This window comes from Bacillus sp. EB106-07-01-XG149 (assembly GCF_058791555.1).
This window is the reverse complement of record NZ_JBYTDP010000012.1, coordinates 20,437-78,107: the sequence shown is the minus strand read 5'-3', so window position 1 is coordinate 78,107 and position 57,671 is coordinate 20,437. Positions and strand designations below refer to the sequence as shown.

The window sequence follows — 57,671 nt, the reverse complement described above, 5'->3', positions numbered from 1 at the left end:
CTGTACGCCTACCTTAATTCAACATGGGGAAAAGGATGTAAGAATTCCAACTACAAATGCATATGAGCTATATGAAGGGTTAAGAGACATGGAAGTCGATACAGAGTTAATTATACTTAAAGGAATGGCATATAGTCCTAATCAGCCAGGAATGAATGTAGCTATTATGAAACAGAATTTGATGTGGTTTTCACACTATATTCTTGGTGAAAGTATGAAAGATTTTCGTACTATATAATGGATATCCACACAGGGATTTTTCGTTGTGCAATCGGATTAGATTGTTGAAAAAGAGATACAACAAATTATATAATTTGTTGTAAACTGTATGCAAACTATTATTGAAAAGATTTAAATGATTATAAGGAAACGTAATTCGGAGGACTAATATGACAGAGAATAAAAATGAGTTATCTGTAGAACAACGTGAAGAACTATTAAAAGTATTACAAGCTCGTTTTGAGAAAAACGTGAACCGCCATGAAGGTCTTGAATGGGCTAAGATTGAAGCAAAACTGGCTACTAATACTGAAAAGTTGTGGTCAATTCATGAAATGGAAGTAACTGGCGGTGAGCCGGATGTTGTTGGTTATGATGAAGAGAAGGACGAGTATACTTTCTATGATTGTTCAAAGGAGAGTCCTAAAGGCCGCAGAAGTCTTTGTTATGATCTTGAAGCGTTAGAGGCAAGAAAAAAACATAAACCAGAAAATAACGTTATTGATGTGGCAACTGCTATGGGCATTGAATTATTAACGGAAGAACAATATCGAGAGTTGCAACAGTTTGGGGATTTTGACATGAAATCATCAAGCTGGGTACAAACACCTTCAGACATTCGAGAACTTGGCGGTGCTCTATTTTGCGATTATCGCTTCGGACACGTTTTCGTGTACCACAATGGAGCAGATTCCTATTATGCTGCTAGAGGATTTCGTGGTTCGCTAAAGGTCTAAATTTGAAAAAAGTAAGAGTATGTTTTAATTAATCTTTTTAAAACATGCTCTTTTCTATAATTGTTACTTAGAGTTATTCATATTGGTTTAACCTATGTAAGAACTATAATACTATGTAAAATTAATTAATATCTAGCATATTAGTAAACTTATACCCAGAGGTGTAGAAAAAAAGGATTTCTAAAAATAGGAGTTCTTTTTTATTTGTTGTCAGGATTTTTAAAGAATTTAGAGATTTCATAGAAAACAAACGGGATATCGAGTAAAATGTTAAGTATTGTTTTCAACATTCAAAAGGGTATTTTGGAGGTTCTTTTCGCGAATTTTTATAAGTCTATTAAAGGAGGAAGATATATCTAAAATAGCAAGATATATCAAATTAAACATGAGTATTACATTTCATAAAAAGGTAGTAGCATTAACAGCAGGACTAACGGTATTATCTTCATCTATGGTATCGTTCGCAGAGGAACAACAATCAGTAAATAACTATCAATCTATAAGTGCTCTGGAACAAGGTGGAACAGATCAACTTCAGGTATCAGATGAACAGGCTTTAAAAAGTATTGAAGAGAGTTTTGAAGGAGTAGACGGACGTGGTGGAGGTACTGTCGATAATAAGAAAGTGGACAGTCTTCAAGGTTCAGAAGGTATGTATGAAGAAACAGGTACATTAACGGTTCCTAACAATTCAAATAGAACAAAACGTAGTCTTTCTTTTTCAGCTCCTAAAGTTTCTAGTACTATAAATGGCGTCCCATTCACTGAATGGATTGTCCCAACTGGTAACGAGAATATTCGTCCTCAAAACCATATGGTTCCAAAGTATATTACAATTCACGAGACCGACAATAAAAGTGTAGGAGCAGGAGCTAAAAACCACGCTCAATACTTATATAACCAAGCAGTAGGACAAACAGATCGAGCTGCATCATGGCACTTTACAGTAGATGATAAAGAGATTTATCAACACTTACCATTAAACGAAAACGGATGGCACGCAGGAGACGGTGATGGACCAGGTAATAGAGAATCTATTGCAATTGAAATTGCAGTTAACAGTGATGGTGACTATAATAAGGCAGTAGATAACGCTAAGAAACTTGCAGCTTATTTAATGAAAGAAACAGGTGTACCATTAAATAATATTGTAAAACATCAAAAATGGAGTGGTAAAATCTGCCCTGCTATTATGATTAACAGTGGACAATGGGTTCCATTCGTAAATGGTGTTGAAGGGTATTATAATAAATTTTATCAACCAACAGACGATATAACAGGAGGTTGGTATGAGCCAGCTATTCGTGATTTGAATAGAAGAGGTATTATGGTCGGAGAAGGAAACGGTATTTTTGCGCCTAATAGATCTGTAACAAGAGCTGAGTTTGCTCAATTAATCTCTAATTCTCTAAGTCTTCCAGCTGGAGATGCAACGTTTAAAGATTTAAATGATGTAAATCCAACTTTACGAGATGGTATTAAACGTACTGCAAGTGCAGGCATCATTTCTGGTAGAGGAGACGGTAATTTTGACCCTAACACACCTATTACAAGAGAAGAAGCTGCAGTTATTGTAAATAAAGCTTTACAGTATAAAAAAATAAATGGACCATTGGCAAACTTACCATTTGCAGATAAAGATCAAATTATCTATAAAGAAGCAGTACAAAGATTATACGGTTTGGGTATTGTAAAAGGTATGGGAGATAATCTGTATGTGCCTAAAGGAACGACGACTCGTGGTGAAACAGCAGCATTCATTTTAAACATGCTTCAAGTAATTGAAACTGGTAGTGTTCAAAAAGGAATTGGTACAGTTGAAATTAATGGAATTGGGGTAAATGTTCGTAGCGGAGCGGGTGCTAGCTACTCTGTTGTTAGAAAAGCCAGCAAAGGTGAAAAAGCTACAGTATATGAAGAGAAGAGTGGCTGGTTAAGAATTGGTACAGGTGAGTGGGTTTATAATGAACCTAGTTACATGGTATATAAGAAGGATAAAAATTAAGTCGTTAAGAAGCAGAATGGATTACTGGACAAGTTATTCATTTTGAAGGTGGATTTAAAAGATAAAAAAGAAGGTATCTCATTTCGGTGAGATACCTTCTTTTTTAATCTTTCTTCAATCTTCTTGCAACACCATTTCCTAAAGACTGTAGCCCTTGAACGAGGATAATTAAAATAAAGACTGTTGCATACATTATTTCAGGTTCGTAGCGTAAATGTCCGAATCGATATGCTAAATCACCAAGACCGCCAGCACCTACAAGTCCAGCCATTGCTGTTGCACCGATTAAGCCAATTGTTGCAATTGTCAAGCCGAGTACAAGGGAGGGACGAGCTTCTTTCACCATAACGTGCCAGATGATTTTTATAGTAGAAATGCCCATCGCTTGGTAAGCTTCAATAACACCACGATCCACTTCTAATAATGCTGTCTCCATTAATCGTGCAATATAAGGAGCTGTGAATACGACAAGTGGTACGATAACCCCTTGCACGCCAATGGATGTTCCCATTAGAAACTTTGTAAAAGGTAAAATGAAGAATAATAGAATGATAAATGGAAGAGAGCGAATGATATTAATAATTGTATTAAGAATCGGATAAATGATTTTATTTTCGTGCTGCCCACCAGGTCTCGTTAAAACAAGTGTGACGCCAAGTGGTAATGCAATAAGGATAGAGATGAATAGTGAAATAGATGTCATTTGAAATGTTTGAATGGTTGCTTCCCATATGACTTTACCCCATTCATCCAAAAAGGACTTGTTTCCCATAATCTGTTCTACCTCCTTCTACGATGATCCCTTGTTCTTGTAAAAATGATAAAGCACGGTTTACTTCATTTTTCTCACCCTGCATATGAATAACCAGTTTCCCATATGCTTCATGTTTTAGCTGTGTAATATTACCGGATAAAATATTTGGATACACTTGAAAACGTTTTGTAGCAATAGCTAACGCTGGTTCGCCAGAAGAAGTTCCTATAAATGAAAGTGTTACGATTTCTCCGGTTCTTTGTAGTTCTTTTTGTACCTCTTCTGGAATTCTAGCTGCAAATGCACTATTTACGAATTTCTTCGTTGTTATATGTTGTGGGTTGGTGAAAATATCTTTCACAGTCCCACTTTCGATTACTGCTCCATGTTCCATAACAGCAACTCGGTCACATATACGCTGGATGACATTCATTTCATGTGTAATTAATAAAATTGTGATCCCGATTTCTTCATTGATTTTTAATAATAAGTCAAGGATAGAATCGGTTGTTTCCGGATCTAAAGCGCTTGTTGCTTCGTCGCTTAATAACACTTCAGGTTCATGTGATAGTGCGCGTGCAATGGCAACACGCTGCTTTTGGCCACCAGAAAGTTCACTCGGATAGGCATCTTTTCGATTGAAAAGATCGACAATACGTAAGTATTTTTCTACCCTTTTTTCAATTTCCACTTTTGGAATGCCAGCGAGGCGTAAAGGTAATGCGATATTTTCATAAACTGTCACGGTTTTAAGTAAATTGAATCCTTGAAAGATCATTCCGATTTTTTGTCGCGCTTTTGCGAGTTTTTTTGCTGATAAAGTTGTTAAATCTTGGTTGTTTACAATAATATTTCCTGTCGTTGGCTTTTCTAATAAATTTACACATCGAATTAATGTACTTTTACCAGCGCCACTATATCCAATGATTCCAAATACTTCGCCCTTTTTTACTTGAAGGGAGGTAGGTTTAAGAGCTTCCACATTCCCTTTTTTTGTTGTGAATACTTTGGATACATTTTTTAATTCAATCATTATCGTCAGCTCCTACCAAGACGGTAAAACAGAACCATCAAATTTTTTCTCGATAAATTCTTTCACTTCTTTAGATTGATAAGCTTTCTTTAATTTATTTACAACAGCATCATCTTTATTTTCAGTACGAACAACGACCCAGTTCATATATGGTGAATCTTTTCCTTCACGGAAGATAGAATCTTTCGCAGGGCTTAATTTTGCACCTAATGCAAAGTTTGTATTAATCGCAGCTGCTTTTACTTCACTTAGTTGTGTCGGTAATTGAGATGCCTCTAATTCAACAATCTTTAAGTTTTTTGGATTTTCAATTACATCTTTCGCAGTCGCTTTTTCTGTAGCCTTTGGATCCACTTTTAAAACACCGGCTTTTTCAAATAGTTTTAAAGCTCGAAGTTCATTCGTTGGATCATTTGGTACAGCAATTGCGTCGCCCTCTTTTAAATCCTTTACATCTTTTAAGCTTTTCGAATATACACCCATAGGGAATGTTACTGTTGAAAATACTTCAGTTAATTTCATATTACGTTCAGCTTTAAATACGTCTAAATATGATTTCGTTTGATAGCTATTTACATCGAGGCTTTTTTCATCTAGGGATACGTTTGGTGCTACATAATCATTAAATACTTTTACATCAATTTCGAGACCGTCTTTTGCGGCAACTTCTTTTACCTTTTCAAAAATTTGTTCATGCGGCCCGCCGGTTACACCGACAGTAATCTTTTTCTCATCTAACGCTTTTATTTCTTTATCTGAACCCCCGCTACATGCGCCTAATAATAATACTGCTCCACTTACAATGCTCAATAATACTTTTTTCATCTATAGTTCCCCCTCCATATATGTTCCAAAATAAAAAGCACCTCTCAAAAATAAGAGAGGTGCCGAATAGACAAAATAGGTTCCTCTCTTATCTTCCAAAACGAAAACTCGTTTTGCAGGAATTAGCACCTTAGCTTATACATCATAAGCTCGGTTGCCGGGCATCATCGGGCCAGTCCCTCCGCCACTCTTGATAAGAGTATGTGTATGTAGTTTTTTTAATATGGTACTAATAGTAAATCTTACAAAAAGAATTGTCAATGTTATTTTCTGAATATATTTTATTTTAAGGTAATAGAAACATTCCCTTTCTTATGTCCCTTTTCCACATATATATGAGCTTCAGCAATTTCTTCTAATCGGTAGGTTCTATCAATAACAGGTTTTAAATGTTCTGTTTCAGTTAGTTCTTTTAGTAGAATCATATCCTCTTTACTTACCTTTGCCATCATTCCATTGACAGATACATATTTTCCATTGGATGTTAATGTATTTGTACAAAGGGATTTTTTATACTTCCCAACTGCATCAAATATAATATCGTAGCGCTCGCGCCGCTTAGTAAAATCTTCTTTCGTATAATCAATTACTTTATCAGCTCCTAAAGATTGGACGAGTTCAAAATTTGAATTACTACAAACAGCCGTAACGGTCGTACCGAAATATTTAGCAAGTTGTACAGCAGCTGTTCCTACTGATCCGGAGGCACCATATATGAGCACTTGTTGCCCTTTTTTTATACGGCCCTTTCTCAGGAAATGCAATGCTGAAGTTCCACCAAAAGGAATAATGGCCGCTTCTTCATACGTCACATTGGTAGGTTTTAATGTTATTAATCCACTTTCATGTACGCATGTGTACTCGGCGTAACCACCGAGGTTTAGTTCTGTTAATGCAAAAATTGGATCACCTTTTTTAAATTGAGTTACATCTGTTCCTACTTCTTCGATTTCACCGGATAACTCTACGCCGAGTACAGGTTTTCTCGGTTTTCTGAAACCTAATATGATCCGCATAGGAATCCAAAATAAGAGGGGGCTATTAAAGCCGCGTATTCTACAATCTCCAGTCGTTACACTTGTTGCATGAATTTTAATTAATACTTCGTTCTTTTTAGGTGTAGGTTTCTCTATATTTTGAAGTTGAAGAACGTTAGGTGGTCCATACTGTGTGCAAATGATCGCCTTCATAATGACCTCCTGAAATGAGTTGTTGTTATTTACATCATATTTAAAACCTTCATCAAACATGTCGCTATATAGCGAATAAAGATTAAAAATTATATAGATTTCGTAGGAAAAGAGGTGATATTATTTTGGGAAAGGGGGCGACATTATGAAAAAAACTATTTTTATTTCAAGTTTAGTGCTTGCAATCAGTCTAGGGGTAGGGTGTAGTAATGAAAAAACAGCAAAGACGGATGAGCCGAAAAAAGAATCAGTTCAAAAAGAAAAGGAATTAGCCGCGAAGGATGTTTTCAAGAAAACGAACGAAGCTTTTAAAAATGAAGAGCATGTAACGATGACATATGGTGTAGGGGTAAAAGCTGAGGGAACAGAGATGGATATATTAAAGGCTAAGATGCAATTAGAGCCAAAGACAAAGAATTCTCGTTCTGAAATGAATATTTCCGGTACAGATGTTGTAGTGTATACTGTGGATGGTAAAGTTGCTGGTGAGGTGAAAAACCCTAATACAGGAGAAGTTATAACTGTACCAGAGGAGCAATTAAACGCTGGTGGAATGAAAGCGACTCAAGATATTATAGATAAGTTAGAAGTACCGGAAGTAGTTTTAGATAAAATGAAGATGGAGAAAAGCGGAGATAAATATAAACTGAAATTTACATTAAAAGGGCAAGAAACAGAAAGTATGTTAACTAGCATGGATGAAACACAGAAGAAAATGTTACAAGCACAAAATGCGAAGATAGAAGAAGTGGATGCAGAATATATTATTACAAAAGATTTTAAATATGAATCAGCAAAGATAGACATGATTATGAGTAGTAACGGCAAGGATAAAGCACACATTATTACGAACGCAAAATATACGTCGTACGAAAAGTTTGATCCAATACAATTGCCGGCAGCAAAGTAACAGTTTTGATGAGGGGGGACCTAAAATAAGGTGCCCTCTTTTTTGTATACTTTCTTTATAGGAAAATAGGTACAATATGAAGAGGGAAAACTGTAGAAGAGGAGAGTGTCATTTGAAAAAAAGAAAGATAGCGGCGGTCATTGTAGCTTATACAGTGTTGCTTGCGACATCTATAAATACATATAAAGAGCAACTAGATCATCCTATTATGAGCGATGTAGGAAAGTTGCTTCCAACGAAAATTAAACGTGTTGAAAATGCTGAGGATGAACATTCATTAAAACAGGTAGTGAAAGATGCAAATACTTCTGGAGAGAAAATTTCCATTGCAGGTATGCAACATAGCCAAGGAGGACAGACGTATTATCCAAACGGCACGATGCTTGATATGAAAGGATATAATAAAATATTAGAATTCGATATGGAGAAGAAGAGGATTAGGGTGCAAAGCGGTGTCACATGGAATGACATTCAAAAAAAAATCAATCCATATGGTCTTGCGGTTCAAGTGATGCAATCTCAAAATATTTTTACTGTTGGTGGTTCATTAAGTGTAAATGTACATGGGCGTGATATTCGTCATGAAGCATTGATTGATACAGTAGAGTCATTCAGATTGTTAATGGCAGATGGTACGGTACGTAATGTAAGTAGAAAAGAAAATGCAGAGCTATTTCCATATGTCATAGGTGGTTACGGGTTATTTGGTGTCATTTTAGATGTGACATTAAAGTTAACTGATGATGAATTATATGAAATGCATACGAGAATGATAGATTATAAAGAATACACATCTTATTTCAAAGATAAAGTGAAAAGAGATGAAAATGTTCGTATGCACTTAGCCCGTATTTCTGTTGCCCCCAATTCATTTTTAAAAGAGATGTATGTGACAGATTATACATTGGCGAAAAATCAAAATATGAGGGAAGAGTACAGTGAATTAAAAGAAGAAAATATTATAGCTGCACCGAAATTTTTACTCGGATTATCCCGTTATAGCGATTGGGGAAAGAATACATTTTGGGATATACAAAGAAATTATTTTGAACGTACAGATGGAACGTATGAGACACGAAATAATGTTATGAGGTCAGATAGTGCCTTTATGGAATATGAAAATCCGAATAGAACAGAAGTGTTACAAGAATACTTTGTGCCTGTAGATTTCTTCACGGAATACATAGATGATTTACGTAAAGTATTAAATGAAGAAGAGTTTAATTTGCTCAATATTACGATTCGTTATGTGGAAAAGAATGAAAATGCAGTTTTATCCTATGCGAAAGATGATATGTTTGCGCTAGTTCTTTTAATTAATCAAGGACGCTCAGAGGGTGAAATAAAGAAAACAGAAGATGTCATTCAGAAAATGATTGATGTTACTTTAAAACATAATGGTAGTTATTATTTACCGTACTATTCGTATCCAACGAAGGAGCAGTTAAAGAGGGCATATCCTCGTATAGAAGAATTTCTTCAGAAGAAAAAAGAAGCGGATCCAAAAGAGAGATTTGTGAATTTATTTTATAGGGAGTATACGAAATGACATATAGAAGATTTGTAGCGTCACAAAGCATAATTATGATGGCGGGAAGTATGGTATTTCCTTTTTACATTCTATTGCTTCGGAATGTTGGGAATAGCTTCTCGCAGTTTGGCTGGGCGTATGGCTTATTTGCTTTAACTTCAGCACTTGTATATCCATTAGTAGGAAAGATGTCTGATCGAGTAGGCGATCAAAAATTATTAATTATATATGCTTGGTCCATGGCAATATTAATGCTTTGTTTCCCGATTGCCACGGAAGTATGGCATGTTTATATTCTTCAAATTGTAATGGGAGTTTTAGGTGCTGTGCAGCGTAATACCGAGAAGACGTCGTTAGCACGAAAGGTTGTGCAAGAAAATGCTGGTTATGAGATTGGGAAATATCATGTGTGGACATCGATTGGAGGAGCGGTAGCAATTATTGCAACGGGATATTTAGTAGATTTCTTTACGATTGGCACCATTTTTTATATTGCATCTATCTTATATGTAGTGAGTGGGATTGTATTAAGTAGTAAAAAAATATAATCATCCCCATTTTTACCTGAATACCCTTTATTTGTTATACTAAAAGGGAAAATAAAAGAAAAGGGGACATTGCCTTTGATGAAATTTTTAATTTTAGCTATTCTCACTTTGTTTTTGATTCCATGGACAAGAAGCGGTAGTAAACTTCGAGCAGTGGATAAGAAAGGGGATGAGAAGGTTGTAAAGGGTAAGAAATCATCCATTTTAGTTATTCCTGTATTATTTTGGATAGGTATTGCAATCTATGAATATCTTTGGCTAATCGATGATCGAGCAGATTCGATTCTTACTCATTATGCCGTTGCAGTAGCAGTTTTAATTGGGCTTGTTTTATTTTCACAAAATCAAATAGGGAAATTAGAAGGTACGTTAAAAGGACTTCTAATGTTTGTTTTACTCGCAAGTTACGGCTATTTTGGTTATTTACATGATATAGTAATCACGCAAAAAAAATATGATTCTGTTGTGAAGATCGAGAAAGATATTTCAGAGCCGTTTACTGAAAATGATCAACCGTTTACAGTGCCGCCAAAGACAGCGGAGAATAAAATGAAAAAAGTATTTGGGGATATTCCGAAAGTAGCTTATTTTGAGCTAGGGGAATTAACGCCACAAATGGTAAATGGTGAGGCTTTATATGTAGCACCGATTGAAGTTTCAGGCTTTTTTAAAGCACGTAAAGCTGAAACAATTCCAGGGTACGTAACGATGTCAGGTACGAATCCTGATGCGGAAGCGAAACTGCACCTTGGTTATAAAATGAAATATGTGCCAAGCATGTTCTTCGGGAATAATTTAGAGCGTGTTGTAAGGCAAGCCGAACCAAATCTAATCTTTAAAGGGAAACCTAAATTTGAAGTGGATGATAAAGGGAAACCGTATTATACAATGACGTATGGTGAATTTATTTCAGGAAGATCTGGATTTGAGGTAGAGGGCGTTGTAGTAGTAGATGCACAAACAGGTGAAGTGAAAAGATATGATAAAGGAAAAGCGCCTAAATTTGTTGATGGTGTATTAAATCACGAGACCGCATCTACATTAAATACGTACTTCGGTAAATATATTCACGGATTTTGGAATACGAAATTCTCGCAAACGGATATGAAGATTCCGACTGAGTGGGGAACGAAAGAAGGAGTTACACCAATATTCGGTAAGGATGGAACGTTATATTACTTTACTGATTTCACCTCCCCGAAAGAGGGAGTAGATTCTGCGTTAGGTTACTCGCTTATCGATGCGCGTACAGGTAAGTTGTATTACTATAACGGAAAAGAAGTGAAGGGAATTATGGATGGTTCAGCTGCTTCGGAAGTAGTGGATAATTCCTTTAAGAGAGAGAAATGGCATGGAACGATGCCGGTTATTTATAACGTGTATGGTAAACCTTCTTGGATTGTACCTGTTATTGATGACGGGGGATTAGTACGTGCTCATACAGTTATCTATGCTTCTAATGCGAAAATATTTGCAACAGGTTCGACGCAAAAAGAAGCGCTTGAGAATTATAAAAATGCGCTGAGTGGAAGTGGAGATTCATTTAGACCGACTTCAAATGGTAAAGAAGCACAAAAAGAAGGCGTTGTACAACGTGTATATAAAGAAAAATCAGGTGAAAATACAATTGTGTATGTACTGTTAGAGAATGAACAAAAAGTATTTATGATACCGGTGAAGAAATTCCCATATGCTATGTTTACAGAAGTGGGAGATCCAATTCAAATCACATATTTAGATACAGGAGAGGCGATGTCTTCCGTATCTAAATTTACAAATAGCAATTTGAAAAAGTAAAGCGATAGAAATTCTATCGCTTTTTTTACGGTATGAAACAGGAAAATGCACTATACTTGACGTATGTTTATGTTGTAACTATAATTGTTACGATTTAGTATTTATCGGAAAGGGTGAACGGAAAAAGTGAATGGAGTTAATCACGAAATATATAAACCTGTAAAGACAAATAGGTTATGGATGATTCTTGTATTAGGGACACTTACGGCGATTGGGCCATTATCTATTGATATGTATTTGCCTTCTTTACCAAAATTAACGGATGATTTACAAACAGGCGCATCTCTTGCACAGCTTACATTGACAGCTTGTTTGCTTGGGCTTTCAGTAGGACAATTATTTGTTGGTTCAATTAGTGACATTTACGGAAGGCGCAAACCTCTTATTATCGCTCTTATTATTTATGTTGCTTCTTCTTTACTTTGTGCTATTGCACCATCTATTTGGAGTTTAGTGTTATTACGCTTCTTACAAGGAGCTTCAGGATCGGCTGGGATTGTTATATCACGTGCAATGGTACGTGACATGTATTCAGGTTCTGAAATGACAAAGTTTTTCTCGTTGCTCATGTTAGTAAACGGAGCAGCGCCTATTTTAGCACCGATTATTGGGGGACAATTACTACAGTTCACAACATGGCGCGGTGTCTTCATCGTTCTTGGGGCAATTAGTGTATTTATGTTAATATCAGCTACTTTCGTATTACGTGAAACATTACCTCCTGAAGAAAGAGAAACAGGTGGATTGTCAGGGACGTTGGCGACGTACGGAAAACTGTTAAAGGATCGTCTGTTTATGGGATATGCATTGTCACAAGGGCTAGTAACGGCGGCAATGTTTGCATACATTTCGGGCTCACCATTTGTGTTGCAGAACATATACGGAGCATCACCACAGCAATTTAGTTTATTCTTTGCGATTAACGGTATCGGTATTATTATTGCTAGTCAGGTTACGGGTCGTTTAGCGGGGAAAGTGAATGAGAAAACTTTATTCGTTTCCGGTATTATTATTGCAGCTGTTGGTGGTTTATCTTTACTACTGACAATTGTACTAGGAATAGGTTTAATTGGTGTTTTATGTTCGTTATTCCTTGTTGTATCAAGTGTCGGGGTTGTATCAACAACTGGTTTCTCATTAGCGATGAGAAACCAGAAACAAGCTGCAGGAACGGCATCGGCTTTATTAGGTTTATTACAGTTCATTTCAGGAGCACTTGTTGCACCGTTAGTAGGTATTGGTGGAAGCAACACCGCATTACCGATGGGGGTTGTGATAGCTCTTTGTGAAATTGGTGCTGTGTTATGTTATCTATTTATGGCCAGAAGAAGTGAGAAGCAGTTTGAACTGCAACAAAGACAAAATTTAGAGGCTTAATAAAAAAAGAGCTGATTCAAACATGTGTTGAATCAGCTCTTTTTTCATTTCTTTGAAATAACTTATACAGTGTTGTAAGGTGATGCAAAAGTTATTTGCATAAAGTGACGATACTGTGACAAAAATGTTGGTGTGTATATTAAGGTAGCGTCTTAAGTGTAAAAAGTAGGATGTTCTCGGTATAATAACAAGTGGAGATAAAAGAAACTATAATGAGTAGTAGCTGTAGATAAAAGGAGAAGAAGAGATGAAGAAGGTTTTGGGTATTGCTGTAATGGGAAGTATGATCCTTCTAGCAGGATGTAATGGAAATAAAGATACGAAAGAACCGAAAGAAAAGGTAGAGCAATCTACTGAGCAAACAGAAGAGATGAAAGAATACCGTGCAGTACATGAAAAATACGATATGAAAATGAATAAAGAAATTAATAAAGCACTACAGTTATTTGAAGTGGCAAAAGAAAAGGGCGGTAAGGAAATAACGAATGCTAACTATAAAGAAGATGTGCAAAAAGTAACGACTAGCATGCTAGAAGATATTGATAATATACGTAAAGAAATTCGTGTTCCAAAGTCGAAAGAGCAAGAACATGAGGTATACGCTGGTTTCTTGAATGAATCGGAACAAGCAATGAAAAAATTACAGAAGTTAGCTAAAGAAGAAGACTCATCATTGATTCGTGATATAGAAATTAACTTTGCAACAGCATCAACATACTATAAACGTTTTCAAGCAGAAACGAAAAAATAACCTTGCGCACGCGCAAGGTTATTTTTTCTTCTTACCATCTCCGTCTTCATTCTCGGATACTAATACATTCTGTTCTTCGTGAAATGCAGAGGTTATTTGTCCGGTAATATTATCGAATGGAGTATAAAAAGAAATGATACGTTTCTTTTTAATAAAGAGTTTATCCCGTAAAACCCCCACTGATTAAAGTTTCACTTTATAGAAGCCGATGATGACAAGTATAACGGATTGTTAAGGGTAACTCTATAGTAGTAAGAAATAAAAACTTATTTTTCTAAATATATCCAATTTGATTGACTTTTCATTTTTTCAGAATTATAATTCAAAATATACAATTTGAACCAAATAATAATATAGCAATTTACTTATCCAGAGAGGTAGAGGGACTGGCCCTATGACACCTCAGCAGCGGGTTCTGTAACAGGAACACCGTGCTAATTCCAGCAAGCAAGTCTTGAAAGATAAGTGATGGGCCTTCGTTTATTCAGCCTTGATCTTATTTTTTAAGATCAAGGCTTTTTGTGTTTTAAGAAGCGGAAAAGTAATAGGAACAAATATGTCAATAAAACAAAGTAAACACATTTGTTTAGGGGGTTATTGAAGTGTATGTTATTAAAAAACTATCGGTTATGGTGTTCACGCTATGGGTCATTACAACAGTAACATTTTTGATTATGCATATCATTCCAGGGGATCCATTTTCATCAGATGCGAAAATCTTTCCTGAAGAAGTGATACAAAACATGAGAGCGAAGTATCACCTTGATGAACCGTTATGGAATCAATATGTTGCTTATTTAGATGGCGTAGTTCATTTTGATTTTGGTGAATCTGTTCAATCCACAGGTCAAGGTGTATCAGAAATTATAACGACAGGATTTGGTCCCTCAGCGATTATTGGTTTACAAGCACTTGTTATTTCATTATTAGTCGGAATTGCAGCAGGTACATTTGCAGCTCTATATCATGGGAAAGTAATTGATTATAGTGTGAGCTTACTCGCGATTCTCGGTATTTCTATTCCAAGTTTTATTTTAGCACCACTATTTATACAAGTATTTGCTATTCAATTTGAACTTTTACCAGTAGCGTCTTGGGGCACATTCGAACATACGGTATTGCCATCCTTCGCATTAGCGTTAGGACCAATCGCGGTTATTACAAGATTTGTTCGCTCTAATATGATTGAAGTTTTGCAGAGTGATTATATTAAGCTAGCGATAGCGAAAGGCATACCAATTAAGAAAATCATTATAAGACATGCTCTTCGAAATGCGATTGTTCCAGTACTTACATTTGTTGGACCGTTAATGGCTGGACTTTTAACAGGGACTTTCGTTATTGAAAAAATATTTTCCATTCCTGGTCTAGGAAAATATTTTGTAGATAGTATTTTTAACCGGGATTATCCGGTCATTATGGGAACAACGATTTTCTATAGTGCATTATTAATTTCTTGTATTTTCATTACAGATATTATTCACCGTATTGTTGATCCGCGTATTCGTTCTATTACGTAAGGAGGGGGGACATTTAAATGGGAGCTTATGAAATCAATAAACAGTTATTAACGAATGAGGAGAAAAAAGAATTAACGATAAATAAAGATCAGCAAACGATTAGTCGAAAGAAGGAAGTGTTTCGCAAGTTTATATCAAACCCTATAGCAGTTTTAGGGGCAGTGACGTTATTACTAATTATTATTTTCTCACTGGTTGGCGAAAGTTTAACGTCATTTACTGCGAGTGAACAAGTGAAAGAAGCAACTAATTTACCTCCTAGTAGCGAGCATTGGTTCGGAACTGATGATTTAGGAAGAGACATATGGGCGCGTACTTGGGCTGGTGGAAAAATTTCACTAACAGTTGGATTAGTAGCAGCAGCGCTAGACATAGGTCTTGGTGTACTGATCGGAGGTTTTAGCGGATATGTAAGAGGGCGTAATCGTCTTGGAACGTTAATAGATGAATGGATTATACGAGGGATTGAAGTGTTATATGGTATCCCATATTTATTAATTGTTATTTTACTATTGATCGTGATGAAACCAGGACTTTTTACAATTATAATTGCTCTTGCGTTAACAGGATGGATTGGCATGGCACGTCTCGTTAGAGCGCAAGTCTTGTCTTTAAAACAAAGAGAATTTGTTATTGCAGCAGAGCGATTAGGTACATCGCATATGAAGATTATATACGGACATATCATTCCGAATTTAACAGGCATTATTATCGTAAATTTATCATTTACAATTCCAGCAGCTATTTTCTCAGAATCATTTTTAAGCTTTATCGGACTCGGAGTACAATCACCAGCAGCGAGCTGGGGAACGATGACGAACGATGCACTCGGGACACTACTAAGCGGAGAATGGTGGCAATTATTCTTCCCAGCAATCATGATTGCACTCATTATGTTTGCATTTAATGCAATTGGTGATGGTTTGCAAGATGCAATTGATCCGAAGATTGTAAAACGGAATCGAAAGGAGAAAAAACATGGGACAGCTCTTATCTTTAGAAAACGTAACATTGGCCGTTGAAAAAGAGAATAGTAAGCAAGCAATTGTGAAGCATGTTTCCTTTTCTATTAATGAAGGTGAAATCGTTGCACTTGTAGGAGAAAGTGGTTCAGGAAAAAGTGTTACAGCACAATCTATTGTCGGATTAAATCAAGAATCTATTCACATTGATGACGGAAGCATCTCTTTCCAATCTCAAGGATTGACGAATTTACAAGAATCAGAATGGAATCAAATTCGAGGGGAAGATATTTCGTTTATCTTTCAAGACCCTCTGTCCTCTTTAAATCCGACGATGAAAGTAGGAAGGCAAATTACAGAAGTGATTTTGCAACATGAGAAAAAATCGAAAAGAGAAGCAAAAGAAATTGCGATTAACTTATTAAATGATTTAGGGATACATGAAGCAGAGAAACGTTTTGAACAGTACCCACATCAATTAAGCGGAGGTATGAGGCAACGTATTTGTTTAGCAATTGCGTTTGCGTGTCACCCAAAGCTCGTTATTGCAGATGAGCCTACAACTGCATTAGATGTAACGATTCAAAAGCAAATTATGGGGTTATTAAAAGAGCGAAAAGAAAAACAAAATACGAGTATTTTATTAATTACCCACGATTTGGCACTTGTACGTGAAGTAGCAGATCGAGTAGTTGTGATGTACGGGGGACGTGTTGTTGAAAAAGGGACGATACAAGAAGTGATAGGTTCACCTAAGCACCCATATACGATAAGTTTATTGCAAGCTATTCCGAATATGGATGATTCTGAAAAGGTACTTAGGGCCATTGAGGGAACAACACCATCAATTGAAACGTTAAATAGCTTTGGGTGCCCATTTGTAAATAGATGCCCAGTAGCAATACAAGAATGTGTTCATCGTTTCCCTGATAGAACAGCATATTCTGGGGAACACAGTTCACATTGTTGGCAACATGTTCTAGAGCATGACCAAGCGAAATCAAAAGAGAAGGTGAATGCCTCATGACGACAGATTTAATTACTGTAAAGCAAGTAACGAAAACGTATGGAAGTAAAAAGAAAGAAATCATAGCGCTAAAAGATATATCACTTTCTATCCCGAAAGGAACAACGCTTGGCATTATTGGAGAAAGTGGTTCAGGAAAGACAACACTTGGTAAGCTCATAGCTGGGATCGAGAGCCTAACGTCTGGTCAAATTGATTATAACGGTCAAGTTGTTCACAAGTTGAAATCAGCTCATAAGCGAGATTTCTTGCAGAAAGTACAATTCATTTTTCAAGATTCAACAGCTGCATTAAATCCGCGCTGGAAAGTACGCGATAGCGTAACAGAAGGATATATTTCATTCGGTTTAGGAGATAAAGGATTGAAAGATGAGGTAGCAGGTGATGCGCTAGAACGTGTTGGATTAGATAGACGATATATTGATCGATACCCACACGAATTTAGCGGAGGACAACGTCAACGGATCGCTATTGCAAGGGCGTTATTATGTGAGCCAGAAGTATTAATTCTGGATGAACCAATTTCAGCGTTAGATGTTTCACTTCAAATCCAAATTGTGCACTTGTTGCAAAAGATTCAAAAGGAACAAGGCTATACATATTTATTTATCGCGCATGATTTGCCGATGGTTCACTATTTATGTGAAAAGGTAGCTGTCTTATATAAAGGAGAACTTGTTGAATTTGGAAATACGGATGAAGTATTCCGTAATCCTCAACATTCTTATACAAAAACATTATTAGCATCAACACCAAAAATTTCGGGTTAAAGGAGAATGTAGGATGAAGAAATTTTTATTATTTGTCATTATGACCGTATTAGCAATTACTTCTGTCGCTTGCGGTAAAAAAGAGGCGCAAAAGGCGAGTGCTGGTAAGGGGGAAGGAGATCGATTAGTAACGAATATTGGTAGCGATCCATATACACTCGATTCCGCAATTGCAACAGATAGCACATCAGGTTATGTAATTGGACATTTATTCTCAAGCTTATATACGCAAGATAGTGATGGGAAATATCAAAATGAATTAGCAGAGAAAGAAGAAGTAAATGCAGATGGAACTGAATATACAATCCATTTAAAGAAAGATATTAAATGGTCAGATGGTTCTCCTATTACAGCAAATGATTTTGAATTTGCATGGAAGCGATTATTAAATCCGAAAACGGGTTCTATGAATGGGACAGAAATGTACTTTATTAAAGGTGCAGAGGCGTATAATACTGGAAAAGGTGAAGAAAGCCAAGTTGGTATTCAAGTTGTTGATCCTCAAACATTAAAGGTAACACTTGAGCACCCAGTTGCTTCTATTAAACAAAAATTAGCGAGTTCATTATTTATTCCATTATCTAAAAAATCAATTGATGATAACAATAAATTAAAAACAGATCCAAAAGAGTTAATTACAAATGGACCATTCAAGTTAAAAGAATGGAAGCATAACCAAGCAATTACAGTACAAAAAAATAAAGAATACTATGATAAAAAGGTAACATTAAAAGAAATTGAGTTTCGTATTATTCCAGACTCTAAAACGGCGTATCAATTGTACAAATCAAAAGAATTAGATTTATTAAGTGGCTTACCACAAGAGATGATTGAGAAAGAAAAAGGGAATAAGGAATATAAACGTGTTGCAGGATTCTCATCTTATATTTACTCGTTTAACGTAGAAAAAGAGCCATTTACAAATGCGAAAGTACGTAAAGCATTTTCATTAGCAGTTGATCGTAAGTTTATCGTTGAAAAACTGTATAAGAATAATGCGCAAGAAGCATATGCATTCGTTCCAGAAGGAGCAAAAACACAAAGTGGTCGTGATTTCCGTAAAGAAAAAGGTGATTACGTAAAATTTGATACAACAGAAGCGAAAAAATTATTAGAAGAGGGTATGAAAGAACAAGGTTGGTCTACATTACCTGAAGTAACATTAAAATTCACAACGGATACACAGCATAAAAAAGTAGCAGAAGCAATGCAGGAAATGTTTAAGAAAAATCTTGGTGTAGATATTAAATTAGAAAATAAAGAGTGGAAGAGTTACATCGATACATATAAGCAAAGTGATTTCCAATTAGCTTATATGGGATGGGGCGGTTCTTTATTAGACCCAATTACTAAACTAGATTTATATGCAGGTGATGGTCCAAACAACTATGCAAAATGGCATAATAAAGAATTTGACGCTTTAATCAAAGAAGCAGAAGTTGAACAAAATGAAGATAAGCGTTTTGATTTATTGCATAAAGCAGAAGATATTATGTTTACAGATTCACCGTTAATTCCAATTATATTCCCTTCTGATTCTTACTTACAAAAAGGATCAGTATCTGGACTTCAATATTATGTTGGATCTAAACCAGATTTAAGATATGCAAAAATAAAGAAGTAGGCAACCGCCTACTTCTTTATTTTATTTCTCTTTTATATTCTTTTTTCGTTCCATCAGAGAAGACAACTTCTAAATCAAACTTTTGGTAGTCTTTATCAAGTTTGAACACATTTACTACTTGATCGATTACTTCTTGGTCAGGAGTATCTTTATCAAATTTTAATTCTTGTAGAAGTGGGCTTAATTTTGTAATAGCCTCGTCGCCTGTAAACTTTGCATTTGATTTGTGGTCTTCAAGTTTTGCTTCCATTTTCTTATCAGCTGCTACATTCTTATAATCAGCCTCGTAGTCTTTCTTCGTATCTTGATAGTCTGCATCTAAACTAAATTCATTGAAGTTAAGTTTTAAATCAGCAGGAGCTTCATTTTTTGCTTCTTCAGTAGTTTTCTTATTAGAAGTTGTATCTTCTTTTGCAGGAGCTTTACATCCTGTTAATACAGGTACTAGCATAAGCGCTAATAAAACTGATAGTAAAATTCTCATTATAATTTCCTCCTTATGTAAATTCGTTCTATACAAGTTTTTCCCAAAATCATGTAATTATGTATGTGTTGAAAATAAATTATTAACTTGTATCCACAAAGTTTAATCCGCAATTTAAATCAAAAATGATTTGTATGTATATGGTAAATTAAGGTTGTGAGGAGGTGCTAAAATGCATGAAGAATATAAAGAGATGATAAAGGAAGCAATTGAATATATAGAGGAGCATTTACATGAGGAGCTTACAACAGAAAGAGTGGCCTCTCACAGTGCGGTATCGATGTACCATTTTCATCGTATTTTTCAAAGGTATATTGGGATGAGTGTAACGGATTATATTCGAAAGAGAAGGTTAACTCATGCTGCGCAAGTCTTAGTGTCAACGGAGAGGGCTGTTATTGATATTGCAGTACAATACGGCTTTTCCTCACAAGAGGCATTTACGAGAGCTTTTAAAAGAATGTTTCAATTGCCACCGAAGAAATATCGAAAGTACTTCCAGTCATTTTATATAGAAAGAGAGGGTGTTTCAATGCAAAAAGGTATACCGAAAGGATGGATCTTAAGTGGAAGTCATCCTGCTGAATATGAGATGGGTTTAGACTATGAAGTTGCCCATCAAGGAAAAGTATCTGCATACATAAAGGCAAAAGAGAATGTTACACATGGAGGATTTTCAACATTAATGCAAATGTTTCGAGCGGATAAATATATAGGTAAAAGATTACGTTTAACAGCATTTATTAAGAGTGAGAACGTAAGAGATTGGGCAGGATTGTGGATGCGAGTAGACGGAAAAGATACAGAACCACTCGCTATGGATAACATGCAAAATCGCCCAATTAAAAATACGAATAACTGGCAATCGTATTCGGTTGTATTAGATATAAAAGAAGGAGCGCTTGGTATTGCATTTGGTGTCTTATTATCAGGAGAAGGTTGTGTGTGGCTAGATAGTATTCGATTTGATGAAGTGGATGAAAAAATTTCTTCAACAGATTTGGCTGAAAACTTTTATGAAACACTACTAGAAGAGCCGGTAAATCTGCAATTTGAAGAGATAGAAAAGTAAGGAGAAAAGATATGCTCAAATATGTAAAACTAATAAGTATTAGTTTAGTAGTATCGTCTTGTATTATGGGAATTAACTATTTAATTAGCTATCTTTGGTCAGGGCATATACCTTCTTTGACGTGGAGAACATATTTGATATTTATCGTTATATTTATGATGAGTTTTAGTTCAATGCAAAAAGAAGGGGGAGAGGATTATTGACAATAGTCTTCTTCGCCTTTCTTTCATTAACACAAATGTTCATAACTGTTTTCGGAAATGCAGGTATGATCTTTAATATAATTTCACTATCGCTACAACTTGTAAGTTCGGGTGTAATTGTACCACATGAGATGCTTTCTAAAACATATCAAACAATCGGCGAATTATTTCCCGCAACATATGCAGCGAATGGCTATTATACAATAATATTTGGGGGAGTTAGTTTAGGAGAAAATATTATTTCGTTATTAGTCATTATATTAGTTACACAATTGGTAGCAGTAATTACTGTATCTATAAAAGAAATAGTAAAGAGAAGAAGTCATGTAGTTAAAGAAGTATAAAATAAAAACGGTATCCGCCGAAGGATACCGTTTTTATTTTATTATTTTGCAACTTCTGTCCACTTGTAGTTAAATTCACCGCCGAAGTCAGTTGTTACAAGTCCTTTAATGAAAGAGCGTTGTAAGTAAGAACGACCTTGTTGGTATAAAGGAGCGACAGCACCGTCTTGTAATAGGATTTTTTCAGCTTGCTTCATTGCTTCAAAGCGAGCCTTTTCATCACCAGCTAAATCTGTTTTCACTTTATGAATGAGCTCATCATACTCTTTGTTAGAGTATTTATCGAAGTTATAAGCACTTTCTGTTGTAAATAAATCTAAGAATGTAATTGGATCAGCGAAGTCAGGGCCCCAGCCATCAATTCCAATTTCATAATCACCACTTAATAGTAGTTTCAACTGTTGTTTACGTGGTTGTGGTTTTAAATTCACTGTTAATCCATCTAGATTCTTTTCTAGTTCACCTTTTAAATATTCACCAGTCTTTTTAGCTAAAGCATTATCGCTTGTTAATAGTTCGATTGTTACTTTGTCAGTACCAAGTTCTTGTTTCGCTTTTTTCCAGTTTTCTTTCGCTGTTTTCACATCATCTTTGACTAGGTTTCCATTTTCTTTACGGAAGTCGTTGCCTTCTGGACTTTTTGCAAATTTTGCAGGAACCATTCCTTCAGCTGGAACAGCGCCGTTATTTAAAATTGTTTCTACGTATGCTTTTTTATTCATTGCTCCGTTAATAGCAAGGCGTGCATGTTGATTTTTTAATGTTTCATTTTTTTGATTGAGTCGTAAAAATTGAATGCCAACTTCAGCGCGGTCTTTGAAATTTGGATCACCCTTATATTTATCAACAAACTCCGCAGTCAAAGCAACACGATCAATTTGTCCTGAATCGTATAAGTTAACTTCTGTAGACTTATCTTTAACGACATTGAAGTTGATTTCTTCTAATTTTACAGTTTTAGCATCCCAATAGTTAGGGTTCTTCTTCAATTGGAAGCTTTGCTCGTGTTTCCAGTTATCTAATGTGAAAGCACCGTTGTAAATTAAATGATTTGTTTCTAAACCATATTTATCGCCCTGAGATTTTAAGTAATCTTCATTAATTGGTAAGAATGTTGAGAATGTCGTTAAGCTTAAGAAGTAGGGAACAGGACGGTCTAGTTGTACTTCTAACGTTCTATCATCAAGAGCTTTGACCCCTAGTTGATCAATTGGTAATTGTTTCTGGCTTATTTGTTTCGCATTCTGTATATCGAAGAATAAGAATGCATATTCAGCTGCTGTATCAGGATTTACGGCACGTTGCCAAGCGAAGACAAAGTCCTTTGCTGTAACTGGAGTACCGTTTGACCATTTTGAATCACGCAGGTGGAATGTATATTTTGTTTTATCGGGACTAAGGTCAACCGACTCAGCAACACCAGGAATTGGTTTGTTATCTTCTCCCATTGCATATAAACCTTCAAAAACATTTCGCATTACGCTCATGGATTCCCCATCCGTTGCTTTTGCAACATCCATTGTTGGAATTTCTGAAGCGAATGATAAGTTAATTGCCTGCTTATCAGGTGCTTTATCATTTGCTTTCGCTCCGCTTGCATGATCTTTATTTCCCCCGCAAGCAGTTAGTAATAGACTTGCCCCTAAAACAGATGCAACAACAGGTACAACTTTTTTCTTCATTGTTCGTTCCTCCCTAAATGTGTTGTTCGTAACGTCGTAATGTCCACGTTTTGAAGTGTAGCTATAGAAGAAGAGAAAACCTATTATAGATATGTGTATGTAGGTAATCAGGTGTTCTATATGTATATACATGTTGAACTATAATCTATCGTTATATGTTTCAACGTAGTAGACGTTATATTTTGATGGTGAAATATTTCGTTTCTTTGATTATTTAGAATATTAACACTGGAAAGAACTATATGTCAATAATAAAAATAGATTGTTAATTTCTTAGAATAATATATTAAAAAAGCAGATTTCCTCGTATTAGGGAATCTGCTTTTCATATGTTTTGCTAAAAAACAATTGGTGTGGGCTAATAATCAGTGGGGATGAAGAAAAACCCACTGATTAAAGTTTCGCTTTATTTTTCAATTTTTGCCCATTTGAAGTTTAATTGACCTGCAAAGTCTACTTGCACAATTCCTTTCACATAAGGACGCTCTAAATAAGATTCGCCTTTTTGGTAAAGAGGAGCGATAACAGAGTCTTTAAATAATATTTTCTCGGATGCTAGTAATGCTTCCCAGCGAGCTTTTTCATCACCAGCTAAAGTTGTTTTTACTTTTGCTATTGTTTCATCAAACTCCTTATTAGAGTAATGATCTAAGTTGTAAGGGTTATTCGTTGTAAATAGCTCAAGGAATGTAATTGGATCCGCAAAGTCAGGGCTCCAGCCGTCAATTCCAATTTCGTAGTCACCTTTTAATAAAAGTGAAACTTGTTGTTTACGTGGTTGCGGCTTTATATTTACCGTTAAGCCATCTAAATTCTTTTCTAGTTGTCCTTTTAAGAATTCACCAGTTTTCTTTTCAAGGTCACCGTCACTTGTTAATAGTTCTAACGTTATTTTTTCAGACCCAAGTTCTTGTTTTGCCTTTTTCCATAATTCTTGAGCAGATTTTGTATCAACCTTTGTTAAATCGCCGTTTGCAGCACGGAAATCTGTTCCGTCAGGTCCTTTTGCAAAGTTTTTCGGCACGAGACTAGAGGTTGGTGTAGAGCCGTCATTTAATAACGTATTTACAAAGGATTTTCGATCAATTGTTTGATCGATTGCTTGGCGTGCAGAAACGTTTTGAAGTACTTTGTTTTGTTGATTCATACGTAGAAACTGTACCCCTACGTTTGGCCGTTCTTTAAAGTTAGCATCCTTTTTATATTTATCAACGAAGTCAGATGTTAGTTTGATACGATCTAATTGTTTTGACTCGAATAAATTTACTTCTGTAGATTTTTCTTTTACGACGTTAAAATTGATTTCTTCCAGTTTGACAGTATCTTTATCCCAATAGGTAGGGTTTTTCTTGAATTTAAAGCTTTGTTCGTGCTTCCAATCGCTTAGTGTAAAAGCTCCGTTGTACAAGATTGTATTGTCTTCTAAAGCGTACTTATCACCTTGTGATTTAAAGAATTCCTCGTTAATTGGTAGAAATGTTGGGAACGCTGTTAAGCTAATAAAGTACGGAACAGGACGTTCTAATTCTACCTCAAACGTATGGTCATCAATTGCTTTTACACCAAGTTGATCGGCTGGAAGTTCTTTGTTGTTAATTTTTGTTGCATTTTTAATATCAAAGAATAGAAATGCATATTCAGAGGCTGTTGCTGGATCAACAGCTCTTTGCCAAGCGAAGACAAAATCTTTCGCTGTGACAGGAGTGCCGTTTGACCATTTTGAATCTCGTAAATGGAATGTGTATTTCGTTTTATCACCACTTACTTCATGAGATTTTGCAACACCAGGGACAGGTTTGTTACCTTCACTAAGATTATACAAACCTTCAAATACGTTTCTCATTACTTGACCAGAATCAGTATCTGTAGCACGAGCTGTATCCATTGTTCGTATTTCAGTAGGTGAAGATAAGTTCAAAACCTGTTTACTAGGCGCCTCGTCTTTTGCATTTGCTCCGCTTGCTTCATTTTTATAACTACCGCAACCAGTTAATAAAATACTTACTCCTACAACTGATGCAATACCGGGTACAAACTTCTTTTTCATTTGATTTTCCTCCTAAATAATTAAGTTTGGATGATGATGAGGGAAATGAAAAATAAAAAATCCCTCTTTTCATATTGAGAAAGAGGGATTTTTACGTACAAGTTATGCACCCGTATATAAACGAAGTCCCTCATTCTATCTTTCAAGCACAAAGCTTGCAGGAAGTGGCACAGTATTCAAAATGAACCTGTTGCCGAGGTTTCAAAGGGCCAGTCCCTCCACCTCTCTTGATACAATGAGTAAACGAATAAATTTTATTAATTTTTGTGTTTCTTTGATAATTCAAAATCTTACACCTTGGATAATGAAGTGTCAACCAATTGGAATATAGTTTAAATTTTCAGTTTTCTACAACGGGAAAAACCACTGCATATGGCAGTGGTTTTTCTACTAGAAGTTAAAGTTATCTGGATCTGGACCAACGCGACGATCTTCATTTAGAGCTTGAATTGCTTTCATGTCATCAGCACTTAATTCAAAATCAAAGATATTTGCATTTTCAATAATGCGATGTTCTTTAATAGATTTAGGGATTGTTACAACTTCATTTTGTAAATCCCAGCGTAAAATAATTTGTGCAGTTGATTTATTATATTTTGTCGCAATGTCTTGTAATGTTGAGTTATCAAGTAGTTGTCCCTGCATTAATGGTGACCAAGCTTCAAGCTGGATGTTATGTTCTTTACAGAAAGCGTGTAATTCTTCTTGTGCTAAACGTGGGTGGTATTCCACTTGGTTGACCATTGGCTTAATTTCAGCGATTTCAAATACGTCTTGTAAGTGGTGAATGTGGAAATTACTCACACCGATAGCACGAACACGGCCATCTTTATAAAGTTTTTCTAACGCTTTCCATGATTCAGTATATTTCTCTTTTACAGGCCAATGTACTAAATATAAATCTAAATATTCTAGACCTAATTTCTCTAATGTAGTTTCAAATGCTTGAAGTGTCGTTTCATATCCTTGATCGCTATTCCATACTTTTGATGTAACAAATAATTCTTCACGTGAAACACCTGATTCACGAATCGCTTGTCCAACGCCTTCTTCGTTTTGATAGATTGCTGCAGTATCGATGCTGCGGTAGCCATTTTTAATTGCTGATTTTACAGAATCAATTACTTCTGAACCATCTTCTACTTTAAAAACACCTAAACCGAACCAAGGCATTTTCACACCGTTATGTAATGTTGTATAGTCTTTTAAACTTGTTAAACTCATATTATTTCCCCCTAGCTTTTTTGTTTGTTGCTTCTACTGCTTTTTGAATTGCCTCTGAAAAATTATATTCATATAAAGCTTTGAGACCTTCAGCTGTGGAACCACCTGGCGTTGTTACTTGTTCGCGGAGGTTAGGCGGATCTTGCGTTTGTTCAAGCATAGAAGCAGAGCCAGAAATCATTTGAATGACAAGGTGTTTTGCGGTTGCTTCATCGACGCCATAACTTTTTGTTGCTTCAATCAAGCTTTCAGCAAAGTAATAAAGGAAAGCAGGTGCACTTCCAGTAACTGCGGTAAGCTGATGAACTTCTTCTTCAGTACAAAGTTGCGAAGTGCCAATGCCTCTTAAAAGTAGTTGCAGGGTTTCTTGATGCATCTCGTTTACTGATTGTCCCATTGTATATAAAGAGATAGACTTTCCAATTTCGGCAGCTGTATTTGGCATAATCCAAGCAACAGGTGTTCCCTCTGGAAGTCTTTCTTCTAAATAAGATGGGCCAATGCCGGCGGCTACCGTTACGACAAGTTGATTCGATAGTAACGGAGATAATTCTGCTAATAATTCTTCATGTGCAGAAGGTGGCATTGCTAAAACAATCGTATCAACAGATGTAACATGCTGCTTCCAATCTGTTGCAGTAGACACATTATATCGCGCTCGTAATTGTTCTAGCTTTTCTACGTTGCTGCGGTTAGAAACGATAATTTCTTCGATGTATTCTTTGCTTGTTTTAAGTAATCCGGAAAATATAGCTTCTGCCATACGACCAGCACCAATAAATAGAATTCGATGTTTAGTTAGCATATCCTTTATTCCTTTCTAGTGAAGATATGTTATAAAAAACGATACCATCTTTAAGAGAATTTTGTAAAAAGAAAAGACTTGTAGTGAAAAGAATGAAATGTGAGGGAGGAGAGGTGATACAAATAAGGCTATAAAGATTATTATATTTAAAAAATAGTTGTAATAAAAAATCCCTGAAGCAGCTAAGCTTCAGGGATTGATAGATTATAAGTTTATGCTTTTGTCATACCTAACAATACAGCGCCGCCGATAATTAAAACACTACCTAGTGCAATAAAGATCAATTGACGTTTTGTTTTCTTTTCACCTAAGAAGACAATCGCACCGAATGTTGAGATAACGATTCCAGTTTGAGATAATGGGAAGCTTGTTGCTACTCCGACACGTGGTAATGAAAGAAGTAAGAATAAGTTTCCAGTTCCCCATAGTAAACCAGATAAAGCATTACGGATTGCATATTTGTTAAATGGTTTATGTTTAGATGTCAATACAACCGCACCAACAAACATACCAACTGCTTGTGGTAAAATAGCAGACCAACCATCGATATTATACCAACGAATAATAATTACATATACAAGGTAACCGAAAGTAGAAACAATTAAAGTAAGAAGTCCTTTTTTCAATTGTCCTGGTGGCTGTGCATTTTCTTTGTCATCTAGTGATGTGAATACAACACCAACTACGATTAATAGGATTGCAATCGTTCCCAGAACAATCGTTGTTGTAGTAGTCCACTCACGGAAAGCGATAACCCCAAAGATAGAAGTTGCAACAAGTTGCATACCAGTAGAAATCGTTACAGTAGTTGAAACACCTAGTTTTTCAACTGTTTTTAATTGGTTTACTTGTCCTAAAGCCCAGAATAAACCTGAAATAAAACCAACAATCAAGACTGTCATTGTTAAAGCTGGTTGAGTAAATACATACATAATTGTTGCGAAGAATAGAGCGCCGATTGTCATACCTACCGTTTGGCTATATGCACCACCGCCCATTTTTACGCTTACTAATAAGATGTTTCCCCATGCAATTGCAGGAAGAAGCGCTAATAAAATGTCCATTACAAGACTCCCTTCGGTTTTCTATACCAATATAATTACATATCGTTCTAACGATCGGTAATGCCCCACTAATAGAGTAGAAGATTACCGATCGCTAAAACAGGATGAAGAATTCACGATATAAATGCGTTTTCATTTCTTCATTTTTTGAAACACCTCCATATAATAACAGGAAATTGCCTATTTTAGAAAGTGAATTCAAATAAAATGTATATTTTAATAAAAGGTAAAATTCAGTTATTTCCCGGCGGTATATTTTATTTCCTGAGAAATAAAGAAGCAGCTTCGAAAAAAGCTGCTTTAAGGGTTAGTAATTCTTTTATTAATAAGCTGAATACATAGCAGAAATAGGAGTGACATACTAATAGTGATAACTACAAGTGTCCAGGCGAGCTGCATATTACTTGCATCAATCGCCATATAAATTGCAGTTGGGATTGTCTGTGTTTTACCAGGAATGTTCCCAGCAAACATGAGTGTAGCACCAAATTCCCCTAGTGCACGAACAAAGCTCAAAATCATTCCACTTAGTAATGCAGGAAATGCAAGCGGAAGTGTGACGTGTAGAAAAACTTGATATTCACTCGCACCAAGGTCACGAGCACTTTCCTCAATTTGTACATTCGCAATAGAAAACCCTGTTTTTGCTGATTGGTACATGAGCGGAAATGCAACAACTGTAGAAGCGATGATTGCAGCAGTAGATGTGAACATCATGGACTGCTGAAATATTGATTCTATCCATGTTCCAATGGGACTATTATTTCCAAAAATGATAATGAGAAAAAAGCCGATTACAGTTGGTGGAAGTACCATTGGTAATAAGAAAATAGTTTCTAATATTATTTTATATCTCCATGAGGAGCGTGCTAGCGCTCGCCCGATAATCGTCCCTAAAATTGTAACGATAATGGTGGCGCATGCAGCTACTCGTAAAGATAGAAAGATTGGTGACAAAATGGCATCAAAGCTCATGGCAATTATGACAGGACTGTAAATCCATATTTCTTAAAGATAGATTGTGCATCTTTTGACTGCAAATACTCATAAAATGAAGTCGCCTCTTTCTTATGCTTAGATTCCTTTATAACACCTAAAGGATAGTGGATTGGCTCATGCGAAGTAGCTGCTGCTGTCTCGCCAATCTTTACTTTGTTTGAAATAAGAGCATCGGTTTTGTATACAATACCAGCATCGACATTACCTGTTTCTACATATGTTAACACTTGGCGAACATCTTTTGTAAATACGATTTTATTTTGAATGTCATTCCATAGATTTTCATGTGTGAGAGAAGCCTTTGCGTATTTTCCCGCAGGTACTGATTCAGGTGTACCAAGTGCGATTTTCTTAATTTTTTCATCTTTTAAATCTTGAATTTTTGTAAGAGAACTATCTTTTGGGACAACTAGAACGAGTTCATTTCCAAGAAGATTTTTCCCTTCTTTTTCATTAATAAATCCTTTTTTAACAAGGGTTTGGAATTTATCTTCGGCTGCTGAGAAGAATAAATCAGCAGGCGCGCCTTGTTCAATTTGTTGTTGAAGTGCACCAGAAGCACCGAAGTTAAAAGAAAGTTTAATATTAGGTTCTTTTTCTTTATATTTTGTTTCAATTTCTTTTAGTGCATCTTGTAAGCTTGCAGCAGCTGATATAGTAAGTTCTACTGCTTTTCCTTCTTTAGCAGTTGATTTCTCTTTCTTATCTCCGCTTGTACATGCAGCACTAAATATAAGAAGAAAAGAAAGTATAAGTGCCCCGATGGATCGTAATGTAAACTTGTTCATAAAAAAATCCCCTTTCGTTTTGACATAATTAATTATAACTAATTATAACTAGATATAACTAGTTATAATTGAATATAATTTGAACGATGTAGTTGTTTTTAATATAGGAGAAATATTCTTTTCTTTGTTACAATGAAGGAAGAAAGTGAGGAATCGTCTATGGATCATCATTCCTACACAACGGAAGAAGTAGCGAAGCGATTAAAAGTATCAAAATTAACTGTATACGATTTAATTAAAAAAGGAGAACTGCCTTCTTATAGAATTGGTAGACAGATGCGCATTGATGCAACGGATTTAGAACAATATATAAAGCAAATGAAAACAGGGAAAATACAAGGTACTCCTGTAAAGAGCGAAGATAGTAGAGGCTTGAATACATGTATTATTAGCGGACAAGAACTAACGTTAGATATGTTGGCAAAACGTATAGAAAATCGCTTGCCAAGTTCAAATATATTAAGGGCATATCAAGGTAGTTTAACGAGTTTAGTAAAAATGTATCAAGGAGAAGGAAGTATCGTTAGTCTGCATTTGTTTGATGGAGAAACAGGTACATATAATGTTCCGTATGTAAAACGTATTTTAGTTGGACAACCATGTACGATGATTAATTTATTAGCAAGAAACGTTGGGTTTTATGTGCAAAAGGGAAATCCAAAAAATATAAAAACATGGGCTGATTTATCTCAATCATCTATACGATTTGTAAATCGAGAAAAAGGTTCTGGCATTAGGGTGTTAGTGGATGAACAATTGCGCATTCAAAAATTAAATAAAGAGCGTATTAGTGGATATGAATGGGAAGAGTCGAATCATCTTGGTGTTGCCACGCAAGTCGCAAATGGAAAAGCTGACGTAGGAGTAGGTTCAGAAAAGTTTTCACAGATTGTAAATGTAGACTTTATTCCAATCATGAAAGAACAGTATGATTTAGTGATTTTGAAGAATAAAGAAAATGAAGAGCTGATCGAAGTCGTGAAAGATATTCTGCAATCGGAAGAATTTCATAATGAATTAAAAGCGATTGGCGGATACGATATGACGAAAACAGGCCAAATTATATATGAAACAAACTAAAAAGCTGCTTGTCTATAAGACGAGCAGCTTTTTTTATATATAAAGGGGTTTGGGGAAACAAAGTATTAAACAAGACCTTGAGCAAGTGTATAAATGAAGGCCGTAAGAAGAGTAGCTCCACTTGCAAGTCCGATAAAGTGAAACTTTAATCAGTGAGGGCGGGGTATCCCTCGCTGATTATTAGCCTTCACCAATCGGGCTTTTACGGGCAGTTGATCCCAAACCTAACTTCTTTGATTTCGTTGAATTTTGAAGTGGGAGTCGTACTGCCCGTTAATGCGGGGAAAAGTCTGATTTGTTGAAAGTAATGTTGTTCATTATAATCTTTCCTTATTTGTTTAATGTAGTTGCGACGGCTTTTGCATCGACAAGTGCGGATAGCACCATGCCCATTGTATTTAAAAATTTGTTTGATTTCATTTTGCTCATCATGCGTATCCGCTCCTTTTCGAATTGTTGTTGCCCTGCTTTATGTCTTAATTATAGGAAATATGATGGCCCGCAACTATCGAATTAGCTTACGGGAGACTTACATTTGTGTAAGAAAAAAAGACATTCATGTAAGAATGTCCGTTAAAGCATATTGATATGATGATGCTCTTCAATTGTTTTTAAGAAGCTGCGCATTGAATTCGTCATGTAGCTATCTTTACGGCGTATGAAAACTGTTGAAATACTACCGTATTTTTCAGGAATTGCATGACAATGTACTTTACCTGCTTTAGAAAGATGATGGACAGCAGACTGTGGTACGAGTGTAATTCCAAGGCCGAGTGCAACACTGTTTAATATTGTCTCTAATATATTAAATTCCATAATTCTTTTTGGGAGCAAACCTTCATCTTTAAGCCATCGTTCTAGTTTGGAACGGTATCCACATCCTTGGTTAAAAACGAGTAGGGGCGTTGTTGTAAATTCTTCTATATGAAAAGCTTTATTTTGTGTTACAAGCATTAATTTTTCTGTACTAACATCGTATTGTTCAATTAGTGGATGTTTAATAGGCCCTGATATAAAGGCGCCATCTAATTGATGATCAAGTACTTCTCTAATCAATGCTTCTGTTAGACCCGCTTGTAATGATAAATCGACATTCGGATAGCGTTTATAGTAAGAAGATAAAATGGTAGGTAATGTACTTACTGTTTCGACTGTACCGATTTTTAATATGCCAGAGGGAGTTTCACTATCTAAAAATACTTGTTTTAGCTCGTCAACATCTTGCAAAATTTTATTAACATAAACGAGCATTTTTCTTCCTTCAGCTGTGAGAGTCATGCCTCGTTTATGACGATAAAAGAGCGGTGTTTTTAGCTCGTTTTCCAGTTGTTTAATACGTGCAGTTACATTTGATTGTACGTAGTTTAATTCCTTTGCTGCACCGCTTACACTACCGCGGTCGGCAACGCTTTGGAAGATTTGTAAGTCTCTTAATTCCATAGTATGATCCTCCTTGATGTTAACTATCATTATAAGTGATAGTTAACATCATTTTGAATCATTTTACGTGATATATTTTTTCTTTTACAATTCTCTTTGTGCAAATAGAAAGAAGCGGGGGAATTGTGTTGAGAAAAGGTCAAATGATAATAGGGGCTTTAGCATGTTTAATTGCAAGTATGTCATGGGGGGCAATGTTTCCGGTTGCTGATCATGCGCTAGAATACATAGATCCATTTTATTTTTCGCTCATTCGCTATGGAGCGGTGGCGATCGTACTTATTGTATTGTTGTTAATGAAAGAAGGAAAACAGGCATTTCGTTTAGAGGGAAGAGGAAAGTTACTCGTCTTTTTCGGAACGATGGCGTTTACTGTATATAATGTACTTATATTTTTAGGTCAAATGTTAATGGGGAAATCAGGCGTGATGGTTGCTTCTATTATGGAAGCACTGATGCCGATGATTTCTATTTGTATTCTATGGGGATATAAGCATGTAAAACCGAAAAAGTATATGATAACGAGCATGATTATCGCCTTTGTAGGAGCTGTATTCGTTATTACGAAAGGTGATATGAGTTTCTTTTTAACATTGAAAGATAACATGTTTTCACTGGCCTTTATATTTGTTGGTGTTGTAGGTTGGGTTATTTATACGATGGGTGGTCAAACGTGTAGCGATTGGTCAACATTACGTTATTCTACGTTGACGTGTGTATTTGGTACGACTGTCACAGGGATTATAACTGTAATCATTACATCGTTTGGATACGTATCGGTTCCGAGTATGGGAACGATTTCTATCGTGAAATATGATTTATTGTTTATGATGACATTACCAGGTATCGTAGCGTTACTTGCTTGGAACTATGGTGTGAAAATTTTATCGTCCATTAATGGGATTTTATTTATTAATTTTGTACCAATCACGACTTTAGTTATTATGATGATGCAAGGATATCGAATAACAATGTTTGATATTATAGGGACTTTACTTGTTATTGCAGCACTTATTCGCAATAACGTTTGTCAGAGAAAAGAAGAAAATATAAACAAGCGAAGTTTACAAGAAGAGCAATTACGTCAAGCTGTTTAATAAGCAATTGGAGGATTTCACATGTTAGAAAGTTTATTGTTTTTCTTCGCCGTCGGAGTTGCCTGCGAGCTTGCAGCAATTAACCGAAATGGTCGTAAAAAGATAAAACAACAAGCTGAGCTGATACAGCTTTTAAAAGAATTGAAAGAAAGAAAAATGTAAAAAGACGACCGGGCATAGACGGTCGTCTTTTTCTATATAAAGGGGAAAGGGGACACAAAGTTATACAAGCGTAGCAGCGTAAATAAAAGCAGTAAGAAGAAGAGAGCCGCTAGCTAATCCTAAAAAATCTAATTTGTTAAAAGTGATGTTATTCATGATGAATTCTCCTTACTTGTTTAATGTGGAAGCAACAGATTTTGCATCGATTAGAGCGGAAAATACCATGCCCATTGTATTTAAAAAATTGTTCGTTTTCATCGTGTTCATCATATGAATCCGCTCCTTTTCGAATAGTTGTTGTTTCTTTCTGACTTAATTGTATGAAATATTTGGGGAAGTAACTATCGAATTAGCTTACAAGAAAATTACACTTTTGTAAGAATTGAAATGTAACAATTAATACTTAAAATTATTACCAACTCCTAAAACTTAGTGTTATAATCGTTGTAAGAGAATGATAATAATTCGGATATTCAGAAAGGAACGAAACAAATGTATAAACCAATTACATTTTTGTTGAAATATATATTTAAAACAGCTGGGAAAGTAGAAGTGCAAGGAAGAGAAAAGTTACCAGAAGGTGGCCCATATGTTGTTGCATGTACACATACAAGTTTTATGGATGTATTAATGTTAGCTACAGGGATGTACCCGACCCAAATTCATTACATGGCAAAAAAAGAGTTATTTGAAGGGAAGTTCAAAAATTGGTTCTTTAAAAATGTGAATGCATTCCCTGTAGATCGTGCGAATCCAGGACCGAGTACACTTAAAATTCCATCACGCCTATTAAAAGAAGGGAAAGTAGTAGGGATTTTCCCAAGTGGAACACGATCAACAGAAGACGTTTCATTAAAAGCTGGGGCTGTTACGATTGCTCTGCGTTCTAACGTTCCGTTAGTACCGGCAGCTTATGTTGGTCCATCAAGTATAAAAGAATTAATAAAAGGGAAAAAGGCGCAATTGATTTTTGGAGACCCAATTCAAATTGATGCTGAAGAACAAATAGATCGAAAGACAGCTATGAAAATGATGACAGATCAATTAAATGAAAAGTTTGATGAGCTAAAGGAAACTTTGCAATCAAATCAAAAGTAAGAAAAGACGACCGGGCATAGACGGTCGTCTTTTTTATTACTATTTATAATAAAGGGGAAAGGGGACACAAAAGTTATACAAGCGTAGCGGCGTAAATAAAAGCAGTAAGAAGAAGAGAGCCGCTAGCTAGTCCTAAAAAATCTAATTTGTTAAAAGTGATATTGTTCATAATGAATTCTCCTTACTTGTTTAATGTGGAAGCAACAGCTTTAGCATCGATTAGAGCAGAAAATACCATGCCCATTGTATTTAAAAAATTGTTTGATTTTATTTTGTTCATCATATGAATCCGCTCCTTTTCGAATAGTTGTTGTCCTGTTTCTGACTTAATTGTATGAAATATTGAGGAGAGTAACTATCGAATTAGCTTACAGGAAAATTACACTTTTGTAAGAAAAACGAATAAAGGTGTAATGATGAGAAAGTTTGACATATGTTCGTGGAATTCATTAAGTTAAAAGTAGAGGTGAGTGTATGGCCAATATTAAAGATATTGCAAAGATGGCGGGAGTTTCAGTTACAACTGTTTCGAGAGTGTTGAATGATCACCCATATGTAAGTGAAGAAAAAAGGAAAGCGGTTATGGAGATAGTTGAGAAGTTGAATTACTCACAAAACGCAAATGCTGTTCATTTATCAAAAGGGAAAACGAATATTGTTGGTGTAATTTTACCGTATATTAATCATCCATGTTTTGATGCGATGGTGGGCGGGATGATGGAGGTGGCGTTAGCTCATAATTACAGAGTGCTACTTTGCCAAACGAATTATAATAAAAAAGAAGAAATGAAAAGTTTACATATGTTAAAAACAAAACAATTGGATGGCCTTATTATTTGTTCTCGTGCGAATGATTGGGAAACGATAGAGCCGTATGCTTCCTATGGGACGATCGTTGCTTGTGAAGATAATGATATTTCAAATATCTCAAGTGTATATACGAATCATTCGGCAGCTTTTCAATTAGGAATGGATTATTTGATTAAGAAAAGTTATAAAAAAATTGGTTATTGTACGGGAAGGAAATTAGGTCCGAGTAGTCAAAAACGTTTTGATGTTTATAAACAGCAATTGCAATCTATAGATGAAGAATTGAATGAAGAATGGATTTTCACAGAATGTTTTACATTAGAAGATGGTGTGAAAGTGGCTCATAAATTAAAGGGGATGCAGCATCTTCCTGAAGCATTAATAGTAGCAGGAGATGAAGTTGCGATTGGGGTTATGACAGAAGCTGAAAAATTAGGTATTCAAGTTCCTGAGAATTTAGCGATTATTGGCTTTGATAATCAACCTATTTCGCAAGTGTTACAACTTACAACCATTGATCAAAATTTAAAGGAAATAGGTAAAAAGGCCTTTGAAATGTTTTACAGGCAAATACGTGATGAAAGTTCTAAACAAGAAAAGGTGGAAATTCCATATGAACTTGTGGAACGCTCTACCGTTTAGCTTCAATCCGTTATGTGTAAATCACATAACGGATTGTTTTTTTGAAATATCTTTGACAGGAAACGCGTTTCATACTTTATAAAGGAGTTACACCGGTCTGTAATAATCCATGGATTCTTTTCAAGAATAGTATTTGGAGGGATATGCATGAATGAACTTTTATTGAGTATGAAAAAGTATATAGAAGATGATGAAAAGATTTTGGCTTTTGTCGTAGGGATATTTGAGAAGGATAATTTTACGCTATCGTATCAACATGGGATTTTTGCTGCTACTACTAGACGTCTTCTCTTTTATGGAAAATTTCCATACTATCCTGCAACATTTAAAGATTATTCATATTTGCATATAGATAGCATAGATTTTCGTCCGCAGTTCGAATGTACTTGTAATCATGAAACCATTCGAGCTAAGTATATTCAGAAGGGGAATGTGGAGCGATTTGTCCGTACAGTTAGAGTGAATATGAATAATTAATCACCCCTTTGTTTAAACATAATATCCCGATCTTTAAGAGTAACAATGCGCAATAAAAACAACTTCTAAACCTCTAGGAGATAGTGATACAATGTCAAATGGGGGGAGGTATGAACTATGGTTAATCAACGTATAAAGGAAATAACACTAATTACAATTGGTTCATTATTATTCGCAATTGGTATTAATTACTTTGCAATTCCAAACCGTTTATCAGAGGGTGGAATTATTGGTGTAACGGTTGTTACGTACTATTTATTTGATTGGTCGCCGGGGATTGTGAACTTTGCTATAAATGCAATCTTACTAGCTATTGGTTATAAATTTTTTGATAAAAAAACGATGGTTTATACAATTTTAGGGATTGTAGAAACATCCTTGTTTTTATATGTTACGGAACATATTGAGTATCATGTAAATAGTGATACGTTATTAGCGGCTCTATTCGCTGGCTTATTTGTCGGTGTCGGATTAGGCTGTATGTTCAAAGCTGGAGGTACATCAGGAGGATCGGCAATTTTAGCTCAGTTAGCAAATCAATATTTAGGGTGGAGCGTTGGTAAAGGCGTACTTATTATTGATATTGTTGTAATTGCAGGTTCAGTATTTATCATAGGACAAGAAAAAGCAATGTACACACTTGTTGCAGTATTTATCGGAGCGAAAGTGATTGATTTCATTGTAGAAGGAATGGATACAAAAACAGCTGTTACAATCATCTCAAATCAACCAGATTTAATACGTGAAACTATTACGAAAAACATGACACGCGGTGTCACTGTATTAGAAGGACGCGGCGGATATACTGGTAAAAATAAAGAAGTGTTATATGTTGTTATAAATAAACAAGAGCTTGTTAAGTTAAAGCAGGTTATTAGTCGAGTAGATGAAGATGCTTTCGTTGTTATTCATGATGTACGTGATGTACTTGGCGGTGGCTTTAAAGCGAGCTAAAAGGTGAACGAGTAAATTCGTTCACCTTTTTTTAATTCTTACAAAAATGTAAGTGTAATGTAATGAGATTCAATAGTAGATTTTATTCCTTCTTTTTAAAATGGATGTATATATATCCTGCAGAGGAGGAAGATTGATTATGAAGAAAAAAATGATCACTACTATAATAGCGATGATAGTGATAGTAGTAATGTTACTGCCTACGAAACTTGGACCAGTTATCGATAAATATAATCCACTTTATAAGACGAAAGAATACTATACGGTCGTGAATACAATTGGTCAGCATATTGGTGATGAGTGGTATGAATATGAATTTATTGCGTTTGACGAACGTGGAAGAGAACAAAAAATAAAGAAGACTGTTAAGCATATGTTAAAGAGAGATGAAGCGTTAAAGGTGTATGCAAAAGGACGCTATGGCGAGGCAATTGAAGAAATTGAAGCTGTAAATATTCCTATTAATGCGAAGAGTAAACTTTTAGCGATGAGATAGCGAATTATACCCCCGCCTATTTTTTGTCGAAAATAAAAATACTAGGTAGGGGTATTTTGAAATGTGTAAGAAAGCCTTAGTCCATATGGACTAAGGCTTTCTTTATTATATAAAGGGGAAGGGGGTACATTGTAGTAGCATGAGTGAAAGGTATAAGAAGAGTAGCTACTAGCAATATAATTTGGTTATGTGAGTGTTCTTCTTATTTGGCTTGCTTTCTAACTTTATTGTACGAGATGTAGGTAAGAGAAACTATCGAATTACATTACACATAGCTTACAAACATGTAAGTCTTCTGTAATGTAATTCGATGGTTAAAAGATAGTGAATTTCATATAGTGTAATTAGAAAGTCTCACTGTATTACTTTCTGTTTGTAATATTAATGAAGAATGAAAAACCAACTACTTTTTAATAGCCCTCATCTGTATTTAGATGAGGCTCTTTTTATAAACCTTACAACATTGTAAGGTTTACGTAAGTTAATTCGATAGTAAATTTGTCATATTTTTTGCATAATAGATACAAATAGATAAAATAATTAGGGATGTAGTAAGAAGGGAGAAAACTGGGATGCGTAAAGAAGAAGTAGTGAAGTTTCCAATTAAAGATTTCTGTAGCTACTTTACTGTTGCCGTAGTATGTATTGGATTATTTGATATCATAACAAACTTAATTGTTAAATAATATAGATGATAAAACAAGAAGGGAGATCCTTTCTTGTTTTTTTTATGGGGGAATAAAGATGAAATGGATTGATAGTCATATACATGTTGACCAATATAAGGATGAAGAAAAAAGTAGATTACTTAAAGATGTGGAACATAGTAAAGAGATACAGGGGCTTATCGCGGTATCTATGAATTATCAATCATGTAAAGAAACTTTATCTTTAGCAAAGCGATATCCTTTTGTACATCCAGCAATAGGTTTTCATCCGGAGCAACCGATTCATAAAGAAGAATGTGAGCAAATTTATAAATTAATTGAAGAGCATGTAGAAGACATAGTTGCGATTGGTGAAGTAGGCTTACCGTATTATTTAAGAAAAGAAGATGAGCGCATTACTGTCAATTCATATATATCAGTGTTGCAACGGTTTGTTGAACTAGCTAGTAAATATGATTTACCAATTATATTGCATGCAGTGTATGAAGATGCTGATATTGTATGTGATTTACTGGAGAAATATAAAGTTTCACGTGTACACTTTCATTGGTTTAAAGGAAGTGAAACAACAATGAAACGGATGATGAGGAACGGTTATTATATTTCTATCACACCAGATGTTTTACATAAGGAGAAGATTAGAAAAGTTGTTTCGTATTATCCACTTGAATATATGATGGTAGAAACAGATGGGCCGTGGGAATTTCACGAGGACGTTATGACGCATCCGAGAATGATTCGAGAGGTATTAAAGGAAATTAGTGTTATAAAAAATATATCTGTTGATAAGGTTGCGAAAACGATATATGAAAATACGATTCAATTTTACCCCACATTAACAGGTAGTAAGACTTCCACTGATTAAAGTTTCATTTTATTTGAAAGGATAGGAGAGTTACTCTTATCCTTTTTATTATGGATATTTTTTCTAATATTTTCTATAATTTATGATGTGTTTAATTTGATGAAGAAAGTAGGGGAAGAAAATGGGGAGAGCGTATAAAAAAATGGCTATTACAATGATGGTCGGTGCACTTTCACTTGTAGTGTTTGGGTGTGAGGCAGAAAAAAAGGTTATAAACCCAAACACAACACAGGAAAAGAAGGAAGAACAAATTGATCCAGTAGTTGAAAAACAGATGAAAGAAAATGAGGAAAATGGGAATACGGTTGGAAACAGTTCTAATAAAGGGAAGATGGCAGAGAGTGATGGATGGGTTTACTATGCAGTAAATGGTAATAAAAATACAGGAGGCATTTATCGTACGAAAGATCAATTTCAGACTTCGGAACGTGTAGTGGAAGGTGTAAATGCTTCTTACATAAATATAAAAAACAAAGCTTTATATTTTATTCATACGGATGAAGATAAGAATGCGGGATTATCTTCTTTAATGAAGTATGATATATCTAACAAAAAGCTAGACACGTTAAAAGCGGATACAAATTATGTTTATATAAAAGATCAAACTTTATTTTATCCGAAAAAATATTCTGAGCATGGTGGTTTTGATATTGTAGGGATAGTAAAAATGGATTTGAAAACGGGGCAGGAGGAAGAAGCGGCATTTAAAAACTCAGGTTGGTCTCAAACGATAGACGATAGTATTTTACATTGGAATAAAAATCGTGGAACACAAGTGACAAAAGATAATAAAACTTGGTCAAAAGAAAATTATGCAACAATATCTAGTGCTACTTATAATAATGAAAAATTATATGCTGTTGTCGACTTTTCGTTACCTTTTGAAACAAATGAAGCTGAGCATGGCATATATGAAATAGACATTCAACAAAATAATGAAAAGCTATTAGTAAAGGATGCCTTGCAGATGAATGTGAAAGGGGATACCTTTTATTATTTAAAAAAGGATGGAGTATATAAGAAGAAAATGAATGGCGGAAATGAAAAAGTAATTTATAATAAAGCGGTTGAACCAACTAAATCCTATTTATATTTTGTAGCAGGAGATATGTATCTTTATACGGATAATGGAACTATTTTAAATCTAGATACAAAGAAATCAAATGAAGTAAAAGATAAGAAGCTAGTAGATGAGGTTATGTTACAGAAAGTATGGAATGCACAGAAGGAACTTACTAATATTCAAATGGCTGCACTAACAGGAAACCCAAAACGAGTAGGGGATTTTTCGTACGGGGAATTAGTGAATCCTGCTTATAATACGAAGGACACTTTAGAGGCCACGCTATCTACGTACTTCTCAAAACCATTTATAGCAGAGTATATGAAGAGTAAGTACCTTAAAGAATTAAATGGGAAAATGCACTATGTTATTGGAGATCCAGGATCAAAAGCAGCAACTAAATTCACAAAAATTATTTCTGCCGAGCTAAAGGTTGGAAAAATAAAAGCGCAGGTAGAAACGTATAATGACTATGATAATGTAACAGAAAAAGTAGAAGTTGAATTTATTTATGAAAATAATCAATGGGTTATTAATAATATGCCGCGTTTTGGTTTAAGTTAAAAAAACCACCAAGCAAGATGCTTGGTGGTTTTTTTTTAGGATTCTAATTTTTTCGCACGTCTTAATAACAATAGAAAGACAATGATGAAGAAACCAAGTATAAGGAAGAATCCATATTGTTTTACATAGTCCATTACGTCGCTTGCACTTGTTGGTTTTTCAACGTGAATGCCGTCTTTATTAGTAGTAATATGAATATCTTGCATTTTTACTTCATTTGTTTCTTTTTGTAAATCAATCCATTCTATATTTGGAATGCTTTCTAGATCCTTTAATACTTCTCTTAATGGTTTCACACCTAAGTAAGGATGATAGAATGCACCAATAACTCCATCGGATAATTTAGCAACAGATACAGTACGTTCTTTCATCTTTGCAATAGCTTGTGGCTTATCTTCTTCAATAAAGCCAACTGTTTCAGGCATTAATTTCATCCCGTGTAAAAATGATGGGGTACTTGTATAGAATGGTGAGTGCATGGATTTCCAAGTTGTATCACTTAACTGTAATTGTCCTACATAAGTTGAAAAGTACCTTGATAATATTTCATATCCTTTTTGAGACATCGTGTAATGAGGTGCTTCAAATGCGACAGGATATAGTTTGGCATCTACAAGTTCTTGAATACCTTTTTCAATATGATCAGTCGTATACTTTTCTTCAAACTCTTCCCCTTTTTTTACATATGCATTATATGCTTTGACATTAGGGAAGTCATCTTTTGTTTTTGGTTTTTCATGCTTCGGTTGACGAATTGGTTGATCTGTTTTTACGTCCCAAAATTCAAAACCTTCCCCAGTTTCACTATCATAAAATTGATGCGTATAACCATGCATAATAATTGCTGCACCATCATCTTGCATAGAGCGTAAAAGATCGACTAGTTCGGGTTTATCTTTTAAATGCAGTGTTTTACCTGTCTCGGGATCTGTATATACAGGAATAACAGTAATCATGTAAGGAATCTTTTTCTCTTTTAGTAATTCAGCAATTTCTTTTAATTGATTTATATCTGCGGCCGGATGAACGTCCTCAAGACGCAAATAAGCCTCTACTTTATTTGTCGTTGGCTTTTGTCCAAAGTAAGAAAATAACATTTCACCAACGTAATGAGACATCCAGTCAAAGAGGTGTGGCGTTGCCACGTAATAAGATGTTTCATGCTGAACGATTAGTGGGTTCTTGCTATTTGAACTTACAGCGTTAGCAAGAACAGTTCCATTTGTATCAAAAGATTGAATCAATCGTTCCTCTTCTAAAGTGTTTTTAAGCTTATGGCTTGGATATTCGATTTTATTAACTCGTATATCATCAGCCTTTAGGGTAATGAAAGAAAAGCGATTAGATAATTGTTCAACATTTTGTCCTAAAACTAATACTGGGCCTGAGAAATTTTCTAGAAGTTGCTTTGTTTCAATAGGAAACTCTTCTTTTTGTTCACCGATATAAACAATATGTGTATAAGAAGATGAATTAGTAATTTCATTAGCCTTTTTTAAACTTTTCGTAGTTATATCGTTTGTAAAATGTCCTAATTGAGTATTAAGGATTTGAATGTTATTTGTAATTTTATCGTCTTTTGTACTGTATAAAACAAGTACTTTTGGTTTTGATGATGTTTGTGCAGAGGTGTGGATAGGGATAAGTAGTAAAATGCTGAACAAGAGTATTATGCACTTTTTCATTTGGTCTGCTCCTATTCTATATGTAGAGTTCAGTTTACAATTATATACAAGAAATACGTTGTAGTCTATGAAAGTTACATTTTTGCACGTATTTACCAGCTGTTTTTTCACAAAATCGGTCTAAAGCATGATGATAATATATATAGTTATTTGCTATGATAAAAGGGTAAGAGAATGATAGAATGTGGGTAATTGTAAAGGGAAGAAGGCTGAAAGGGGACAAATTTCAGCGGAGAAAGAGGTAGTGGTAGTGAAGAAATTCTTTGTAGGATTTTTAGTTGTTCTTGGGGTGTACTTATATTTCCAAGGAAAGTCTGAAGGAATGGGCAAGTTAGTGAATGAGACAAGCTATGTTGACTCAGAAGAAGCAAAACAGGTGAAACAAATTATTATAGAGGAAGCAAAGAAAGTCAATCTTCCAGAATGGATACCTCTTACAATTGCCGAACATGAAAGTCGGTTAAATCCAAGAAGTGTTGGAGATAACGGAACTTCATTCGGATTGTTTCAATTGCACCGTGGCGGTGGGCTTGCACCAGATCATTTAACTGATGAAGAGTTGAAAGATCCGCGCGCAAATGCGCAAATTGCAATGCCGCATTTAATGAAAGGATATAAGCGCGGGGTGCAAAAAGGTTTGACGGATTTTGCATTACTAAAATATGTAGCAAATACATCTGGATGGCCAGGTAATCTGGGTCCAGAGTGGACGGATAATAACATGAAGTATAACATCGGATTAGAAGATGTGTACTATCGAAATAAAGGTGTAATCAAAGAGTAGGTTTTCTATACCTACTCTGTTTTTTTATGAATAATTGCATCTTTTTCGCTCGTGAAGTACGCCGCTAGTTGTATTTTTACCTCTTCTAGTTTTGTAGAAACTTGCGGTATTTTATATCCTACATATAACGGTGAAACGACGAACCTAGGAACAACTTTACAAATGATTTTTCCGTTTAAGTAATAGAAGAATAAGTTATAACTACTACATCCTTTATGGAAATCTTTCAGTATGTAACGTACAGTTTGCTGAATATAATTTGCCAGTTCATCTATGTATCCAATATCTGCAATAATGATATTAAATTCAGTAAAACCGATAATAGGACGATCTGAAATATTGAGTTCAATGCGTTCGTTTTTTTGTACAATGACTCCTCGGAAGTTGTCCGGTTCTACGTTACCGAGATAGTCTACATATTTCATTCCGATAATCTGCATGTGTGCATGATGCAAACTCCCGCCTGAGAATGGACCGTGATTTTTGTATAAAATCACAGATGTGAATTCTTCATTCTTCTGTAAGTTTAACCAATGTTGAATGGAGAAACGAATTAGCGATCTCATATGTTCTTCTGTATATGTCGCAATATGGTCTTCACAATTATCTGTTTCGATTAGCACCGTTTGAAATGTATCTTTTAATGTAGGAAATTTGTTTTTTAACCAAATAATTGAGCCCTCAGTTGCTAAAATATCCGTTAAGTTTTCTCTGTCACAAAAAGGACATGCAGCGCTTCTATTCCGAATGCTTTCTGGTTTTTGTTTGCCAATATCGTTTAAAAAGTATAGTTGTTGTGTATCCATTTGTATATATGCCCCTTTAAAATATGTGTAAAAATCCCGCTTAATACATTCGGGGAAAGGAGAAGGAAATCCTTTAAAGGGAATAGGAAAAATAAAAGACAAGATATCCTCATTACAACAGGGTACCTTGTCTTTTATTTTTTCTTTAATAATGTGTATGGATAATATAGAGCGTTTTTATTGTGCTTCTTTTTTCTATTTTTTATTGTGTATAAGGCAATTGCTGTACTTGCGATTACAATAATGGCTTTCTTCATATTCATTTACCCCTTTTTTATTGTTGGTTTAATTCTTGGCTAACTGCTTTTGCATCAACTAGAGCATGTAAAATCATTTTTACCATGTTCATCATATTCCTTCACTCCTTTTTATAGTTCATTTAGTTCTTTTACAACTGCTTGTCCGTTCACTAATACCTCAAAGATTGCTTTTACGATTTCTTTCATCATGATCGTTTCCTCCTTTTATTTGGCTCTCTTGTTTACATCTTTATTGTATAGGGAGGCATCTTTTCGTACTATCGCTTTCCATTACGTGAACATAACAGTTTTGTAAGATTTGATGTCACTTATTGAAATGTTTAGTCTATCTTCATTATTTTCAGAAAAATGACTATTCAAACATGAAATGGGAAAGTATAATAAAGAAGTAAGTATTAAATTCCGTACGAAAGAGGTGAATGAGATGAAACGTTCTTTAGCTGCACGTGCCAAATTTTTAGATTATATCTATTTTTGTCGTGCGATTTTTCATGATGTAGTTGTTAACGGGATACGTCTGTCCTTTTTTAACAATTGCATAGTAGCTATTGAACGATAGAAATCTCTTCACCCATTTTTAATAAACGTGTGAAAAGGGAGCTATTTGGCTTCCTTTTTCTATGTCGAAAACCATGGGGAATGTTTCTTTCCCATGGTTTTTTATATTGAAAGGAGTACGGAAAATGACAATTTGTAGTGTAAATAATGTAACGAAATCTTTTGGTGGAAACATCATATTTGAAAATATATCGCTTGAAATAAAGAATGGTGAACGTGTTGGATTAGTTGGTCGTAACGGTAGTGGGAAGACAACAATCTTTCAGCTTCTAACTGGAATGGAAAGTTTAGATGTAGGAGCCATCCATATGAAGAAAGGTACACGTATTGGTCATTTGGCACAAATTCCGAAATTTGATGAGGGTATGACTGTATATGATGTATTGAGTTCGGCTTTTAAAGCAGAAAAGGAATTAGAAAGAGAAATGCGTACTTTAGAAAAAAATATGGCGGAAGAACAGGAAACGTTTGCTTTACAAAAATTAATGGAGAGATACGGAGTAATCCAAGAAAAATTTGCGTTTCTCGGTGGTTATGAAATAGAAGCGAATATGATGAAGGTAGCAAATGGTCTACAGGTGACAGAACTATTTCCTCGATCATTTCTGGAGTTAAGTGGTGGGGAACAAACAAAAGTAAGCCTTGCATACATGTTGTTGCAGAAACCAGATTTACTTCTATTAGATGAACCAACCAATCATTTAGATTTATTCGCAGTAGAATGGCTAGAGCAATTTTTAAAAGAATACAATGGAACGGTTATGGTCATTTCACATGATCGCTATTTTCTTGATGAAGTTGTAACGAAGATTTTTGATTTAGAAGATGGAGAGATTCACGTGTATCATACGAACTATTCTCAGTTTGTTGAGGAAAAGGAAGAACGGTTGCTTCAGGAGTTTCAGGCTTATCAAGAACAGCAAAAGAAAATAAAGAAAATGAAAGAAGCAATTAAGCGACTACGTGAATGGGCAAATCAGGCGAATCCTCCGAATGAAGGATTGCATAAGAGAGCGAGAAGTATGGAACGTGCACTGGAACGTATAGAGAAACTAAAGAAACCTATTTTAGAACGAAAACAAATGGGACTTCAGTTTGAAGGGCAAGAGAGAAGTGGGAAAGATGTTGTTGTAATGAAAGAAGTGAGTAAAGGGTTTGCTGACCACCCTTTATTTAACGAAGCGAATTTACATGTTCGTTTTCAAGAGCGTGCGGCGATCGTTGGTCGTAATGGTACAGGAAAGACAACGCTACTAAAGTTATTATTAGAAGAAATAGAGCCAGACGTTGGAGAAATTCGGATTGGTAGTAGTGTGAAAATCGGTTATTTATCACAACATGCGTACGGAAATATGAAGAGTAATGTATTAGAGGCTTTCAGGGAATATGTAGCTGTAACAGAGGGAGAAGCGAGACATATATTAGCTAAGTTTTTATTTTATGGTCCAGCGGTGTTTAAGAAAGTAACGCAACTGAGCGGTGGAGAAAAAATGAGGTTAAGACTTGCGCAACTTATGTATCAAGATATCAATTTTTTAATTTTAGATGAGCCGACAAACCATCTCGACATTGAATCAAGGGAAGTTTTAGAGGAAGCTCTTGAGCAATATAATGGAACGATTTTAGCTGTTTCACATGATCGTTATTTTTTAAATAAGTTATTTGAAAAGACGTATTGGATTGATGAGCATAAATTATTTGAGTTTGCAGGGAACTACGCATGGGCTCGTCAAAAGTGGGAAGAAAAGCTCGAGAAACAAGTAATAAAGCAGCAACGCCAAGGAAGAAAAAGTATGGAAACAGCTCCTGTAAAAAAGAAAGAAGTTAGGAATGTTGAGGATATTGAAACGGAGTTAATGCATGTAGAAGAGGATATATATATGCTTGAGTGTAAGATGGAACATGTAGTTGATGTTGAAATGCTTGAACAATTGTATGAAGAAAAAACGAAGAAAGAGTTGTTACGAGCGGAGTTATATAATGAGTTAGAGAATATTGTGGAGTAAAAAGTAGAAAGCGAATCCTTTCAGCTTTGCTGAAAGGATTCGCTTTTTTTATACTGATATTTTACTTTAAGAGAAAAATAAAAATTGTGTTTCACGTGAAACAGTAAATTTGATACATCTTTGTTCTGTAATTTACATAGATTGTAAAACATAAATGATATTAGGGATTTTTTGGATCGGTTACTTATTTCCCGAGACATAAGTATGTGAAACGGCGGATCAGGATTGAAAATAAAAAAGCAGAGTTACAGCTTTACGCGCTGAACTCTGCTTTCTTTTTGTGTCGTATCTTCCCTTGTTGAAATGATAATGGCGATCCCGAGCATAATAAAAAAAGCTAAAAAGAGGACGAACTTTGGGAAGAATGGGAATAGTAATAGAGCCCCGACTATCATAATTGTTAATAATACGTAGTGCAGGACGTATTGGAATAGGTTGTCCATGTTTTCGCCCCCTTTTTGGTAATTGGTTATTAGTATTCTATGTTTCATACTGAACGAATAGAAGTGAATTTTTAATTTTTTAATACGAAATAAAAGAGAACGATTGACATGTTTAAAGGAAAGGAATAATCTTGAAATTAATTCATACTATTTTTATAGGAAAAATAAAGATAGTTACAGGGAGGAGGCCTATGTTCCTGCATCGATAAAAATTAGGAAGGTAAAGGTGAGAGGGCAATGAAAAATGCTTTTAAAGGAGCACTTGCTACATTTCTTAGTGTGTCAGTATTACTAGCCGGATGTGGTCAAGAGGAAGCAAGTACAAATGAAGCCGGGAACGTACTAAAAGTAAAAGATGAATTTATTAAGGCGAGCGACAAATCAAAAAGTCCTACAAAAGTAAATGAAAGAAAAGATATTTTTGTAGTTGGAATGCCGAGCCCTGGAGGGATATTCCTTCCGCACTTTATGGAGAATGGATGGGATGGTAATATAACGCAAGCTATCTTTGCGCCTCTCGTTGGACTGGATAAGGAAGGGAAACCAATTCCCATTTTGGCGAAGAAGTGGGATATTTCGGAGGATCAGCTTACATATACATTCCATTTGAAAGATGATTTGAAGTTTAGTGATGGTACATCGTTAACTGCGGAGGATGTAGCATTTACATTAACGTTATTACATGATCCAACTTATAGTGGTGCGACTGATATAAGCCAAACAGCAATAAAAGGTGGGCAAGCATATAAAGAAGGAAAAGCGAATTCTATTGAGGGAATTCAAGTCATTGATCCGAAAACAATTACGATTACGACTGAAAAGGTAAATGCTCAAACGCTATCATTAATCGGTGGAGAAGTTATATCTAAAGCGTATTACGGGAAAGAGTATAAACAAGGACACTTGGAGTATTTAAAAGAGTTGTATGGGAAGCCGGTGGGAGCAGGAGCTTATAAGTTAGATAAATATATTCCTGGTCAAGAGGTTCGATTTGTAGCAAATGAAAATTATTTTGAAGGAAAACCGAAGATTGAGCACTTTATTTATAAAATTACAAAGGGTGATACGAAGTTACAACAATTTCAAGCAGGAGAAGTAGATTATGATGGTTTTACGACAAACGTGGAGACCATTGAGCAATTAAAAGATTTAGGTTTTGCTAATATTAATGTGTATACAGGAAGCTCTTATGGCTACATTAAAATGAATTATAAGAAGCCATACTTTAAAGATAAACGTGTCCGCCAAGCATTTATTTACGGATTAGAGCGTCAAAAGGTTATTGATACGTATTTCCAAGGATATGCGTCACTCGTTAATGTACCGATTACGCCAGTTTCATGGGCGTATACAGAAGAGGGCATTAATAAATATGAGTATAATTTAGAGAAGGCGAAGAAATTACTGGATGAGGCTGGATGGAAAGCAGGTTCGGATGGAATTCGTGAAAAAGATGGACAAAAATTGAAAGTAAGTTATTTTGCCTCATCAGCAAGTAAAATAAATGATGTAATGATTCCTGTGATGAAAGAAGATTATAAAAAGTTGGGTGTAGAGTTTAACCCAGAATATATGGACTTTAATACGATGATTTCAAAAGTGATAAAAGGTGATTATGATTTAGCAATGGTATCTACGCCAATGATTGATGATCCGAGCGGAACGATTGAAGAGTTTGTTTCAACAAGTAAACGAAATTATGATGGATATTATAATCCGAAAGTAGATGAATTAGCTAAGCAAGCATTAGAAACGTTGGATATTGAAAAGCGAAAAGAAATTTATAAAAAGTTATATCAAGAGTTAAGTGAAGACCCGCCTGTAATCTTCTTGAATAATAGCAAAGTGGTGTCTGCACATCATGCACGAATTCAAGGATTACAAGAAGATAACTATAACGGTATTTTATTAAGTTTACCTAAATTAAAGATAGAATAATAATTTTTAAAAAATTCTCAAAATATTTATTTAGAAAGAATTGACAAAATATAACGGACGATATAAGCTAATAACCATAAAGTCTACCGGAAAGGTCGGAATAGGATTGCTACCCCTCAAAAACATCTATTTTTTACGATTAAAACCGACTTTTCCGATTGGCTATAAATGTGCTGTGGGAGGCATACATAAGCTAATAAGTTCGAAGGGTATAACTATTAAACAGTTAGGGTGGGGACAATGAAGAAAAAGACAAAAAAATGGGCTGGTGTATTTTCGGTATTACTGAGTAGTTCGCTTGTGTTATCTGCTTGTGGGGGACAGGAGGATACGGCTTCTACAGAACCGGTTAAACAGCAAGATTTAAAAAATATAAAAGTTGAAAAAATTGCGGCTACAGATAAGACGAAAGTACCTGATAAGGCAAAAAATAGAAAAGATACGTTTATTTCTGGTATCTCAAAGCCTGGGGGAGTTTTCTTACCTTACTTTCAAGAGAACGGCTGGGATGGCAATGTGACATCGGTTATTTTTGCTTCCCTTGTTACAACAGATAAACAAGGAAAACCTATACCAGATCTTGCTGAGAAGTGGGATGTTTCTTCAGACCAATTAACATATACATTTCATTTACGCAAAGACTTGAAATTTAGTGATGGATCGCCATTAACCGCTGACGATGTAGCATTTACATTATCACTTCTACATGATAAAGCGTATGAAGGCGGAGATGATATTTCACAATATGCAATTAAAGGTGGAAAGGAATATAAAGAAGGAAAAGCGACGTCTATTGAAGGAATTCAAGTTGTGGATCCACAAACAATTAAAATTACGACCGAAAAAGTTAACTCACAAGCGCTAATTGCTTTAGGTGGTCCAGTATTATCGAAAGCTTATTATGGAAAAGAGTATAAACAAAATACTAGTTTAGATTATTTAAAAGAGTTATATGGAAAACCGATAGCTGCGGGGCCATATAAGTTTGAAAAGTATATCCCAGGACAGGAAGTTCGTTTTATAGCAAATGAAAATTATTATGCAGGTAAACCAAAAATCCAAAACTTTATTTATAAGATTACTTCACCGGATACAAAATTCCAATTATTCCAAACAGGTGAGATAGATTATACAGGAGTAGGCTACGGGGATGAAATTTTAGAACAAGTGAAGAGTTTGCAGTTTGCAAATGTTGAAATAGAGACAGCTGCTTCATTTAGTTATATAAGAATGAATAGTAAAAAACCGTATTTAAAAGATAAGAAAGTTCGTCAAGCTCTTATTTATGGATTGGATCGTAAAAAATATGTAGATACAGCTTTGAAAGGATACGGTACGGTAGCAAATGTTCCAATTCATCCAACATCTTGGGCTTATACAGAAGAGGGCATTAATAAGTACGAATATAACTTAGATAAGGCGAAGAAATTATTAGATGAAGCTGGATGGAAAGCTGGTTCAGACGGAATTCGTGAAAAAGATGGTCAAAAACTTAAATTAACGTATTATGGTGCAAGCTCAGCAAAAGAAGGTGATTTATTTATTCCGATAGCAAAAGAGAACTATAAAGAATTAGGTGTTGAGTTCAATCCTGAATTTATGGATTTTAATACGATGCTATCAAAAGTGAAAAAAGGCGATTATGATTTAGCTTCTGTTGCAACACCAATTACAACAGATCCAAGTGAAACTGTAAGTGGTTACTCCTCGGAAGGTGATGATAATACCCTAGGTTATAAAAACGAAAAAGTAGATGCATTAATTAAAAAAGGAATTGAAACTGTAGATATTGAGAAACGTAAACCGATTTACAAAGAACTGTACAAAGAACTAAGTGAGGATCCGCCAGTAATTTTATTAAATTATCGTAGAATCATCACAGCTTACAATGGAAACATTAAAGGAATTGATCCTGAGAAGTATGACAGTATTAGTTCGAACTCGCCAGTATTATCTATTGAAAAATAACGAGAAGAATGTATAAGTAGAAGACATTTTTTCATTCGGCTAGTAATATGCTGATTCGAAAAAATGTTCTTCTATTTTAAGCATAAGATTGGAGAGAAAAAGGGTGAAAACGTATATCATTCGTAGGTTGTTACAAATGATTCCTACACTTTTGGGAACGTCAGTTGTTATTTTTTTCCTGTTTGCACTTCTTCCAGGGGATTATATTGATTCGAATCCTAAGATTACACCGCAAAGGGCGGCAGAGCTTCGGGAATTGTATGGATTAAATAAGCCAATTGTTGAGCGCTATTTTCATTGGTTAGGTAATGCGTTACAAGGAGACTTTGGTTTTTCGCTTCAATATCAAGAACCTGTAACATCATTATTAAATAAATTTATTTGGAACTCTTTTAGTGTAGCAATTATTGCATTGTTTTTTATTTGGTTAATTGCACTTATTATCGGTGTATTTTCAGCGACAAAACAACATTCTTTATTCGATAAGCTTGTAACAATTGGTATCTTTGCAGCAATGTCATTTCCTTCATTTTTTATAGGTCTGTTTCTAATTAAGGTGTTCGCAGTTGATCTTAAGTTATTGCCAATAGGTGGAATGATTGATGTTGGTAGTAATTCAACCGGATTCGCTTATGTGATAGAAGTTGCAAAGCATATGGTTTTACCGGTATTTATTTTGACTCTTCTTGGTGTGGGCTCATTAACTCGTTATTTTAGAACGAGTATGTTAGAGGTTGTAAGACAAGATTACATACGAACAGCACGAGCAAAAGGGTTAAAAGAGAAGACTGTTATTTATAAGCATGCATTAAAAAATGCCATTTTACCGGCTATTACATTGCTTGCGTTTGAGTTACCTGGATTGTTTTCTGGGGCAATTATTATTGAACAAATTTTTAACTGGCCAGGGATTGGTGGTATTCAATTAGAAGCACTAAATTTCCGTGATTATACAGTATTGATGGCATTTACGATGTTTCTTTCTTGTTTAACAATCGTTTCAAATTTTTTCGCAGATATCGTATATGCAGTTGTTGATCCACGAATTCGGTTGAAGTAAGGGGGGAACGAGATGGAAACTGTTACAGCGATTACAGAGAAGAAAGAAAAAAAGAGAAGAAAAAATGAATCATCACCATGGCGACAAGCTATTAAACGGATAAAGAGAAATAAGATGGCACTCGTAGGATTGTATGCATTAATTTTTATGTTTTTATTTTGTTTTATCGGTCCATTCTTTTCGCCATATGCATCAGGGAAAATACAAGTTGCGTTAATTAACAAACCACCTAGTTTTTCTCATTGGCTCGGTACAGATCAATTAGGAAGAGATATTTTAACGAGACTTATGCAAGCGGGACGAATTTCATTAACAATTGGCCTAGCTTCAATGGTTTTATCAGTAATACTAGGAGCTGTATTAGGGGCTATTGCAGGATTTTATCGTGGCATCGTTGATAATATTATTATGCGTCTTGCAGATATTTTAATGTCGATGCCAGGATTACCGTTACTTATTATAATGGGGGCGATTTTATCAGAGTGGAAAGTACCGTCTGATTATCGTCTGTATGTCATTATGATTATTTTAAGTTTAGTAGGTTGGCCGGGGCTTGCACGTCTTGTAAGAGGTCAAATTTTATCGCTTAGAGAGCAAGCGTTTATGCAAGCTGCTGATGTGCTAGGAATAAAAGATTACCGAAAAATTATCTATCACTTAATTCCTAATGTTTTACCGATATTAATTGTTGTATCCACATTAGGCGTTGCAGGTTCTATTTTAGGGGAATCCGCACTAAGTTACTTAGGTCTCGGCGTCGTTCCACCTACACCATCATGGGGGAATATGATTAGTGCAGCTAACTCGTTAATTGATTTCCAAAAGCGTCCTTGGTTATGGATTCCGCCTGGTTTTGCAATTTTTATAACAGTTGTATCCATTAATTTACTTGGTGATGCACTTCGTGATGCGTTAGATCCAAAGATGAGACGGTAGGTGAGAAGGTATGAGTAAAGCGGTAGTGGAGCTGAAAGACTTACAAACACACTTTCAGACAGAAGAAGGAACAGTAAAGGCTGTGAATCATGTTAGTTTTACAGTTCGAGAAGGTGAAACGGTTTGTGTTGTAGGCGAATCGGGTTGCGGGAAAAGTGTAACAGCTTTATCTATTATGGGACTTATTGCTGAATCAGGCAGTGTAGTAGGTGGAGATATCTTATATGAAGGAAAAAGTCTTTTAGGAATGAAAGAGAAAGAGCTTCGTAGTTTACGAGGAAATGATATTGCGATGATTTTCCAAGAACCGATGACATCGCTAAATCCTGTCTTCACTGTAGGTGAACAAATTGTAGAGACGTTAAGAGAGCATGAATTACTTAGCAAAAATGAAGCGTATAAGAAGGCGATTGAGTTAATTCGTAAAGTTGGTATAGCTCGTGCGGATGAAATCGTCCATTCTTATCCGCACGAACTGAGTGGTGGCATGTTACAACGTATTATGATTGCTGTTGCACTTAGTTGTAATCCGAAGTTATTAATTGCGGATGAACCGACAACGGCTCTTGATGTTACGATTCAAGCCCAAATATTAGACTTATTAAGACAAGTAAAAGAAGAATTTAAAACATCCATTCTATTAATTACACATGATTTAGGTGTTGTAGCTGAGATGGCTGATTACGTTGTCGTTATGTATGGCGGGAAAGTTATTGAAGAGGCACCAGTACTAGAAATATTCCAAAATCCGAAACACCCGTATACGAAAGGGTTGTTGAAATCAAAACCGGTGATGGGAAAACGAATAGATAAATTATATTCTATTCCAGGGCAAGTTCCTAATTTAGTTGGTTTGGATGAATTCTGCTACTTCAGCGGTCGTTGTGAGCATTGTATGGAAATATGTAAAGAAGAAGCGCCAAATCTGAATGTACATGATGAGAATCATAAAGTAGCTTGCTGGTTATATGAGGAGCGTGCGGGACAATGAGTGAACCATTATTAGAAGTAAAAAACTTAAAAACATATTTCCCAATTAAAGGCGGCATATTTAGTAGAACGATTGGACATGTGAAAGCAGTTGATGGAGTAAGTTTTACTATTAATAAAGGCGAAGTGTTCGGTCTCGTTGGTGAATCAGGAAGCGGAAAAACGACGATAGGAAAAACAATTTTACGTCTCGTTCAAAAAACGGAGGGAGAAGTGAAGTTTAAAGGACACGATGTTCATTCTCTATCAAAAGAGGAATTGAGAAAACATCGTCCTAATATGCAGCTTGTGTTTCAAGATCCATTTAGCTCATTAAATCCGAGAATGCGAATTGGAGAAGCACTTGGCGAGCCGATGTTGGCTCACGGACTAGCGACGAAAGAAAATATTCGTGAAAAAGTGACAGAAGTATTAGAGTTATGTGGCTTAGCCCCATATCATATTGACCGGTATCCTCATGAGTTTTCTGGTGGACAACGTCAGCGTATCGTTATCGCAAGAGCTATGGTATTAAATCCGGAATTTATAGTAGCTGACGAACCTGTGGCAGCACTAGATGTATCTATTCAAGCACAGATCATTAATTTATTTAGTGAGTTACAGGAGAAAAAGGGACTATCTTATTTGTTCATTTCACATGATTTAAGCGTAGTAGAGCACTTATGTACGAAAATTGGAATTATGTATTTAGGAACGATTGTGGAAACAGCGCCGCGTGATGAGTTATTTACGAACCCACTGCATCCGTATACAAAAGCATTGTTATCAGCTGTGCCAATACCAGATCCAACAGTGAAGCGAGAGCGGATTATACTAGAGGGTGATATTCCAAGTCCAGCAAATCCACCTTCGGGTTGTCGCTTTCATACACGTTGCCCGTTTGCAACAGATATTTGTAAACAAACGGTACCAGAATTCCGTAATGTTGGTGAAGAGCATTTTGTTGCTTGTCATCATGTATAAAAGAAAAGGACCCTTTCAAATTGAAAGAGTCCTTTTTTTATTTACTAGATGAAGTTTGTTTCAATACAAATTTCTCGATTGCGTGAGCAACACCATGCTCATTATTTGTTAATGTTACGACATCACATAGTTTTTTTACATCTTCTTCAGCATTTCCCATTGCAACTGATAAGCCAGCTACTTGTAACATTGGCACATCATTAAAGTTGTCTCCGATCGCAATAGTATCTTCAATTGGTATATTGAAATAAGCAGCCATTTCTTGTAGACCGTTCCCTTTATGACCATGCTTATCCATAATTTCTACATTAGTAGGAGCTGATGCCGTAACTGAAATATCAGTGTCTTCTTGTAACATGCTTAATAGCTGTGCACGATGCGCTGCATTAAATGTCAAAATGAAGAATTTAGATATTTCTAATTCTGGATTATTTACAACATCTTCGATTTTTTGGAAATCAGTAATTAAGTTTGATTTCTTTTGTTTTTCTGTAATTCTTTCAAGTTCTTCAAGTGTAACATCTAGTGCATGCTTGTTTTCTTCGAACGCTTGCATGACTTGATCTTGCCATGTATATGGAGAATAAACTCCTTTATTCGTATATAGCTTATAAGGAAAACCTTCAGATTCTAGTAATTTTGCAAGCTTGTATACTTTATCGTTTTGTAAACAACGCGAGTTAATTACTTTTCCATCCACATAAACAATTGCCCCATTGCTCGCTCCAACTGGAAGAGATAGTTTATATTCTTCCAATAATTTTAAAGCATCCTCTTTTGCACGACCAGAACAAATCATGACTATATGACCAGCCTCTTTTGCAGTTTGGATAGCTTGTAAGTTCTCTTTGGAGATTTCAAGATTAGATGATAGTAGCGTACCATCCATATCTAATGCGATTAATTTCAAAATGACCACCTCTTTGCTTTTATTATACATAGTTATATAGAGGAAACATATAAACTTATCTTGGAAAGATCGTATTTTATCTTGCGTGAACCGTCAGTAAAAATTTGATAGGCGCCATCTTATTACTTTGAATATGCACTTTAATTTGTAATAAAAATAGAGGTAGGTATGAGGGTGTTTCGTTATATGACTGTAATATTACAATAACATTACAAACGCCAACTTAGTAGAAAGTGCATTAAAACAAGGTTTTTAAGGGTGTTTATAAAAAAACGTAAAAAAGTGTAATAAAATTTACGTAATTATATTGCAACGTAACAATAGTTATGTTACATTAATGTTACAAACGTTACGTTAATAACTTTAATGTAACGCTAACATAAAAACTATGAAATAAACATTTCTTAGAAATTACATATAGATAACTTATTAAAAAGGAGGATACATAAAATGAAAGAGCAAGTATTACAAGTAACAAAAGGTGACTTCGTAGGATCAGCAAGTGGAGCAGTAGTATTAACAGCATTAATCGTATTTCTATCAAGCGTATTAGTATAATAGAAGTTTTGTAACAAAAGAAAAAGAGAGGAGAATGAAAGATATGAAAGAGCAAGTATTACAAGTAACAAAAGGTGACTTCGTAGGATCAGCAAGTG

General features: G+C 35.2%; 59 protein-coding genes, 1 pseudogene and 3 riboswitches (1 of these 63 running past the window's edge). Of the genes and pseudogenes, 38 read left to right on the top strand and 22 right to left on the bottom strand.

Annotated features, from left to right (window positions below):
- From AC3WTA_RS27030 to AC3WTA_RS27020, 3 genes are all read left to right on the top strand, one after another.
- A protein-coding gene (locus AC3WTA_RS27030) for a S9 family peptidase (protein WP_492333084.1) crosses the window boundary here: on the top strand, positions 1–238 show its end. Its footprint begins 1,733 nt before the window's first position; 238 of the gene's 1,971 nt are visible here — the last part of the coding sequence; its start codon lies off the left edge, out of view; the stop codon is at positions 236–238.
- Positions 239–389: 151 nt separating this feature from the next.
- Positions 390–956: a DUF4256 domain-containing protein gene (locus tag AC3WTA_RS27025; protein WP_000138388.1), complete on the top strand. Its 567-nt coding sequence runs from the start codon at positions 390–392 to the stop codon at positions 954–956.
- A gap of 385 nt (positions 957–1,341) precedes the next feature.
- Positions 1,342–2,961, top strand: coding sequence for an S-layer homology domain-containing protein (locus tag AC3WTA_RS27020; protein ID WP_000028730.1), 1,620 nt, complete (start codon positions 1,342–1,344; stop codon positions 2,959–2,961).
- A gap of 103 nt (positions 2,962–3,064) precedes the next feature.
- On the opposite strand, the gene AC3WTA_RS27015 is transcribed toward AC3WTA_RS27020, so the two are convergent.
- The 4 genes from AC3WTA_RS27015 to AC3WTA_RS27000 all read right to left on the bottom strand — a co-directional run bounded on the left by AC3WTA_RS27015 (position 3,065) and on the right by AC3WTA_RS27000 (position 6,763).
- Positions 3,065–3,733 carry a methionine ABC transporter permease gene (locus AC3WTA_RS27015; RefSeq protein ID WP_000527134.1) on the bottom strand — a complete coding sequence of 223 codons (669 nt, stop codon included), beginning with the start codon at positions 3,731–3,733 and terminating at the stop codon, positions 3,065–3,067.
- Positions 3,708–4,748, bottom strand: coding sequence for a methionine ABC transporter ATP-binding protein (locus tag AC3WTA_RS27010; RefSeq protein ID WP_000571344.1), 1,041 nt, complete (start codon positions 4,746–4,748; stop codon positions 3,708–3,710). Before AC3WTA_RS27010 ends, AC3WTA_RS27015 begins: the two co-directional genes overlap by 26 nt.
- 12 nt (positions 4,749–4,760) lie before the next feature.
- The gene (locus AC3WTA_RS27005; protein ID WP_000756983.1) at positions 4,761–5,573 is read right to left on the bottom strand and encodes a MetQ/NlpA family ABC transporter substrate-binding protein; all 813 of its coding nucleotides are present in this window, start codon (positions 5,571–5,573) and stop codon (positions 4,761–4,763) included.
- An 85-nt stretch (positions 5,574–5,658) separates the two neighbouring features.
- A riboswitch (SAM riboswitch) is annotated at positions 5,659–5,773 on the bottom strand.
- A gap of 81 nt (positions 5,774–5,854) precedes the next feature.
- Entirely contained in the window at positions 5,855–6,763 is a 909-nt protein-coding gene (locus AC3WTA_RS27000; protein WP_000643894.1) for an NAD(P)-dependent alcohol dehydrogenase, read from the bottom strand.
- Positions 6,764–6,908: 145 nt separating this feature from the next.
- On the opposite strand from AC3WTA_RS27000, the gene AC3WTA_RS26995 reads away from it, so the two are divergent.
- From AC3WTA_RS26995 to AC3WTA_RS26970, 6 genes are all read left to right on the top strand, one after another.
- Positions 6,909–7,673, top strand: coding sequence for a DUF6612 family protein (locus AC3WTA_RS26995; protein ID WP_000750885.1), 765 nt, complete (start codon positions 6,909–6,911; stop codon positions 7,671–7,673).
- A 112-nt stretch (positions 7,674–7,785) separates the two neighbouring features.
- A complete protein-coding gene (locus AC3WTA_RS26990; protein WP_117616498.1) occupies positions 7,786–9,222 on the top strand; it encodes an FAD-binding oxidoreductase in 1,437 nt (478 codons plus the stop codon).
- Positions 9,219–9,752 carry an MFS transporter gene (locus tag AC3WTA_RS26985; protein WP_000222364.1) on the top strand — a complete coding sequence of 178 codons (534 nt, stop codon included), beginning with the start codon at positions 9,219–9,221 and terminating at the stop codon, positions 9,750–9,752. The genes AC3WTA_RS26990 and AC3WTA_RS26985 overlap by 4 nt, the downstream gene beginning before the upstream one ends.
- 78 nt (positions 9,753–9,830) lie before the next feature.
- Positions 9,831–11,549 carry a DUF3981 domain-containing protein gene (locus tag AC3WTA_RS26980; RefSeq protein WP_070169275.1) on the top strand — a complete coding sequence of 573 codons (1,719 nt, stop codon included), beginning with the start codon at positions 9,831–9,833 and terminating at the stop codon, positions 11,547–11,549.
- Positions 11,550–11,675: 126 nt separating this feature from the next.
- The gene (locus AC3WTA_RS26975; RefSeq protein WP_001014693.1) at positions 11,676–12,926 is read left to right on the top strand and encodes a multidrug effflux MFS transporter; all 1,251 of its coding nucleotides are present in this window, start codon (positions 11,676–11,678) and stop codon (positions 12,924–12,926) included.
- Positions 12,927–13,173: 247 nt separating this feature from the next.
- Positions 13,174–13,677 (top strand): hypothetical protein, encoded by a 504-nt coding sequence (locus tag AC3WTA_RS26970; RefSeq protein ID WP_000756531.1) that lies wholly within the window; start codon positions 13,174–13,176, stop codon positions 13,675–13,677.
- Between the two features lie 18 nt (positions 13,678–13,695).
- On the opposite strand, the gene AC3WTA_RS26965 is transcribed toward AC3WTA_RS26970, so the two are convergent.
- Positions 13,696–13,857 (bottom strand): DUF3951 domain-containing protein, encoded by a 162-nt coding sequence (locus tag AC3WTA_RS26965; RefSeq protein WP_098656609.1) that lies wholly within the window; start codon positions 13,855–13,857, stop codon positions 13,696–13,698.
- Between the two features lie 182 nt (positions 13,858–14,039).
- Positions 14,040–14,145, top strand: a riboswitch (SAM riboswitch).
- A gap of 134 nt (positions 14,146–14,279) precedes the next feature.
- On the opposite strand from AC3WTA_RS26965, the gene AC3WTA_RS26960 reads away from it, so the two are divergent.
- The 5 genes from AC3WTA_RS26960 to AC3WTA_RS26940 are packed head-to-tail and all read left to right on the top strand — an operon-like array spanning position 14,280 to position 19,580.
- Positions 14,280–15,197, top strand: coding sequence for an ABC transporter permease (locus AC3WTA_RS26960; protein WP_492333083.1), 918 nt, complete (start codon positions 14,280–14,282; stop codon positions 15,195–15,197).
- Between the two features lie 17 nt (positions 15,198–15,214).
- Positions 15,215–16,219, top strand: a complete 1,005-nt coding sequence (locus tag AC3WTA_RS26955; protein ID WP_000501543.1) for an ABC transporter permease — start codon at positions 15,215–15,217, stop codon at positions 16,217–16,219.
- A complete protein-coding gene (locus AC3WTA_RS26950; protein ID WP_000531251.1) occupies positions 16,176–17,186 on the top strand; it encodes an ABC transporter ATP-binding protein in 1,011 nt (336 codons plus the stop codon). The genes AC3WTA_RS26955 and AC3WTA_RS26950 overlap by 44 nt, the downstream gene beginning before the upstream one ends.
- A complete protein-coding gene (locus AC3WTA_RS26945; RefSeq protein WP_000205661.1) occupies positions 17,183–17,956 on the top strand; it encodes an ABC transporter ATP-binding protein in 774 nt (257 codons plus the stop codon). Before AC3WTA_RS26950 ends, AC3WTA_RS26945 begins: the two co-directional genes overlap by 4 nt.
- A 13-nt stretch (positions 17,957–17,969) precedes the next feature.
- Positions 17,970–19,580: a peptide ABC transporter substrate-binding protein gene (locus AC3WTA_RS26940; RefSeq protein ID WP_000714096.1), complete on the top strand. Its 1,611-nt coding sequence runs from the start codon at positions 17,970–17,972 to the stop codon at positions 19,578–19,580.
- 16 nt (positions 19,581–19,596) lie between these two features.
- Here the strand turns inward: AC3WTA_RS26940 and AC3WTA_RS26935 are convergent, their stop codons facing one another.
- Positions 19,597–20,064 carry a YusW family protein gene (locus AC3WTA_RS26935; protein ID WP_001221562.1) on the bottom strand — a complete coding sequence of 156 codons (468 nt, stop codon included), beginning with the start codon at positions 20,062–20,064 and terminating at the stop codon, positions 19,597–19,599.
- Positions 20,065–20,236: 172 nt separating this feature from the next.
- Between AC3WTA_RS26935 and AC3WTA_RS26930 the strand changes: the two genes are divergently transcribed.
- The 3 genes from AC3WTA_RS26930 to AC3WTA_RS26920 are packed head-to-tail and all read left to right on the top strand — an operon-like array spanning position 20,237 to position 21,683.
- Positions 20,237–21,136, top strand: a complete 900-nt coding sequence (locus AC3WTA_RS26930) for a helix-turn-helix domain-containing protein (RefSeq protein ID WP_000544212.1) — start codon at positions 20,237–20,239, stop codon at positions 21,134–21,136.
- Positions 21,137–21,147: 11 nt separating this feature from the next.
- Entirely contained in the window at positions 21,148–21,339 is a 192-nt protein-coding gene (locus AC3WTA_RS26925; RefSeq protein ID WP_000922555.1) for a hypothetical protein, read from the top strand.
- Entirely contained in the window at positions 21,336–21,683 is a 348-nt protein-coding gene (locus AC3WTA_RS26920; RefSeq protein WP_000156937.1) for an ABC-2 transporter permease, read from the top strand. The genes AC3WTA_RS26925 and AC3WTA_RS26920 overlap by 4 nt, the downstream gene beginning before the upstream one ends.
- Before the next feature lie 41 nt (positions 21,684–21,724).
- Here the strand turns inward: AC3WTA_RS26920 and AC3WTA_RS26915 are convergent, their stop codons facing one another.
- From AC3WTA_RS26915 to modA, 7 genes are all read right to left on the bottom strand, one after another.
- A complete protein-coding gene (locus AC3WTA_RS26915) occupies positions 21,725–23,365 on the bottom strand; it encodes a peptide ABC transporter substrate-binding protein (protein WP_078183749.1) in 1,641 nt (546 codons plus the stop codon).
- A 406-nt stretch (positions 23,366–23,771) separates the two neighbouring features.
- Complete coding sequence (locus tag AC3WTA_RS26910; RefSeq protein WP_000726490.1) at positions 23,772–25,412, bottom strand: peptide ABC transporter substrate-binding protein; 1,641 nt, start codon at positions 25,410–25,412, stop codon at positions 23,772–23,774.
- A 132-nt stretch (positions 25,413–25,544) separates the two neighbouring features.
- Positions 25,545–25,649: riboswitch (SAM riboswitch) on the bottom strand.
- A gap of 153 nt (positions 25,650–25,802) precedes the next feature.
- Positions 25,803–26,636, bottom strand: a complete 834-nt coding sequence (locus AC3WTA_RS26905; protein ID WP_000060175.1) for an aldo/keto reductase — start codon at positions 26,634–26,636, stop codon at positions 25,803–25,805.
- A 1-nt stretch (position 26,637) separates the two neighbouring features.
- Positions 26,638–27,441 carry a pyrroline-5-carboxylate reductase gene (gene proC / locus AC3WTA_RS26900; protein WP_309529138.1) on the bottom strand — a complete coding sequence of 268 codons (804 nt, stop codon included), beginning with the start codon at positions 27,439–27,441 and terminating at the stop codon, positions 26,638–26,640.
- Positions 27,442–27,653: 212 nt separating this feature from the next.
- Positions 27,654–28,505 (bottom strand): GRP family sugar transporter, encoded by an 852-nt coding sequence (locus AC3WTA_RS26895; protein ID WP_000353549.1) that lies wholly within the window; start codon positions 28,503–28,505, stop codon positions 27,654–27,656.
- A gap of 300 nt (positions 28,506–28,805) precedes the next feature.
- The gene (modB, locus tag AC3WTA_RS26890; RefSeq protein WP_002096926.1) at positions 28,806–29,480 is read right to left on the bottom strand and encodes a molybdate ABC transporter permease subunit; all 675 of its coding nucleotides are present in this window, start codon (positions 29,478–29,480) and stop codon (positions 28,806–28,808) included.
- Between the two features lie 5 nt (positions 29,481–29,485).
- Positions 29,486–30,292 carry a molybdate ABC transporter substrate-binding protein gene (gene modA, locus AC3WTA_RS26885; RefSeq protein ID WP_001032227.1) on the bottom strand — a complete coding sequence of 269 codons (807 nt, stop codon included), beginning with the start codon at positions 30,290–30,292 and terminating at the stop codon, positions 29,486–29,488.
- A gap of 132 nt (positions 30,293–30,424) precedes the next feature.
- Here modA and AC3WTA_RS26880 point away from each other — a divergent pair, with 132 nt between their 5' ends.
- Positions 30,425–31,372: a substrate-binding domain-containing protein gene (locus tag AC3WTA_RS26880; RefSeq protein ID WP_000657105.1), complete on the top strand. Its 948-nt coding sequence runs from the start codon at positions 30,425–30,427 to the stop codon at positions 31,370–31,372.
- Between the two features lie 65 nt (positions 31,373–31,437).
- Here AC3WTA_RS26880 and AC3WTA_RS26875 read toward each other — a convergent pair.
- Positions 31,438–31,518: pseudogene (locus AC3WTA_RS26875) on the bottom strand (DUF3948 family protein); the annotation flags it as partial.
- A 427-nt stretch (positions 31,519–31,945) separates the two neighbouring features.
- Positions 31,946–32,812, bottom strand: coding sequence for a LysR family transcriptional regulator (locus tag AC3WTA_RS26870; RefSeq protein WP_000423062.1), 867 nt, complete (start codon positions 32,810–32,812; stop codon positions 31,946–31,948).
- A gap of 128 nt (positions 32,813–32,940) precedes the next feature.
- On the opposite strand from AC3WTA_RS26870, the gene AC3WTA_RS26865 reads away from it, so the two are divergent.
- Entirely contained in the window at positions 32,941–33,909 is a 969-nt protein-coding gene (locus AC3WTA_RS26865) for a DMT family transporter (RefSeq protein ID WP_001225442.1), read from the top strand.
- A gap of 21 nt (positions 33,910–33,930) precedes the next feature.
- The gene (locus AC3WTA_RS26860) at positions 33,931–34,071 is read left to right on the top strand and encodes a YrzO family protein (RefSeq protein WP_000894064.1); all 141 of its coding nucleotides are present in this window, start codon (positions 33,931–33,933) and stop codon (positions 34,069–34,071) included.
- A gap of 60 nt (positions 34,072–34,131) precedes the next feature.
- Here the strand turns inward: AC3WTA_RS26860 and AC3WTA_RS26855 are convergent, their stop codons facing one another.
- Positions 34,132–34,227, bottom strand: a complete 96-nt coding sequence (locus AC3WTA_RS26855) for a DUF3948 family protein (protein ID WP_001060007.1) — start codon at positions 34,225–34,227, stop codon at positions 34,132–34,134.
- A gap of 336 nt (positions 34,228–34,563) precedes the next feature.
- Between AC3WTA_RS26855 and AC3WTA_RS26850 the strand changes: the two genes are divergently transcribed.
- The gene (locus AC3WTA_RS26850) at positions 34,564–35,169 is read left to right on the top strand and encodes a lysophospholipid acyltransferase family protein (RefSeq protein WP_000277785.1); all 606 of its coding nucleotides are present in this window, start codon (positions 34,564–34,566) and stop codon (positions 35,167–35,169) included.
- 73 nt (positions 35,170–35,242) lie between these two features.
- On the opposite strand, the gene AC3WTA_RS26845 is transcribed toward AC3WTA_RS26850, so the two are convergent.
- Positions 35,243–35,338: a DUF3948 family protein gene (locus AC3WTA_RS26845; protein WP_001060007.1), complete on the bottom strand. Its 96-nt coding sequence runs from the start codon at positions 35,336–35,338 to the stop codon at positions 35,243–35,245.
- A gap of 305 nt (positions 35,339–35,643) precedes the next feature.
- On the opposite strand from AC3WTA_RS26845, the gene AC3WTA_RS26840 reads away from it, so the two are divergent.
- The 6 genes from AC3WTA_RS26840 (at position 35,644) to AC3WTA_RS26815 (ending at position 41,708) form a co-directional block, all read left to right on the top strand.
- Positions 35,644–36,621, top strand: coding sequence for a LacI family DNA-binding transcriptional regulator (locus AC3WTA_RS26840; RefSeq protein ID WP_098717667.1), 978 nt, complete (start codon positions 35,644–35,646; stop codon positions 36,619–36,621).
- Between the two features lie 147 nt (positions 36,622–36,768).
- A complete protein-coding gene (locus AC3WTA_RS26835; RefSeq protein WP_078183739.1) occupies positions 36,769–37,098 on the top strand; it encodes a PH domain-containing protein in 330 nt (109 codons plus the stop codon).
- Positions 37,099–37,215: 117 nt separating this feature from the next.
- On the top strand, positions 37,216–38,052 hold the full coding sequence (locus AC3WTA_RS26830) for a YitT family protein (RefSeq protein ID WP_000248056.1): 837 nt from the start codon (positions 37,216–37,218) through the stop codon (positions 38,050–38,052).
- Positions 38,053–38,191: 139 nt separating this feature from the next.
- A complete protein-coding gene (locus AC3WTA_RS26825) occupies positions 38,192–38,548 on the top strand; it encodes a YxeA family protein (RefSeq protein ID WP_000728427.1) in 357 nt (118 codons plus the stop codon).
- 744 nt (positions 38,549–39,292) lie between these two features.
- Positions 39,293–40,081 (top strand): TatD family hydrolase, encoded by a 789-nt coding sequence (locus tag AC3WTA_RS26820; protein ID WP_070169280.1) that lies wholly within the window; start codon positions 39,293–39,295, stop codon positions 40,079–40,081.
- A 121-nt stretch (positions 40,082–40,202) separates the two neighbouring features.
- Positions 40,203–41,708, top strand: coding sequence for a DL-endopeptidase inhibitor IseA family protein (locus AC3WTA_RS26815; RefSeq protein WP_000532161.1), 1,506 nt, complete (start codon positions 40,203–40,205; stop codon positions 41,706–41,708).
- 35 nt (positions 41,709–41,743) lie between these two features.
- Here AC3WTA_RS26815 and AC3WTA_RS26810 read toward each other — a convergent pair whose 3' ends face one another.
- Positions 41,744–43,393 carry a DUF2334 domain-containing protein gene (locus AC3WTA_RS26810; RefSeq protein ID WP_309529136.1) on the bottom strand — a complete coding sequence of 550 codons (1,650 nt, stop codon included), beginning with the start codon at positions 43,391–43,393 and terminating at the stop codon, positions 41,744–41,746.
- 250 nt (positions 43,394–43,643) lie between these two features.
- On the opposite strand from AC3WTA_RS26810, the gene AC3WTA_RS26805 reads away from it, so the two are divergent.
- Positions 43,644–44,177, top strand: a complete 534-nt coding sequence (locus AC3WTA_RS26805; RefSeq protein WP_033657844.1) for a transglycosylase SLT domain-containing protein — start codon at positions 43,644–43,646, stop codon at positions 44,175–44,177.
- 11 nt (positions 44,178–44,188) lie between these two features.
- Here the strand turns inward: AC3WTA_RS26805 and AC3WTA_RS26800 are convergent, their stop codons facing one another.
- Together AC3WTA_RS26800 and AC3WTA_RS26795 are read right to left on the bottom strand one after the other, a co-directional pair.
- Positions 44,189–44,983, bottom strand: a complete 795-nt coding sequence (locus AC3WTA_RS26800) for a DUF4931 domain-containing protein (RefSeq protein ID WP_000381052.1) — start codon at positions 44,981–44,983, stop codon at positions 44,189–44,191.
- A 134-nt stretch (positions 44,984–45,117) separates the two neighbouring features.
- Positions 45,118–45,246: a hypothetical protein gene (locus tag AC3WTA_RS26795; protein WP_002096919.1), complete on the bottom strand. Its 129-nt coding sequence runs from the start codon at positions 45,244–45,246 to the stop codon at positions 45,118–45,120.
- A 421-nt stretch (positions 45,247–45,667) separates the two neighbouring features.
- Between AC3WTA_RS26795 and AC3WTA_RS26790 the strand changes: the two genes are divergently transcribed.
- Positions 45,668–45,802 carry an RAxF-45 family protein gene (locus AC3WTA_RS26790; protein ID WP_046956655.1) on the top strand — a complete coding sequence of 45 codons (135 nt, stop codon included), beginning with the start codon at positions 45,668–45,670 and terminating at the stop codon, positions 45,800–45,802.
- Positions 45,803–45,926: 124 nt separating this feature from the next.
- Positions 45,927–47,807, top strand: coding sequence for a ribosomal protection-like ABC-F family protein (gene abc-f / locus AC3WTA_RS26785; RefSeq protein WP_070169283.1), 1,881 nt, complete (start codon positions 45,927–45,929; stop codon positions 47,805–47,807).
- Positions 47,808–48,052: 245 nt separating this feature from the next.
- Here the strand turns inward: abc-f and AC3WTA_RS26780 are convergent, their stop codons facing one another.
- Positions 48,053–48,250 (bottom strand): hypothetical protein, encoded by a 198-nt coding sequence (locus AC3WTA_RS26780; protein WP_000369259.1) that lies wholly within the window; start codon positions 48,248–48,250, stop codon positions 48,053–48,055.
- Between the two features lie 237 nt (positions 48,251–48,487).
- Between AC3WTA_RS26780 and AC3WTA_RS26775 the strand changes: the two genes are divergently transcribed.
- The 6 genes from AC3WTA_RS26775 (at position 48,488) to AC3WTA_RS26750 (ending at position 56,105) form a co-directional block, all read left to right on the top strand.
- On the top strand, positions 48,488–50,188 hold the full coding sequence (locus AC3WTA_RS26775; RefSeq protein WP_309529135.1) for an ABC transporter substrate-binding protein: 1,701 nt from the start codon (positions 48,488–48,490) through the stop codon (positions 50,186–50,188).
- A 240-nt stretch (positions 50,189–50,428) separates the two neighbouring features.
- Positions 50,429–52,156, top strand: coding sequence for an ABC transporter substrate-binding protein (locus tag AC3WTA_RS26770; RefSeq protein ID WP_048563008.1), 1,728 nt, complete (start codon positions 50,429–50,431; stop codon positions 52,154–52,156).
- 103 nt (positions 52,157–52,259) lie between these two features.
- A complete protein-coding gene (locus tag AC3WTA_RS26765) occupies positions 52,260–53,216 on the top strand; it encodes an ABC transporter permease (protein ID WP_000860699.1) in 957 nt (318 codons plus the stop codon).
- A 12-nt stretch (positions 53,217–53,228) separates the two neighbouring features.
- On the top strand, positions 53,229–54,152 hold the full coding sequence (gene opp4C, locus AC3WTA_RS26760; RefSeq protein ID WP_000451061.1) for an oligopeptide ABC transporter permease: 924 nt from the start codon (positions 53,229–53,231) through the stop codon (positions 54,150–54,152).
- Positions 54,153–54,162: 10 nt separating this feature from the next.
- Positions 54,163–55,143, top strand: a complete 981-nt coding sequence (locus AC3WTA_RS26755) for an ABC transporter ATP-binding protein (RefSeq protein WP_000030797.1) — start codon at positions 54,163–54,165, stop codon at positions 55,141–55,143.
- Positions 55,140–56,105, top strand: coding sequence for an ABC transporter ATP-binding protein (locus tag AC3WTA_RS26750; protein ID WP_070169285.1), 966 nt, complete (start codon positions 55,140–55,142; stop codon positions 56,103–56,105). The genes AC3WTA_RS26755 and AC3WTA_RS26750 overlap by 4 nt, the downstream gene beginning before the upstream one ends.
- A 37-nt stretch (positions 56,106–56,142) precedes the next feature.
- On the opposite strand, the gene AC3WTA_RS26745 is transcribed toward AC3WTA_RS26750, so the two are convergent.
- Positions 56,143–57,015 (bottom strand): Cof-type HAD-IIB family hydrolase, encoded by an 873-nt coding sequence (locus tag AC3WTA_RS26745; protein WP_000766409.1) that lies wholly within the window; start codon positions 57,013–57,015, stop codon positions 56,143–56,145.
- 450 nt (positions 57,016–57,465) lie between these two features.
- Here AC3WTA_RS26745 and AC3WTA_RS26740 point away from each other — a divergent pair, with 450 nt between their 5' ends.
- Together AC3WTA_RS26740 and AC3WTA_RS26735 are read left to right on the top strand one after the other, a co-directional pair.
- Positions 57,466–57,573 carry a DUF3948 family protein gene (locus tag AC3WTA_RS26740; RefSeq protein ID WP_000664237.1) on the top strand — a complete coding sequence of 36 codons (108 nt, stop codon included), beginning with the start codon at positions 57,466–57,468 and terminating at the stop codon, positions 57,571–57,573.
- Positions 57,574–57,607: 34 nt separating this feature from the next.
- Positions 57,608–57,671: DUF3948 family protein (locus tag AC3WTA_RS26735; protein ID WP_114160331.1), on the top strand; the 64-nt coding region annotated here is incomplete at its 3' end.

What these genes read in the sequence shown, in the direction of transcription:
- AC3WTA_RS27015 (WP_000527134.1), bottom strand. Translation starts at nt 3,733, where the DNA reads ATGGGAAACAAGTCCTTTTTGGATGAATGGGGTAAAGTCATATGGGAA.
- modA (WP_001032227.1), bottom strand. Translation starts at nt 30,292, where the DNA reads ATGAACAAGTTTACATTACGATCCATCGGGGCACTTATACTTTCTTTT.
- AC3WTA_RS26915 (WP_078183749.1), bottom strand. Translation starts at nt 23,365, where the DNA reads ATGAAGAAAAAAGTTGTACCTGTTGTTGCATCTGTTTTAGGGGCAAGT.
- AC3WTA_RS26870 (WP_000423062.1), bottom strand. Translation starts at nt 32,812, where the DNA reads ATGGAATTAAGAGACTTACAAATCTTCCAAAGCGTTGCCGACCGCGGT.
- AC3WTA_RS26925 (WP_000922555.1), top strand. Translation starts at nt 21,148, where the DNA reads ATGCTCAAATATGTAAAACTAATAAGTATTAGTTTAGTAGTATCGTCT.
- AC3WTA_RS26755 (WP_000030797.1), top strand. Translation starts at nt 54,163, where the DNA reads ATGAGTAAAGCGGTAGTGGAGCTGAAAGACTTACAAACACACTTTCAG.
- AC3WTA_RS26940 (WP_000714096.1), top strand. Translation starts at nt 17,970, where the DNA reads ATGAAGAAATTTTTATTATTTGTCATTATGACCGTATTAGCAATTACT.
- AC3WTA_RS26750 (WP_070169285.1), top strand. Translation starts at nt 55,140, where the DNA reads ATGAGTGAACCATTATTAGAAGTAAAAAACTTAAAAACATATTTCCCA.
- AC3WTA_RS26825 (WP_000728427.1), top strand. Translation starts at nt 38,192, where the DNA reads ATGAAGAAAAAAATGATCACTACTATAATAGCGATGATAGTGATAGTA.
- AC3WTA_RS26845 (WP_001060007.1), bottom strand. Translation starts at nt 35,338, where the DNA reads ATGAACAATATCACTTTTAACAAATTAGATTTTTTAGGACTAGCTAGC.
- AC3WTA_RS26985 (WP_000222364.1), top strand. Translation starts at nt 9,219, where the DNA reads ATGACATATAGAAGATTTGTAGCGTCACAAAGCATAATTATGATGGCG.
- abc-f (WP_070169283.1), top strand. Translation starts at nt 45,927, where the DNA reads ATGACAATTTGTAGTGTAAATAATGTAACGAAATCTTTTGGTGGAAAC.
- AC3WTA_RS26970 (WP_000756531.1), top strand. Translation starts at nt 13,174, where the DNA reads ATGAAGAAGGTTTTGGGTATTGCTGTAATGGGAAGTATGATCCTTCTA.
- AC3WTA_RS27020 (WP_000028730.1), top strand. Translation starts at nt 1,342, where the DNA reads ATGAGTATTACATTTCATAAAAAGGTAGTAGCATTAACAGCAGGACTA.
- AC3WTA_RS26945 (WP_000205661.1), top strand. Translation starts at nt 17,183, where the DNA reads ATGACGACAGATTTAATTACTGTAAAGCAAGTAACGAAAACGTATGGA.
- AC3WTA_RS26820 (WP_070169280.1), top strand. Translation starts at nt 39,293, where the DNA reads ATGAAATGGATTGATAGTCATATACATGTTGACCAATATAAGGATGAA.
- AC3WTA_RS26835 (WP_078183739.1), top strand. Translation starts at nt 36,769, where the DNA reads ATGAATGAACTTTTATTGAGTATGAAAAAGTATATAGAAGATGATGAA.
- AC3WTA_RS26780 (WP_000369259.1), bottom strand. Translation starts at nt 48,250, where the DNA reads ATGGACAACCTATTCCAATACGTCCTGCACTACGTATTATTAACAATT.
- AC3WTA_RS26905 (WP_000060175.1), bottom strand. Translation starts at nt 26,636, where the DNA reads ATGAGTTTAACAAGTTTAAAAGACTATACAACATTACATAACGGTGTG.
- AC3WTA_RS26775 (WP_309529135.1), top strand. Translation starts at nt 48,488, where the DNA reads ATGAAAAATGCTTTTAAAGGAGCACTTGCTACATTTCTTAGTGTGTCA.
- AC3WTA_RS26840 (WP_098717667.1), top strand. Translation starts at nt 35,644, where the DNA reads ATGGCCAATATTAAAGATATTGCAAAGATGGCGGGAGTTTCAGTTACA.
- AC3WTA_RS26860 (WP_000894064.1), top strand. Translation starts at nt 33,931, where the DNA reads ATGTTAGAAAGTTTATTGTTTTTCTTCGCCGTCGGAGTTGCCTGCGAG.
- AC3WTA_RS26770 (WP_048563008.1), top strand. Translation starts at nt 50,429, where the DNA reads ATGAAGAAAAAGACAAAAAAATGGGCTGGTGTATTTTCGGTATTACTG.
- AC3WTA_RS26930 (WP_000544212.1), top strand. Translation starts at nt 20,237, where the DNA reads ATGCATGAAGAATATAAAGAGATGATAAAGGAAGCAATTGAATATATA.
- AC3WTA_RS26880 (WP_000657105.1), top strand. Translation starts at nt 30,425, where the DNA reads ATGAAGGAAGAAAGTGAGGAATCGTCTATGGATCATCATTCCTACACA.
- AC3WTA_RS26995 (WP_000750885.1), top strand. Translation starts at nt 6,909, where the DNA reads ATGAAAAAAACTATTTTTATTTCAAGTTTAGTGCTTGCAATCAGTCTA.
- AC3WTA_RS27010 (WP_000571344.1), bottom strand. Translation starts at nt 4,748, where the DNA reads ATGATTGAATTAAAAAATGTATCCAAAGTATTCACAACAAAAAAAGGG.
- AC3WTA_RS26910 (WP_000726490.1), bottom strand. Translation starts at nt 25,412, where the DNA reads ATGAAAAAGAAGTTTGTACCCGGTATTGCATCAGTTGTAGGAGTAAGT.
- AC3WTA_RS26795 (WP_002096919.1), bottom strand. Translation starts at nt 45,246, where the DNA reads ATGAATATGAAGAAAGCCATTATTGTAATCGCAAGTACAGCAATTGCC.
- AC3WTA_RS26790 (WP_046956655.1), top strand. Translation starts at nt 45,668, where the DNA reads ATGAAACGTTCTTTAGCTGCACGTGCCAAATTTTTAGATTATATCTAT.
- AC3WTA_RS26955 (WP_000501543.1), top strand. Translation starts at nt 15,215, where the DNA reads ATGGGAGCTTATGAAATCAATAAACAGTTATTAACGAATGAGGAGAAA.
- AC3WTA_RS27000 (WP_000643894.1), bottom strand. Translation starts at nt 6,763, where the DNA reads ATGAAGGCGATCATTTGCACACAGTATGGACCACCTAACGTTCTTCAA.
- AC3WTA_RS26850 (WP_000277785.1), top strand. Translation starts at nt 34,564, where the DNA reads ATGTATAAACCAATTACATTTTTGTTGAAATATATATTTAAAACAGCT.
- AC3WTA_RS26935 (WP_001221562.1), bottom strand. Translation starts at nt 20,064, where the DNA reads ATGAGAATTTTACTATCAGTTTTATTAGCGCTTATGCTAGTACCTGTA.
- AC3WTA_RS27005 (WP_000756983.1), bottom strand. Translation starts at nt 5,573, where the DNA reads ATGAAAAAAGTATTATTGAGCATTGTAAGTGGAGCAGTATTATTATTA.
- AC3WTA_RS26855 (WP_001060007.1), bottom strand. Translation starts at nt 34,227, where the DNA reads ATGAATAACATCACTTTTAACAAATTAGATTTTTTAGGATTAGCTAGC.
- AC3WTA_RS27025 (WP_000138388.1), top strand. Translation starts at nt 390, where the DNA reads ATGACAGAGAATAAAAATGAGTTATCTGTAGAACAACGTGAAGAACTA.
- AC3WTA_RS26895 (WP_000353549.1), bottom strand. Translation starts at nt 28,505, where the DNA reads ATGGACATTTTATTAGCGCTTCTTCCTGCAATTGCATGGGGAAACATC.
- AC3WTA_RS26830 (WP_000248056.1), top strand. Translation starts at nt 37,216, where the DNA reads ATGGTTAATCAACGTATAAAGGAAATAACACTAATTACAATTGGTTCA.
- AC3WTA_RS26980 (WP_070169275.1), top strand. Translation starts at nt 9,831, where the DNA reads ATGAAATTTTTAATTTTAGCTATTCTCACTTTGTTTTTGATTCCATGG.
- opp4C (WP_000451061.1), top strand. Translation starts at nt 53,229, where the DNA reads ATGGAAACTGTTACAGCGATTACAGAGAAGAAAGAAAAAAAGAGAAGA.
- AC3WTA_RS26800 (WP_000381052.1), bottom strand. Translation starts at nt 44,983, where the DNA reads ATGGATACACAACAACTATACTTTTTAAACGATATTGGCAAACAAAAA.
- modB (WP_002096926.1), bottom strand. Translation starts at nt 29,480, where the DNA reads ATGAGCTTTGATGCCATTTTGTCACCAATCTTTCTATCTTTACGAGTA.
- AC3WTA_RS26950 (WP_000531251.1), top strand. Translation starts at nt 16,176, where the DNA reads ATGGGACAGCTCTTATCTTTAGAAAACGTAACATTGGCCGTTGAAAAA.
- proC (WP_309529138.1), bottom strand. Translation starts at nt 27,441, where the DNA reads ATGCTAACTAAACATCGAATTCTATTTATTGGTGCTGGTCGTATGGCA.
- AC3WTA_RS26740 (WP_000664237.1), top strand. Translation starts at nt 57,466, where the DNA reads ATGAAAGAGCAAGTATTACAAGTAACAAAAGGTGACTTCGTAGGATCA.
- AC3WTA_RS26815 (WP_000532161.1), top strand. Translation starts at nt 40,203, where the DNA reads ATGGGGAGAGCGTATAAAAAAATGGCTATTACAATGATGGTCGGTGCA.
- AC3WTA_RS26810 (WP_309529136.1), bottom strand. Translation starts at nt 43,393, where the DNA reads ATGAAAAAGTGCATAATACTCTTGTTCAGCATTTTACTACTTATCCCT.